Source organism: Pedobacter insulae, from assembly GCF_900113525.1.
Taxonomy (GTDB): domain Bacteria; phylum Bacteroidota; class Bacteroidia; order Sphingobacteriales; family Sphingobacteriaceae; genus Pedobacter; species Pedobacter insulae.
In genome coordinates, this window is record NZ_FOPP01000009.1 from 115,344 (window position 1) to 173,014 (window position 57,671).

Sequence of the window (57,671 nt, forward strand, 5' to 3'; positions counted from 1 at the left end):
TGATGAGAAGCTCAAGCTCAACATGCCGGATGTGGTTGGCAAGATGACGGTTGCGGCAGATAAGGTATTGGAAGAAGCTTTCGAGAACCGTTCTGATGCCATTGCGTTTGTGCGCCGCCTAGCGGAGGCTAGAAGAGATGTAGCGAAAGCTAAGGGAGAAAATGGGCTTACCGCTACGCTAAGAGCGAATTTGGGATATTCCAATGCTAGCACCAGGATTTTCGACGTGTATCGCTCTCCAAAAAACCAACAAGCGATAGAATTGCAATTATCAATACCTATTATGGACTGGGGAAGGTCTAAATCAAGGACAAAAACTGCGCTGGCCAATGAGCAATTTATCACCTATACTGTTGAGCAGGATAAGCAAACATTTAAGCAACAAATTGTTACACAAGTTACGCTGTTTAACATGATGAAAGAGCAGATTTTATTAACGGATGCCGCAGAGAAAATTGCGGCCGAAAAATATAAGATTGCAAGCGAGCGCTACATACTAGGTAATCTTAGCATCACCGATCTGAGTATTGCTTTTCAAGAAAATGACCGTGCTAAAAGAGATTATGTGTCATCGCTCAGAGATTTTTGGGCAGCGTATTATCAGCTCCGTTATTTGTCATTATACGATTTTGAACAAAATAAAAAAATAACCTATTCATAAATTTTTATCAAATGATACGCTTACAAAACATAGAAAAAGTATACCGAACGGATACCGTCGAAACGCTAGCCATCAATGGCATCAACCTCCAGATTGCTAAGGGCGAATTTCTTTCCATTATGGGGCCCTCTGGTTGTGGAAAAAGCACCTTGCTCAATATTATGGGCCTATTAGATGAACCTTCTAAAGGTAGCATCAATATCAATGATCAGGATGTCAGCAAATTCTCTGATCAGCGATTAGCAAAATTTAGAAATGAGAAGTTAGGCTTTATTTTTCAGAGTTATCATCTGATCAATGATCTGCATGTTTTGGATAACGTAGAGTTACCACTACTTTACCGTTCTTCTTCAGCAAAGGAACGCCGGCAATTGGCAACAGCTGCGCTAGAGAAAGTTGGCTTAAGCAACCGCTTAAAGCATTTTCCAACACAATTGTCGGGCGGACAACGCCAACGAGTTGCCATTGCAAGGGCAATTGTAGGTAATCCACAAATTATTTTAGCTGATGAACCAACTGGCAACTTAGATAGCGGTATGGGGAATGAAATTATGGAGATCCTCATTAATCTAAACAGAAATGAGGGAACTACTATTGTAATGGTTACACATGATGAAAACATGGCGAACAAAACTCATCGGTTAGTTCGCTTATTTGATGGTTCACAAGTTCAATAAACCAGCTCATGTTAAAAAACTATTTTAAAATTGCAATCGCTGTATTGAAACGGAGAAGATTCTTCACGTTCATCAGTCTATTCGGAATCAGTTTTACCTTAACCATTCTAATGGTAGGTACTGCCTTTCTAGATAAAGTTATTAGTCCGGATTATCCCGATTATAAAAGAGCTCGCTCGCTCTACGTTACCACCATGGAATTAAAGAACTCAAAAGAAGGTTGGTTAAATAGATCGGATGTTTCTTTTTATTTTTTAGACCATTACGTTTCGACCTTAAAAAATGTGGAGATGATGGCTATTTCCTCTAATGCCAGAACATCAAATGCTTATGTAAACAACCAAAAGATCGTTATAGAATATAAATATACCAATGCCGATTACTGGAAGGTATTAGAGTATGCCTTTTCTGAAGGAAAACCATACACACAACAACAGATAGATAATGCCGAACAAGTAGCTGTAATTTCAGAACAAACTAAAAAGGAATATTTCGGAGATGCACCAACTGTAGTAGGGAAATATATCTCTGCAGATAATATTAACTATCGTGTGATTGGTGTGGTTGGTAATGTAGCTAAGACCCTTTTAAGTTTTGCGGGAGATCTTTATTTGCCATATACAATAGCGAAAGACGATTATAATAAACCTGGACTAATGGGAGGGTTTAATGCTGTATTATTGGCCAAATCAAAAGCAGATGTACCCAAATTAAAAAAGGAATTTGACCAGATGATGAAAAAAGTTCCATTGCCAGATAAGGAGTTCGACGAGGTATATTGCCATGCCGACTACTTTTTTACAAGTATGACCAGGAGAATTGCGGGGGATGGGAAGAATACGGGTATGTCTGTAGTCGTTGGCTTGCTTAGCATTTTTGTATTTCTGTTTTTATTGCTGCCTACCATTAACTTGGTGAACATTAATATTACCCGAATTTTAGAACGTTCATCAGAAATTGGCGTTCGAAAAGCTTTTGGCGCTTCTTCTAAAACATTAGTCTACCAATTTATTGTAGAGAATTTAATCTTAACTTTTTTAGGCGGTGTTATCGGACTATGCCTTTCAGTACTGGTTATTTATTGGTATAACGATATAGAACCAATAGAAAATGTCTACTTAAAGTTAAATTTTACGGTATTGTTTTACAGCTTTATTGCCTGCCTATTCTTTGGCTTGCTGTCTGGCGTATACCCAGCTTGGCGAATGTCTAAATTAAATGTAGTTAAAGCCTTAAAAGCACAATAACCCTTAAAGAAATTATCATGTTAAAACATTTATTTAAATTGATATGGAACAAACGCAAGCAAAACTTTCTGTTCCTTTCAGAAATATTAGTCTCATTTTTAGTCATTTTCGCAGTTTTTTCTTTCCTTACCTTTTACTATCAGAACTATACTAAACCTTTAGGATTTGATTATGAACGTGTATGGACGATCAATTACGATAACGGTCGGCTCACCAAAAATAACGACTCATTGCAAACATTTTATAGCAACTTGAGAAATTCTCTAAAAGCAATGCCGCAAATAGAAGAAGTAACTTATGCAAGCGCCAATTTTCCATATTCTAATAGCACCATGAGTACTGCTGTTAAAAAAAATGGGAAGAGGTTTGATAGAGTTAATTTTTATACGGCAGATGAAAATTATGATAAGGTGTGGAATGTAAAACTCCTATCTGGCAGATGGTTTAAGCCTGAAGATGCCGTTGGTAAAAACAAAAGCATTGTGATCAACGAAACTTTAAAGACCGCGATGTTTGGTAATGGAAGTGCAATAGGGCAACTAATTGGAGATTATGAAGACAAGGCTAAAATGAAGGTAATCGGGGTTGTTCAAGATGTTAAAACTAGTGGCGATTATTGGCCTGCGGGCAATGCGGTTTTTAATCGACTAGATACCGGATATTTAAAAGACATCAGAAATGTTTTAATTAAAGTAAGTACAGATGCAGATGCAACTTTCGAAAGCAATTTATACAAGTTTATGACCAATAACTTTAAGAATTCAACCATTGAAATTGGACATTTAAGCGAGATGCGCGATTCGAAAAATGAAGTCACTGTAATTCCTATGATTATTTTCATGATCATAGCGGCGTTTTTGGTTATCAATGTTGCGTTAGGACTGTTTGGAGTGCTTTGGTATAACATCAATCAGCGCAAAGGAGAAATTGGATTGCGCAGAGCAATTGGTGCCAGTGGAAACAATGTATCTTCGCAACTAATATTGGAGGCTTTGGTCTTAGCAACTTTATCACTGGTAGTGGGCTGTTTCTTTGCCGTTCAGTTCCCACTACTTAGTGTTTTCGATGTACCCTCAAGTGTTTACGTGATTGCCATGCTACTTGCTGTAGCTTTTATTTACTTACTGGTTTTTGCCTGTGCCCTGTATCCCGGCAAACAGGCTTCGGGCATTCATCCGGCTATTGCATTGCATGAAGAATAATACTTATCTTAACTTTGTATATGATATTGATTGTTGATGACGATATAGCAGTAAGAACTTCGCTAACGCTTCTGTTAAAAGGGGCTGGAAATGAAGTAATTACAGCGAGTAGTGCCGCTCAGGCTTTTGAACTTGTACAAGTTCAAAAGCCTGAGCTTGTTATTTTGGATTTGAATTTTTCTATCGAAACCTCTGGCGACGAAGGTATGAGTTTACTTAAACAACTCCGAGTGTACGACAGTGTTTTGCCAATCATTTTAATTACAGGCTGGGCCAGTATTGATTTGGCGGTTAAGGGTATGAAACTAGGGGCGAATGATTTCATTCATAAGCCTTGGAATAATGATTATGTTTTACAGGCCGTAGGAACATTGTTGCAATTAAATGGCCACAAAAAGAGCACGGCGAAAACTAGAAGGGAACTCGACAAAAAGTATCAATTCAAGCAGATTATTGGAGAAGACCCGAGTTTGTTGAACATCTTAGGCATTATAGGGAGAGTTGCAGCTACCAACGCTTCGGTGCTCATTACTGGCGAGAGTGGAACAGGCAAGGAATTGATAGCCGAAGCTATTCATGAGAACAGTACCAGAGGAGGAAAACCCTTTGTAAAAGTGAATTTGGGAGGTATTTCCACCTCTTTATTCGAAAGTGAGATGTTTGGTCATGTTCGTGGAGCCTTTACCGATGCACGGTTTGATAGGATGGGTCGTTTTGAAATGGCAAATAAAGGCACCATTTTCCTGGATGAAATTGGAGATCTAGAAGCCAGTAGTCAGGTTAAACTGCTAAGGGTTTTGCAAGATAGAACCTACGAGGTTTTAGGGAATAGCAGAACTAAAATGGTTGATACGAGAGTAGTGTGTGCTACGAACAAAAACTTAAATGAAATGGTTCAAATGGATACTTTTAGAGAAGATCTATTGTACAGAATCAATTTGGTAACCATCCATTTGCCGGCACTTCGTGAGCGAAAAGACGACATACCCCTGCTGGTTAATTTTTTCATAAATAACCTTAAAGAGATCTACGGACGGCCCCAACTAACCGTCGCACCAGCTGCAATGCGTTGGCTTCAACAATTACCCTTGCCTGGTAACATTAGGCAACTCAAAAACTTAGTGGAACGGACTGTACTTATAAGTGATAAAAACGAGCTGACTACTGATGATTTTCAGGGACAGGTAAATCTATCGCCCCTGAAGAACAACGAAATTAAACTACCGGGGGTAGGCTCTATAACGCTCGATCAAATGGAAGCTGAAATGGTAAAACAAGCCATGAACTTCCATAAAAATAGGATTACCAAAGCTGCCGCCTCTTTAGGGATTACTAGAAACGCATTATATCGTAGGTTGGAGAAATATCAAATTCCTTTTAATGAAACTGAAGACTAAATATATAAGCTTTATGGTAGCTATTCACTTGACTTGTCTGGTGATGAGCTATTTAATTTTTGAAGAGCATAAAGTCATATTTATCTTAGCAGAAATGGTTATCCTCATCTCTATGCTTATTTCTTTGAGCCTATATAAGCAACTAATCAACCCGCTCATTTATTTAAAACAAGGCGTAAATGCTATCAAGGACCAGGACTTTAATGTGAAGTTTTTAGCTACAGGACAAGAAGAAGTTGATGAACTGGTGAACGTTTATAATAAGATGATTGATGAGCTGAGAATGGAACGTACCAAACAACAAGAACAGCACTTTTTTCTCGAGAAACTGATACAAACCTCTCCCACAGGGATTGTGATCCTAGATTATGATGGAGCTATTAAGCAGATTAATCCTAAAGCAAAAGAAATAATAGATATAGCGCCCAATTTACTGGAACAATCGCAAACTCTGCAAATGGGGCTCGCAAAAATTATCAGGATAGGTGGCCTTCGTAGCTATAAAGTTCAGAAATCTAAATTCATAGATCGTGGTTTCGAACGTACGTTTGTAATGATAGAAGAAGTAACTGCTGAGATTTTTGAAGCAGAAAAGAATGTTTACAGTAAAGTTATCCGCATGATGGCCCATGAGGTGAATAATACTGTAGGACCTGTAAATTCTATCATGAATTCTGCATTAACATTCACAGAAAATGACGAGCCGCTACATAATGCTTTGCAAGTCGCCATAGATAGAAATCAGAATTTAAATATTTTTATGCGCAACTTTGCCGATTTAGTAAAGCTTCCGGCCGCAAATAAAAAGCAGATTGATTTGGTAAGCCTCTTAAAATCATTGGCCGAACTCATGCTTTTTTCTGCTAAAGAGAAACATATTAAGTTTGAATTAGCTTTGCCTAATGAACCTTATCATATCCTGGCCGACGTCCAACAATTGGAGCAGGCACTTATCAACGTTGTCAAAAACGCAATAGAGGCCATCGAAAAGGAGGGGTTGATTTGGATAACTTTAGACCCTATTAAACAACAGCTAGTCATTGCCGATAACGGCAAAGGAATAGGTAAAGAATACGCCGAACACTTATTCAGTCCGTTTTTTAGCACCAAAAAAGATGGACAAGGCATTGGTCTGACGTTGGTACGGGAGATTTTGCTAAATCATGGATTTGCATTTTCATTAGGTACTGAAGAAAGGTTAACAAGATTTAAGATGGAAATGGCATAAAGGGCAAACTAAAATAAAAGGTGGAGCCAATATCTTCGTTACTAACTACTTCAATTTTACTGTCGTGACGTCTCAAGATTTCGGAAACCAAATATAAGCCTATGCCAAAACCAGATACTGTTTTTAACTTCTCATTATTAGCACGATAAAAGCGTTCGAACAAATGCTTTTGATCCTCTAGGTTTATACCAATCCCCTCATCACGAACGGATATTATTACATTTTCGGCTTGTTTTTTGCATGCTAAAGTAACATTACCTCCATTTGGTGCATATTTTATAGCGTTCGTAAGTAAGTTGTTGAGGACCTGACCAAGTTTGTCACGATCTCCATTTAGCCAAATAGATTCGCAATTAACAAACTCAATATGATGTTTGGAAGATAAAAATTGTACATCTTGGATACTTTCATTTGCTAAAGCTTGGAACTCGAATATCTTTTTGTGAATAGACATTTCCCCTTCTTCTAACCTAGCTACACTCAAAAAGTCATTAATCATCAAGCTCATTTTTTTAGTCTGCACTTCTGCTCGGGTCAATGCTTTAATATTAAAATCGTTAGCTTCTTTTTTAGATTTTGCTAGTAGTAATTGAATATAGGAGTGGATTGTAGTTAATGGTGTTTTGAGTTCATGGCTAACCACAGCTACAAAATCATTCTTTCGTTGTTCTTCCTGCTTTTTATAGGTAATATCTCTCATAATTTTCGAGATGCCTATGATTTGTCCTTCCTTATTTTTAACAGGAGAAATAGTTAATGATACGTCGATCAGCTTACCACTTTTTGTGAGCCTTTTTGTTTCAAAGTGTTCAACACGCTCACCGTTTTTTAATCTCGAAATTATCTTCGGCTCTTCATCCTTTCTATCTTCAGGAATAAGTTTGTAAATTTTTTCACCAACAATTTCTGATGCGGTATAGCCCAGAATTCGTACTGCCGATTCATTCCAGCTTGTAATAGTACTTTCCAAGGTTTTGCTGATAATGGCATCATCCGATGATTCGATAATTGCGGCTAATTTTGCACTCTTCTCCTCGTCTTGTTTAAACTGTGTAGTTTCTATGCAAATTACCAAAATGCCGCCAATATTTCCGTCTAGGTCTCGTATCGGACTATAAGAAAAATCAAAATAGCAATTTTCTAACTGTCCATTTCGCTCAAGTGTTACCATAAAGTTTGGGAATCCTACAGACTCACCTTGCATTACCTGCTCGAACATAGGACCTATCGTGTCCCAGATTTCTGCGTAAGTATGCTTTGCGCTATCGCCCATAGCCGTTGGATGTTTTGTTCCATTTATTGGCCTAAAAGCATCATTATATAGTTGAGTGTAATCCTTTCCCCAGCAAATAAGTACAGGTAAAGTCGTGCTGAGCATCATGCTTACAGTTTGTTTTAATGCAATAGGCCACTGTTTTGCCTCACCCATTGGCGTGTCTGCCCAATTGATAGAACGAATATATTCGCCCATCTCACCGCCTTCTTGTAAGAAGGCCTGTCCATTATTTTCTAAAATATAGTTTTCGTTCATTACTTTTATACCTCAAGCATGTCGTCTCGATTAAAATAAGTAAAAGAAAGTTAATTTAGCAAATAAAACACAGTTATATTTAACCACCCAAGAACACGCACATGGAACATGTTTTAGATAACCCCATTTATCATGCTTTACGGACTAAGCATCAATTATATGCAATGGGGAGCGATGAGGCAAACTATTATATAGAAGATGTTGCTCCTTTTGCAGGATTAAAGAACAATTCACTTGCTGATTTAGCGGATCTTTATAAGATAACCGCTCCGGAAAGCAGTTTTGTTGTTTTTACACCAACTGCTTATAAAATTCCTGACGAATGGAAGCTGATTGCACAAATCGATATGTTTCAAATGGTTTATGATCATGCTCATGTACCAAAGGATGTAGATGGGGATTTTGAAGATCTTCATGATCAACACGTTGATGAAATGATTGAACTTGTTAAGTTAACGCAGCCTGGGCCATTTAAATCCAGAACTATTGCGTTGGGAAATTATACTGGCGTGTTTAATCAGGGGAAATTGGTTTCGATGGCAGGTCATCGTTTTCACCCTGCCCCCTATATAGAAATCAGCGCAGTATGTACCCATCCAGATCATTTAGGAAATGGCTATGCCTATCGCTTGTTGCGAGAGCAGGTTAAAAGAATTTTAGCCCAAGCTCAAATTCCCTTTCTTCATGTTAGAAATGATAATCTCGCTGCGGTTAAACTTTATCAAAAGCTGGGATTCGAGGTTAGAACAGACATGCTTGCCTATGTTTTGCAGAAACAATCTAATTTGGAGAAATGAAATACCCAACAAGATTTAACAGTTGAAAATATTTGATACACAACACCATAGTATACTAAACCTTAGTTATAAGCTTTTGTAATTAGTACTTGCTATTTTAGACCGAATGGTCTATATTTGATTTATGATATCAAAATCTGCGCAAACAAAGCAATTTATTATTGAGAAAGCAGCGCCGCTATTTAACAAAAAAGGTTTTGCGGCCACTTCCATGAATGATATCCTAACCGCTACTGGTTTAGCAAAGGGAGGGGTGTATGGTAATTTTGAAAGCAAGGAAGAGATTGCTTTAATGGCTTTTGAATATGCTAACGATTGTTTGATGAATGCTTTGTCTGGTAAAATTAGGCAAGAAGTTTCAGCATATGATAAGTTGGTAGCTATTTTTAATTTCTATTATAATTATAGCATTGATCCAGTATTAGAGGGTGGTTGCCCTTTATTGAATACGGCAATTGATTCGGATTTTAACTTTCCGGAGCTGAAAGAAAAGGCTGCTCAAGCGCTAACTAAAATGTTGGGCTCCTTAGAATATATTATTAACAAGGGTATTTCCAATAAAGAATTTCGAAAAAAAGTTAATGCAAAAGCAGAGTCAAGTTTAATTTTTTCGGTGATAGAGGGGGGGATGATGATGAGCCGCCTAAATGATGATCCAAGATATCTGAACAATTTACTTGCTTACCTTAAAGTGCATGTCAAAAATTATAAAAAGAAGTCATAAAAGACCAATTGGTTTAAAACTGGAGTATGAACAAAGAACTTCAATCTTTACACACGGTTCGCTTTAGCGACTGTGATTTATTCGGACATTTAAACAATGCCCGTTACCTCGATTATTTTTTAAATGCTAGAGAAGATCATTTAAGAAACCATTACGAAATGGATCTATCCACTTATTATCAACAAGGGGTAGGTTGGGTTGTGGGAAGTCACGAAATCAATTATATCAAGCCTGCTAAATATAATGAGCAAATTTGCATAAAGAGTTCGCTTATAAAGGCGAGCGAGCAGTATCTTTTGGTAGAGCTGCAAATGTTAGACGCGGGACAAAGTGCGATTAAGGCGGTTATGTGGACCCGTTTTATTCCAGTTGATGTTAAAACTGGACGAAGGGCAAACCACTCAACAAGTTTTATGGAATTTGCGAAAAGCATTGAACTGGAAAATACATTTGCAGATGGCACCATTAAGGAGCGTATTGTAAGATTGTTAACAGAAAGGAAAATTTCCTTAAACGCTTAAAGAATGGTTCTAAATTGAAATGATTTTGAGGACTTTCATCCTATTCCCCTAGTTTTGCGCTTAAATAAACAATCTAATGGCTACAACAAAACTTACAATAAACAACAACGGATCAGTGAAGATAGAAGGCGATTTTGAAATCGTTGACAGAAATGGAGACGCTTACGGCTTAGCAGGTAGAAACGTCTTATCAATATGCCGTTGTGGCTTGTCACAAAATAAACCTTTTTGTGATGGTTCACATAATGGTCATTTCGAACATGAAGCTGTAGCTTTTAATCTTCCACCAAAAAAGGTTTAAATACTATTTCTTTTTTTCACTCAATTTTCTGTGTAAGAAATTTGCCGTTGCCTCGCTAACTTTAACCGCATTAGAGAACTTCATCCAATGATGGGTGTCGTCTGGGATGGCTAAGTACTCGAAATCAAAGTTCTTATTTTCAAAGCGTCTGGCTAAGTCTACACTCTGACTGAAAGGAACATTTCTATCATCGTCTGCGTGGATAAGCAAGGTGGGTGACGTCCAGGTACTCAAATACGTAAGTGGTGACGATAGCAGTACTCTTTCTGCTGCTAATTTGGCGTCTGGCGCAATCTCATTTCTTTCGGCGGTGTCGTTGAATCTACTATTTACCCCATGAATATCTACTCCGGCGGCGAATAGTTTCGAATCTTTCCCCATTGCTAGAGCCACTAAATATCCTCCATAAGATCCTCCGTAAATGCCTATTCTATCTGCATCAATTCTAGATTGATTTGCAAGCCATTCACCTGCCGCTTTAATATCTTGGTATTCCGCTGCACCCTGTGCACCTGCGTTTAAAGGCTTATGAAACTCGTAGCCATAACCGATACCAAGCCTGTAATTTACAGATAATACTACGTATCCTAAGCTCACTAAGTATTGATTTAAGGCGTAGTCGATGGAATAATAGTCCATATGGTTCCAGCCTAATAACATTTGTCTTTGTGGTCCGCCATGCACATAAACTATAGCTGGCTTTTTACGCGGGCCCTTAGTTGGTGTAAATAACTGTCCGTAAACTGTTCCTCCATCTGCGGCCTTGAAAGTTACATGGGTAGGTGTTACTAATTCTTGACCAGGAAACTCCTCGGGTACCAGATTTTCAGCTAATAACACCCGTTGTTTGCTTTGCTCATTAAGCACTGCCGGTAGTACAGGCTGTTGTGCAGTTGCACTTAAATAGGCAATATGAGCTTGATCTCCTATAAATACCGGAAGTGTTTCTAGACCCGTTCCAGCTGTTAAAGCCTGCATATCTGCTTTGTGAACTGAGACTTTGTATAAATGCCTACGATCGATATCGTCTTTTTCCTTGCCGGTATTGGCGCTAAAAATCAACGATTTCTTATTCGGGCTAAGCTTTACGTGCTCCACCATAAAATCGCCCGGAGTTAGTAATGTTTGTTGCGAACCATCCAGGTTAATTGAATAGAGATGCGGCCATCCATCCTCATAAGACGTAAAGACTAACCGATCAGCAGCCCATAATAGGTTCGCTCCACCTGCTACCGGGGGAATAGAACCTTGCGGTGTTTGTGGAGCCTTCCAGATCTGTTTTCCTACGCTAATTTGAATATTAACGCGCCATATGGCCCAGGGAGTATGTTTTCTACTTAGAATTGGATCCGGTGAGCCTCCGATGCCCGGGTTTCTAATGAAAGCGATTTCGGTTCCATCGGGCGACCAGCGCGGTGAATTATCCCTTGAAAACGAAGGTAAGAGCCATTGAATTGGTGTTTCGGCATTGCTATAAATGCCTATAAAGGAATGATCATCTCTACTTGATACAAACGCAATTTTTGACCCGTCTGGGCTCCAGCTAGCCGAACCATTAGATCCTCTGGCGTAAAACAAGTTTTTAGGAGGTGATGATCCATCAATAGGGCTCGACATAATTTGGCCGCTCTTGGTAAAAATTAGCTGAGTGCTATTTGGTGAAATAACGGGGTTGTCGCCTTCCCCAATTACATTTATTTTACCCCCTCCAAAGGGGATGGTCATAACCTGTACTTTTGGCGCCATTGGCATTGAAGCTGCATTAACGGGAGTGGTTCCTGCTCTTGAACCATGATCGCCACCACGCACAAAAACAATCCACTTTCCATCATCTGAAATCGCTAAACTGGTAAGTTCCTGCCCATCATCATAATTGTAATCTGTTATTTTAATGGGATTAAAACTAGGGCCTTCGGCTACATATATATTTCTTTTCCCTTGTTCATTCATGGCCCAGGCAATTTTAGACCCTTTAGCGGCTGCCGTAAGTTCTGAAGGGAAAGGGTAACTTAAAACAGATTTAACAGTGAAGGTTTGGGCATGGCTACCACATATCGTAGCTACGAACAAAGCAAAATATAAACAGATTCTTCTTATCATAGATAAACGTTTTTTCCAGGTATAAAAAAACCCTAGTGTTTAAAGCTAGGGTTTTTAATTTTATTTTTTAAATAAGATTGATTACTGATCCCACCATAATCTCGTAGTACGTGGAACAGTTGGAGGTACATTTACATTGTTCTCGTTGATTTCGTCTCTCACGTAATCAATTCTGCGAATATAATTATCAAGGACAGCACCAAGGGGCATAGTAAAATTTTTGTATGCATAGTTGTACCGACGGGCATCGTTCCATGCTTCTGCATTTAGATAAGTTGCCACATACTTTTCTCTAAATATAAGATCCCTTGTTACAGGAACCAATGCAGCTGCTAAATAGGCTGTTCTTTCTGCGCCCGCTGGAACTTGGAGCTTATCAAAGTTGGCAATTACTCCGGCTTGATAGGCCGTGTTTGCTTGTGTAGTTAAACCGGCTGCTAGTGCTGCTTCTGCTTCGATAAATTTTAATTCCGCATACGTTACAATCCATATAGGAGCAGTATCACTGGTCCAAGGCGAACTTTGAGCAATATAAACCTCATCTTTAGTGGTATTGCCTCCCGGAGGACGGTTACCCTGACCGTTGGTGGTACCTATGTATAGCCCGTTTGCAGGGGCTTTATCAGTAATTTTTGCAATACGTGGATCGAATATTCCGTAGCTTGTCCCATTTAAATGGTCAACCAATTGCTCAGAAAGCCATCCTCCCAGAGATTGTGCCGCATTAGATACAGCTACTCCGGCCCAGTTATTACGAACCAAGAAATTGTTCATACCTGCATCATCTGCACTACTGGTAAATGAATTCGCTACTGCCGTTAGGACTGCGTTTGGATTATAACTAGAAGTCTTGCTTACCTTGTTTAGCAAACGTGCTTTTAATGCATAAGCAAACTTTTTCCAATATACTTTATTAGGATTCGCTGAGGAACTAAGTCTTCCATAAATCATATCACTGTTCGTAGCGCCCGTTGGGAGCAATGTGCCAGTAGAGGGGGCTGAGAAATTAGCGATAGCTTCGTCTAGCAACGCCATTGAAGCTGTGTAAACGGCCTGACCGCTATCGTATTTTGGTTTCAGCGTGGTGGCTACAAATGCTTCCGAAAAAGGCACCCCTCCCCAAAGGTCATTTGCAAGGATGAGGTTATAAGCCAACATTACATTGGCAGCGCCGAGATATTCGTTAGAATTCTGACTAATGGCCAATTTCTTCAACTCATTTGCATCAGCCATGGCATAGTAAAGTGCATTCCACGTCCCGCTTTGATCGTTAGAATCATAGATGTCTGACGCTGCATTTGGCGACGGACTTGCCGTGTATTGTACAAAAGGGTTCGTTATGCTAGCAGCACTTACACTATTCTGGGCAATTTTATAAGTAGATGTAGCCAGTAGTGAAGGTAGAGTAGGTGTTGTAACCTGATTAGGGTTCAAGGTAACTGCTTCAAAATAGTCGTCTTTACAGCCTTGAAGAGTAATTATAACAGCTATAGCCGAATATAATACGTTTTTTATTGTTTTTTGCATCATATTTAGTTTAAAGGCCAACATTAAGGGTAAATAAAATAGAGCGAGCGGCAGGGTAAGTAAAGCCAGCTGATCCATCGATATTGCTTCCACTGTTAAAAGCACTAGATTCAGGATCAAGCCCATAGAAATTAGTGTGTAACAAAATATTGTTGGCAGTAACCGAAAGATTTGCCGAACGGAATACTTTTTTAGGAAGCCATGCAGTAGGAATAGCATACCCTAAACTGATCGATCTAAGTTTAATCCATGACGCATCTTGAACGAATGGCTCAGCAAGAAGGCGATAAACATCTCTGTAGTAGCCTTGTGCGCTATACACTACGCCATCTGGAGCCATGCCTTGTCCCATCCACACGGATTTAGTGTTAGGAGTTCCGTTTGCCAATACTCCCTCAAATACTTTAAATGTCCGCCTGTTTTCTGTGTATTTCGGTAATCCGAAAGCAGAATGAAAGTTCTCCATTCCATCATATTTTTCAAAGCCCCAACGCGCATCTATTAGCGTAGAAAGATTGAACCTTTTGTATCTGAAATTATTGGTAATACCACCTATCCAATCGGGTTGCGAGTTACCTAATAATTTAAATGCAGTTCCCGAGCTTACTGGGTAGCCATTTGCTCCGATCAATAGTGGGGCATTTGGATCTTCCGGATTAGGCCCATAATGCATGAAATAATTTCCGTAAATATTACCATAAGATTGTCCTTTCACAATTTTTTGGGTAATTCCACTTCCGTAAGAGCGACTAATATCAGCTCCATAGACATATTCGGTAGCGTCGCCAGGCATGGTTAGTACCTTATTTCGGTTCATGGAGAAGTTTAACAAAACATCCCATGAAAAGTTGGTAGCCTTGATTGGTTCACCTCTTAACACTAACTCAATCCCTCTGTTGCGAATATCGCCCGCATTTACCGAAGTAGTGATATACCCTGTAGTTGAGGAGATTTGTGATTGAACAATTTGATCTTTACTGATAGAGTAGTAGAAGGTAAAATCAAAACCTAATCGGTTCTTCAGGAATGACATTTCAAGGCCCGCATCGTAGGTATTTGTAAATTCAGGGCGAAGATCTGCATTTCCTAAATTAGATGAAATACTTAGACCGGTAAAGCCTGCTGGAAGGGTATAGGTGCCAAAGCCATAAGATGTTGAATATTCATTCGCATCTTTTCCAAGTTTTGCATAAGAAAATCTAAGTTTTGACTGGCCGATCCATTCAGGTAATTTTAACTGATCTGAGAACACATAAGAAAGACTTGCTGAAGGATAAAAGAAACTTCTATTGGATTTCGAAAGTGTAGATGTAATATCGTTTCTACCTGTCAAGGTTAAAAATAAGAAGTCTTTATAGTCGAAAGTTGCTTCGCCAAAAATACCTTGCAGCCTTTTTTGTGAGAGTGATTGACCCACCGAAAGCGCTTTTGCATTCGCTAGGTTGTAGAAATTCCAGATGTTAAATTGAGTTCCCTCTGTCCTAGTCTCTTTATACCTTCTGTTATAAAGTTCGTGCCCTAGGCGTAAAGTGCCATTTATATCTGCAGTAATTTTTGATGAAAAAGTAGCTATAAATGTAGAATTCAACGTTCTAAAATTGGTGTTATATTCGCCAATAAGACCGGTTGAATTATCGTAAGTAACCTCTCCAGGAACGCCTCTCGCAGCAGGAGAATTAGCTACTCGATTGTCGGAATAAGTATCTACACCAAAGCGGTAACTAAAGTTAAGCCACGGTAGCGCCTGATAACTAAGGTTAGCTCCGCCGATGAAACGGTTCACATTATCTTTTAACCTATTATTTTTAGCACCCCAAACTGGATTGTTAGTGCCAACGTATTTCTGAGTGCCATCTGGTTTCACATAGTCGGCAACATCTACACGTGGTGCCCAATAGGTTAATGATTCACCAAAGCGGTCAGGACTATAGCGGAAACCTCCTGAGTTAGTGAAATTCATATTAACGCCTGCTTTAATCTTCGGACTAATGGTGATATCAGTATTGAGACGGGCTGATAAATTTTTATAATCTGTTCCTGGCATGATACCTTTCTGAAACAAAGTTGAGGCTGAAGAAAAGAAGCGGATGGTTTCTGAGCCCCCTGCCACCGAAATACTGCTTTTAGCTTGATTTCCCGTTTCATATGCGCGTTCATAATTGTTAAACAGCTTGTCGGGGTGACTTGGGTCAATCAGCTTAGCTTCGGCAATAGTTGGTCCCCAAGCGGGACCGATTCCATTGCTTCCATTATTATAATTCCCAACAACCCCAGAGGTGTATGTTGTTTGTACTTCTGGCATCTTATTAATCTCATCCAGGCCGTAAGTGTTAGAGAAATTCACCTGAAAGCCAGAACCCTTTCCCCTTTTAGTCGTAATTACCACTACGCCATTTGCTCCGCGCAACCCATACAATGCCGTTGCAGCACCACCTTTCAGAATATTGATCGTTTCAATGTCTTCAGGATTTACATCCGAAGCACGATTACCAACGGATCTGGCTCTGAAACCTTGACCACCATTTTGCGTGGCACCAAAGGTAGACGTGGTATTGTCGATTTGAACTCCATCAATTACGTATAATGGGTCTCCAGAGGTGTTAGCATCAATCGAGTTAACACCACGAATGCGAATTGAACTGCCTTGGCCTGGGCCACCACCTACACTGGTGATGGTAGCACCTGCGACCTTACCTTGAAGTGCATTTAGTAAATTCGATTGGTGGTTAAAGTTAAGATCTTCACCTTCCACACCTTGAGCGGAGTAACCTAGCGATTTTTTCTGTCGTGTAATGCCTAGTCCGGTATTGATAACTACTTCCTGCAGATTGTTAATATCTGAAACTAATGTCACATTAATCGTACTTCTCGACCCCACTGTAATTTCTTGAGTAACAAAGCCGATAAATGTAGCAACAAGCACCGAATTCGTGCCAGGTACTGTGATCGAGAAATTACCATTTTGATCAGAAATAACACTTGTGCTGGTACCTTTAACTTTAATGCCAACTCCAGGTAGTGGCATACCATCTTCAGAAGATGTTACTTTTCCGGTGATATTCTTTACCTGCGCCTGCACCGTGAGGCTGAGGAAAAAAATAAAGGGAAGAAAAAGTAGTGTAAAAATTTTTCTCATAATTAATTAGGTTTAAGTTGTTTAATGCAATATACCTAAAATTCTCCGAATTTTTACAGCCTAATCTTTATTCCTCCATTCATTACAAAACCATCAACGGGGGCATAAATATCTCTAAAAACTGGGTTGGTAATGGGGCCAGAATAGATAGAGTCGAATTTGGTCTGACGAGTGTCGATGAAGTTTTCGAAATTGATAAAGATGGAGCACCTTTCCCAAAGTTTTTCGATCATCAGACCCGGCGTCCAATAGCTTTTTCCGATTGTGCCATCATTTAATTGCTGTGTGCTAAAATAATAGGCTTCTGCACCAATTTTCCATTGGTCTTCTACCTCATACATTAACACATTGTTTAACCGATGTTTGGAAACCAGCGAGTAGGCAAAAAAGTTATTTCCTGTATGCTGAGTCACATCGGCAAAAGTATAGCCCACAAATAATTTAAAATCTTTAAATGTTAATTTAATATTGGTTTCTATGCCCTTGGTATTTAAATCTCCTTTTGGTTGTTGATAGGTTAAATATCCTGAAACGTTATTGAGCAAAATAGGATTGTTAATTCGGGTGTAAAAGAAAAGTTGATTAATGCTAAACCCAACTTGATCGTTGAACAACGGTGTTTTGTAATTGATATCGAAATTAGTCCCATAAGACCGTTCTGCGCTAGTTTCGTTCACATCAACTGGTAGTACATTTCTAAACTGGATACGCTCTGCATCCTCGGTAAAAACTGATGGTGCTTTATAGCCCATACCACCGCCTAATCTAAATGTAAACTCCCTGTTCATTTTCCAGAGGATCGACACTTTTGGCAACATAAAGAAGCCGTAGTCGCTATGATAATCACCCCTTAAGCCTGTTTCGAAAGTTAACTGCGCTGTGGCCATAAAAGTGTTCTGAATAAAGGCACCAATGGTATTATTTTGGTAAGATCTAAGTGGAATAATGTTTTGCTTATCTTCTTCAAAATCTTCGGTGAGGTAATTTAGCCCTACCACCCAGTCTGCAGTTTCTCCATCTTTTGCGTAATTGGCTTCTGAGTAGCTTGCAAGCTGTACGCCCGAAAACAGGTAGTTTGGAAGGGCAATAGACCTGTTGTAGTAGCTTAAACTGTTTCTGAACGTTAATTTCTGTTGCCCGTTAAGCTGATGCTTTAATTCTAACTGACTACTATAGCGATCGGTTTTATTTTCTTCGAAGTAAGAATGATTGGTGCTTTCGTTTCCTTTGATGTATTCCATGTCGCCCCCGATACGTTTCTCAATAGTGGCATTTAGACCAGTAATAAGTGTCGTTTGATCTGATAGATAGAAATATACCTTCGGGTTTAAAGTAAAACGATCAAATTTGGGGATGGCAGTTAGTCCAATATTTACTGGGTCGTAGGCCGATCCATGGTTGTAGGCAGCATACACAGTTGTTCCTATTTTTTTAAATTTCTGTCCATAGAAGCCGCTCACATCAAGACCCATTGCGGATGTTCCATTCAGTAAAAAACTAAGTTGTCTTTTTTCTGTAGGCGTTTTAGAAACCAGGTTTACCAATCCTGCAATTGCGCCACCGCCATATAAAGTAGAGGACGAGCCTTTAATTACTTCAACCTGTTTAAGATCTAATGGGGCAATTTGTAAAAGTCCAAGTCCGCCAGAGAAACCCGAATACAAGGGAAACCCGTCGCGGATAATCTGGGTGTATTTTCCATCTAATCCTTGGATGCGTATACTCGAATTTGCGCTTGTAGCGGAAGTTTGCTGGGTTTGGATACCGGTGGTTTCCGCAAGCATCATCCTAATGTCTCCGGGCTTCATATTTGCCTTTTCATCTATCTCCTCCCCAGCAAGCACTTCAATTCGTGTGGGAATGTTATCGATTGTCCTGCTGCTGCGCGTAGCAGAAACAACAACTTCCTCTAGTTCTTCCTCCTCATGAGGGTTTAATAAAATGATGAGCGGTAATGGTTGAGAAAGCGGGAAACTTAACGTATCGGTTCTTTTCTCATAACCTATAAAGCTAAATTGAATAATTTGTTTACCGGCTGGAAGATTTGTCAAAATAATAGTGCCGGTACTATCTGAGACGGTACCTTTAGCAAGTTGAGGTAACTTTACTGATGCTCCAGCTAATGGCTGATTCGTTTTGGCATCTTTAATAGTTGCCTGAAATGTATGTTGTGCATGAGTTAGGGCAGCACATAATATAACTGCCAATAACAAGACTGTTTTCTTCATTGTAAATTTTTAAATTAAGTAAGTAAAAAAGGATTCGCTAACTTAATTTAGGGGGTTGCCAGATGTTAGGGCGCACGCCGTCAGCAAAAGATTGCAGGCAAGTGTTGTTGAAAGATGTAGGGAAAATTACGGGATTTGGAACCTTGAAGCTTAGACATGGTAGTGCCATAAAGCCGCTGCAAGTCCCACAGGCGTAAAACGGAGAGCATCTCGTACAGCAATCCTCTTTTTGCTTGTTTTGTTTTTCCAGTCCTACCTCTATTTTTGCTTCTCTCGTGTGATCTTCTAAAGCACAACACGGTGCGATAGAAAGCATCATTACAACGAGCGACAAGAGACAGGCGATTTTTTTCACGGCTCAAAATTAATAAATTTTATGCAAATTTTAAGGTTTTAAGGCGGGTTGTTGATGTGTTGTGTGTGCTCAGCTGTTAAAGATGTTAGTGAAGCGCATCTCGAACTAGGTGATAAATATAGATTTGTAATCTATGATATTATGAAGGTTGTGTTCGGGATTGCTAGATACTGTCCTATACTTTGATTATGGACAGGTTACCGCCCTGTTATAATCTGCCTCGGTAAAGGTGTAGGTGAATTTGTAGTTATAACGATCAATATTTTCTGCAATAAAACTATTGATGTTAGTAATGCTATGTTCACTACTTTCTGTTTGCATCACTAGGCACTTTATCTGGTCAAACCTAATTGTGGTCGGTGAATTGTCATATTTTTTATAGGGGCTACTGTAATTAAAAGAATTATTTTCCTTCCCTTCAACAACTTGATTTTCTTCAATTGTAATAGAAGAGTTAGCCTTAATATTGTACGTATTTGGATAAGCATCAAAATTAATCTGATGGCTTGTCGCATTTATAATGTGAAATACTGGGGATCTTTCATACTCTGTTTTCCCCTTTTTGCAAGCATTAAATAAAAGTAGTATACTAAAAATTGCCCCAATTTGTAAATAAGGCATCCAAATTGTTTTCTGTTCCATTTATATATAGGTTTTTAATATTATTTTTCCATCCATTCCAAGAAGTTTGATTACATAAAGCATTTTGAATTTGCACTATGCTATAGCCTTCAACTTGATCCAAAGCCCCATTATGACCACGATTTGAACCAGGATTTGGGTAAGTAGGTACTTCGTCATCGATCATATCGATAACAATGTTTGTGTAATCTGCACTTGGTGCACCTCCTACATACTCAGGATATTCCATTTTTGTTAAAACCCATTGCACACCTCTAGCCCAAGTTTCACAAACTCTAAGCTCTGTTAATCCATAATTAGTTAATGCGGCGCCAACAACACGGTCAGACATATCCCAGTGAACGGCATGAGCTAGTTCATGTATGGTTGTAGCATATGTGTCCATGGAATTTTGTTGTGGGTGGTAGATATGTATCAATGAACCAAGTAAGTCATTTCTTCCTGCCCACATGGATCCATTATCGCTATTTAAATACCAGTCGAATGCTGCAAGTTTTACCTGTGTTTCCCAAAAGCTATTTTGTGGAGGCCGTCTTAATCCTTGTATATCTCTGTAATAGTAATGATGAGCAGCTCTAAATATTTCACCACAAAATTTATCATATCCAGTGAAATCTACATTCCAAGCAGCCTCAATTTTTGGGCCACTAATTTCTCGGGGGCCACCATGATGATCGTTTACAGAAAAATCATACCTCTCAAAATCCAACCAGTAGTTGGCTGGTCGGGTGTACCAACCATCTACTGCATAATAACCAGCAGCATCGGTAATGCCCGTGTAAGTTGTAAACCAACGACGTGCCCGTACCTTTATACCCTCAACGCCAATGGTTTGTTTCTTTACATCATCATATAAAGTAATTCGTCCATTTGGGCGCCAATTTTCTCCATTTCGGAATTCATCATCGGGAGGGTAGGGTCCTCCACTACTACTACCGTCGCAGGGATCCTCATCGGGTGGTGGCAATAGGCTTATTACAGGTAGTTTATAGGAGCTAGATTGTACGATATTTCTATTTGAATTTAAGCTTTGGCTGGAAGAGTTAAGGTTCTCATTATTTGCCTTTGTTACGCTAACAACTGGAGGGTCAATTGGTCCCTCCCCATCACAAAGCGCTTGCTGCACCAATTGTTGTACTGTTACTGTATAGGATGAACCTCCGGTGCCATTAACTGTAACCAAACTGTTTTTGTCTTGCTCATTAGGCAAATACAAATCCTCTAATTTTATATAAGGCACGTCTGGAAGTACATAGGCTATTGGTACTGCAGCATACTGGTAAGTTGGCACGCCTGGCGCTACTTCGGGATCTCTGTAACTGCCGCTATAAGTAGCAATTTCATTATCCAAAGGAAAAGGATAAATTACTAAATTCGAATCTACCTTTAGCTTGTTATAATCAGCTTCGTCCCGAGGGATAAATTTAATGTAATAATGAGTGGCAGTGATACCGTTCTGCGTAATTGTTTCGCTTTGTTCGGTATTCAATTGTTTATTAATACCCAAAGCTTGTTTTCCTTCAGTAAACATTACCTTTCCCTTTACAAAGGAGGCTTTGTCATTCCTTATTAACTGTACATCGCCAATTAAAAGCTTTGCAAAGGCCTTTCGCATATTGATTACCGTATAAGGGTTTTTAGGGTTTGTAGCTTGCTTCTGGCTATTTAAATTAATCGGGGGGGGTAAATCAATTTTGTCGGTTTTTTTGCAGCTTAAAGTTAAACTAAAGCAGAGAGCACTTAAAATTAGATATTTTATCTTCATGGATATATTTGGTATGGAACAATGGTAATATAAAACTTTGGTATTCACAAATTAAGTTAATAAAGATAGATTTATATGCTATGAAAGAAGGATTGCAAATCCTTCTTATTGTTATGTTAGACATGACTTTCAGAACATCCCGAACAGCAAAGGAAATGCACAACAGCAATAGGTAAAGTGTGGACAGTGTATTTACCACTAACAAATTTAGTACCTTTAACTCATGAACCCATTAGAAGCTAAGCTGAAAGAAAAAAGCATTGCCCCGACTGCAATGCGTGTAGTGGTGCTCGATTTTTTGCTGAAGCAATCTGCTGCGCTAAGTTTAACTGAGCTCGAGTTAGGGATGCATCGCACCGATCGTGTAACCTTATATCGTACTATCAGGACTTTTGAGGAGCATGGACTTGTACATCGTATTGAAGATGGTAGTGGGGTTACCAAATTTGCTATGTGCCAAACAAGTTGCAATGTAGATGGACATCATGATTTACATATTCATTTTTATTGTACACAATGTAAGGAAACTCATTGTCTGCCAAAAACCCACATTCCGGAAGTTAGCTTACCCAGTGGATATTTGGCTTTGGATACTCAATTAATAGTAAAAGGACTATGTGGAAGTTGTAACGTTGCGATAACATAAAACAATGCAATACAATTGCATGCCAGCTGTTTGTACATTTGAATATAATTTAGATAGAAATGAACGATTGCTGCACATCCCATCAACATGACGAACATGATCATGGTCAGGATAACTCACAACAACATATAGGACTGCTCATAGCATTAGCGATGTTAATCACTGTGCTGGTACTGGATTACGGCTTTCAGCTAAAACTCGATGAGCCGATTTCCCTGTCCATTAATGCTGCTGCCTATTTATTGGCGGGATGGGATGTGTTGGTTTTGGCTTTTAAAAAAGCGGTTAGGGGCGATATTTTTAATGAGTTCGTACTCATGAGCGTTGCCACGTTAGGGGCGTTTTACATAGGCGAGTATGCTGAAGGGGTAGCTGTAATGGTATTTTACTCCATTGGCGAATGGTTTCAAGATTCGGCAGTTGACCGGGCGAAGGCAAGTATTAAAGCGCTGCTCGATATCAGACCAGACCAAGTTACCGTAATCAGAGATGGGGAAGCTGTACTTGTTCATGCCACTGAGGTAAAATTGGAAGAAATAATGCAGTTGAAGCCTGGAGAGCGAGTTGGACTTGATGGAATAATGATTTCGGAAAGAAGTTCCTTTAACACCGCAGCATTAACTGGTGAAAGTAAACCTGATCATAAGTACAGAGGCGAAAAGGTTTTAGCAGGTATGATTAATCTTAACACCGTTGCCGAAATAAAAGTGACTGCTTTGTTCAAAGACAGTAAGTTGAGCAAGATTTTAGAAATGGTACAGGATGCATCTTCCCGAAAGTCGCAAACGCAACTCTTCATTTCACGCTTCGCAAAAGTATATACGCCAATCGTGTTTTTTATGGCGTTAGCGCTCTTGCTAATTCCTTCCTTATTTGTTGATATATATGTGTTTAATGACTGGCTTTACCGATCTCTGGTTTTTTTGGTAATCAGTTGCCCATGTGCCTTGGTGGTGTCTATTCCACTCGGCTATTTTGGGGGAATTGGTCTTGCATCAAGAAATGGAATACTTTTTAAAGGAGGAAATTTCTTGGATGTAATGACGAAAATTGATACAGTGGTAATGGATAAAACAGGAACATTGACTAAGGGAGTTTTTAAAGTCCAAGAGGTGGTAGCTGTTAATATTGATAAAGAAGAATTGGTGAAATTAGTGGCTTTGCTCGAGCGGAATTCAACGCATCCTATCGCACAAGCAATCATTGATAGTGCTGGGACTTTAGTTGAAGAAGAAAAATATACTGCAGTAGAAGAAATTGCTGGCCATGGCTTGAAGGGTAATTTAGGGACTAAAGTTGTACTAGCGGGAAATAGTCGGTTACTGAAGAAATATGGGGTTCCATATCCGCCGGAAGTTGATGTGACGGGAAGTACGGTAGTGCTTGTGGCGATTGATGAGCGGTATGTAGGTTACATTACCATTGCCGATGAATTAAAAGAAGATGTTGTGGCGACTGTAAAGCAATTGCACGCATTGCGTATCAAAACCGTAATGCTCTCGGGCGATAAACAAACAGTAGTGGATGAAGTGGCAAAGAAGTTGGGCATAACAGCTGCTTTTGGAGGGCTTCTTCCAGAAGATAAGGTGACAGCGCTCACACGCTTAAAAAATGAAGGCAGGCAGGTTGCCTTTGTTGGGGATGGAATAAATGACGCTCCAGTGTTGGCACTTGCTGATGTAGGAATAGCGATGGGTGGATTGGGAAGCGATGCTGCTATTGAGACAGCTGATATAGTGATCCAGAATGATCAGGTTTTGAAGATTGTGACAGCAATAAAAATTGGGAAATTAACCCGGAATATTGTGTGGCAGAATATTGCTTTAGCCATGGGCGTTAAGGTGCTGGTGCTAAGCTTTGGTGCCTTTGGTGTGGCGAACCTTTGGGAAGCGGTAATCGCTGATGTGGGGGTTGCATTTCTGGCAATTTTAAACGCAGTAAGGATTCAACGGATGAAGTTGTCGTGAGATCATTACAATAATCCTGTAAAGGATAAGAGCTCTAAACCTATTTCTAGGGAGAAATACATTATAATTGCAAAATGTTTAACAAACAATATAGTTGGTTCTTAGCGGGGATAATTTTCGCAATTTTTTGGGCTTCGGCATCAACCGCTACAAAGATTGGGCTTATGGTAGCCCAGCCAATGGTAATTGCTACAATGAGATTTGCGTTGGCGGCGGCTATTATGTTGTTTATTTCCCATGTAATACAGAAAAATAGTTTGCCAAAGGGGAAGGAATGGATACAGATAGGTGTGTACGGGGCGCTCAATATAAGCATTTATTTAGGTTTGTATATTGTTGCCATGCAGGAAGTCACTGCCGGAATAGGGGCGTTGTCTGTTGCCATCAACCCGGTTCTAATTAGCTTCTTTTCAGTCTTTTTTTTAAATAAAAAGCTTACTGCAAAACTTATACTAGCGCTATGTGTATGTACCTTCGGGGTAATATGTGCTGCTTGGCCATTATTTACCACTGCCAAAGTAACCACCTGGGGTTTGTCATTACTTTTTGTCAGTATGCTCTCCTATGCATTGGCTGCAATTTATTTTTCGGCTAAAAAATGGGGCGGCTTAAATCTGCTCACTATAAACGGTTGGCAAACCTTTATGGGAGGCGTGTTGCTATGGCCATTTGTTTTTTATTTTTATGACGGCTCGCTCAATAACTATAATCTGACATTCTGGGGCTCAGTAGTTTGGCTGGCCGTACCCGTTTCTATCGGAGCTGTTCAGTTATGGCTTTGGTTATTGAAAACAAATGCAGTAAGGGCAGGATTATGGCTGTTCTTGTGCCCTTTATTTGGCTTTATGATCGCAGCAATACTAGCAAACGAAACCATTAGCAGCTACACCTTTGGGGGTGTTATTTTAGTGCTGCTAGGTTTGTTTTTTGCTAAGAAGTCTAATTAAAAATCGAAGAAATCATTTAAAAACGATTTCTTTTTTCGGTATGGCTGCTGCGTATGTCCGTAACTTTTATAATCCTTTTCGTAATTGTCTTTTCTGGAATAATGATCTGCAGTATTATCCATAATTTTCTCAAGTTCGCCACGATCTAACCAAATTCCGCGACAATTTGGACAATAATCGATTTCAACCCCACGTTTTTCGGTCATTAAAAGTGTTTCGTTACAAGAAGGACATTTCATAGTGCTATTTTTACAAAGTTTATTATTCAATAATAACGAAAATCAAGTGCTTTTAGTGTCTTGGTTCGAGTTTTTTAACATAGAATACAAACCAAATAGGGGGCCTAATGCTAGGACTACAAAAATATAGTGGGCATTCTCTCTTGTCATCACTATATTTATTAACTGTATGCTTACGATGGTTATGCTAAAGCCTATGCAATTTACAATCGTTAAAGACGATCCTTTTAGTTCTAAGGAAACATTTTGTGCAACTAAGGTTGAAAACAGCGGTGAATCAGCGATCACAGCCATACTCCAAATCATTAAGAATATGACCAAAACCGTTATTGAGTCTGTTTGTAAGAAGATGGGAGAAAGTAGGCAACAAATGCCAGAAATTGCTAAGGCCAGTGTTGCCAACCTTTTGGTGCCAAAGCGATTTGCCAGCAGGCCACTACCAACGCATGCTAAGCTCCCCATTACGATGATAAAAAAAGACAATAAAGGGACGTTTAACTGGGTTTGATAATGGTAATTGTAATTCGCTAGCATGACGGGAATAAATACCCAGAAAGTGTACAACTCCCACATGTGACCGAAATACCCAAAGGCGGCAGCTCTAAATCCGTTATTTTTGAAGCTATGTCTAAAGGCACCCAATTTTAATTGCTGGCCTGGCTTTCTATACGGACCATCGGGTACCAGAGAAAATAAAACTGCCCCTCCTGCTAGTGAAAGCACTGAGGTTGTAAAGATTACATATTTCCAAGGTAAAGTGGCAAAGCCGCTTTTAAGGAAATGCGGAAATGCTGTTCCTAACACTAAAGCCCCAACTAAAAAGCCTAAAGATTTTCCGAGCCCTTTCTCATAATGATCTGCAGCAATTTTCATCCCTATGGGATATATTCCAGCTAGAAAAAAACCTGTAAAAAACCTACAGATAAAAAGTAAGGATAGGTTTGTGCCGTTTAAACCAAGCATGAGGTTAAAGGCAGCTGCGACGCATGCACAAATGAAGAATATTTTAACGGGAGAAAAACGATCTGCAATACCCAATATGGCGAAAAGTAAAGTTCCTGTAATAAAGCCTGCTTGTACAGAATTTGTTAGATAGGCTAAGTAATCGGAAGATAGGTTAAACTGCACAGCTATATCGTCCATTACAGCATTCCCGCCGAACCATATAGAGGTACAAAAGAATTGAGCAATAACAATTATTGGTAAAATTCTTCTCATTTGCCCGTTATCGTTTTTTTTTAATAAAGTTAAAACTATTGCTAATATGTTGTTGTTAATCTAGTTACCGAAATAAAACGTTATTTATTCTTAAAAATTTAGTTATGAAATCAACCTTGTCTAAAGTTAAGAAAATGAACGGTCTCATTACCAACAGAATTATCGAACTTCAGGATCAAGGTTATTTGTACGATTTTATGAGTGTCGGAAAGCAGCAGTTTTTATGTTTACAGGATAGTGTTTGTTTTCATGCGCCTGATGTTTCGATCAAACTCATCGATCAATTATATGATCAAGTGGATAAATGCTATAAATACATGCATGCTGTTGAAACGGCAAGTGGCTGTAAGGGCTTATTACTCGAAGGGCGAATCTATACTAATTAAAACATGAAGGGATCCATCTTTCGATGAATCCCTTCATATCCATAATTAACCGGTTAAACTTATTGGCAATTTGTAGAAACAAATAATCCTTCGATGTTTAATTTGTTTGTTGCTGCATCATAAACAGCTTTTCCGGTGATGTCTTTTCCGGCCGGCAAAACAAAGTTATTTTTATCGAATTTAACTTGCGTAGTATACCATCTGCCCGCCATGTATGCTTCAATGAAATAAGTTGTGCCATTTTCGAACTTAGCTGTAGCTTTACCGTTTTGCAGGTATAAATAAGTATAATCATACCAGTTTCCGTTAGCTTTTGATACGTAAACAAAAGCATTTAAACCAGTAGCAATCTTTTTACTGCTACATTTTACCTGAATATTTAACGATACGTCAACAATGTCTGGTGGAGTTCCTTCAGGAATGGTTAGGGTTGTGCTTTGTCCACAAAGGTTTGCATATTCCTGACTTTCTGCAATCAATTTATTGCTGTTGTCGTAAAGTACAAATTTACCTTTACCAGAAGGTAAATTCAATAATGTTTTCTTGGTTTCAGTTCCATTCGCTAGATAGATTGAGCCAGGATAATTTGTCTTACCTCCATTTGCTGTAACAACATACAATTTATAATACTGTGAATTAGAGAATTTCGGAGCTTTAATGGTTAGTGTGCCGCCGTTATTTCCGCAAGTTCCATAATACCAGTCAAAATTCCAGTAAGAAAGGTGACTAACGTTCATTTTTGCTACCAATTTCCCTGCATTGTTCTTCACAAAGGTTGTAGTTCCTTCTAAGGTCCATTGTCCCGTTTCCTCGTTCAAACTCCACAAAGGTATGGTTTCATTTTCCTTTACTACTGCTCCGGTGTTCGGATTGATTAAGGTATTGCTCACTTCCATTTCTACAACAATTGGTTTAGAGAATCCCTTTACCTCTTTATTGCCTGCATAGATGTCGATTGCTAAAAATCCTCCCGTTACAAAAACAACACCACCATTTATAGCTTGTCCGTTCGCTCCAACTGCGTTACCGGCATAAAATCCACCTGGAAATGCTGCAACCGATTCTGGATTTGAGGGGCCATAATGTACAACTTTCGCTTCAATTTGATTAGCATTGATAACTTGTCCCGCACCATCTAAAAAGCTAGTTCCAGCTGCAATCGTGATATTAGATTTTTCTGGCATCGCTGGATTTGTAGCTGTTGTTAGCACCATCTCCGTAGTTGCGGTTCCATTGGTGATATTACGTGTTGCTACCACCACACCTGTACCAGCGGCAGGATTTGCATATTCAACTAATTGCACGATATATTGAAGCGGTTCTGTTGCACTGGTAACCGTAATGTTTTGAGTGGTCGGCGCGAATCCCGGAACATTTGCACTTATGGTAAATTTAATAGGATTTGTTTCAGAAGGCGCTGCATTTTCAGCTAAAGCCAATTGTAGGAACCCACGAGAAGCTTCGAAGTCCTTTCCTCCTGTATTAGTTACCACTAGATCAGCATTTTGACCGCTAATGTTAACCTCAAAATCTTGTGGGTTATTTGTAGCGCCTGTTTTAGCATTCACAAATCTTACCATAATTGGAGATTGGAATACGTCGGTGTTTACAATGATGTCAACGTTTTCTACTGGGTTTTTACAGCTACCATAAAGCATGAATACAACTGCTAATGCAGCCATTATTTTTTTGGATATAAATTTCATCGAGAGATTTTTTAGAATTTGAAATTAAAATTTAATTGAGCAACTGGCATGAAGCGGTAACCTTTCATGTTCTCTTGAATGATTGCTTCATTAGGGTCGTTCTCGCTTAGACGTTTAGTACCAACAATGGTAACTGATGGTGCCGAAAGGTAGTAAGCTCCCAGGTCGAAGTTCACATTAAATCTTTTCTTCGGAATTCCTTTGCCGAAGCCAAAACCGAAATAGGGTGCAATCGTACCCCAGTCTGCAGTTACATCTAAACTGCCAATTTCTGCTGGAGTAAAGGTCATGTCCTCAAATTTTTGTGTGTCTTTTGGCGTTAAGTAAATGGATGCTTCTGCACTAGCAAGATAAGCTACACCACCAACCAATCGAATGCCTTTAAGTGGCATAAATTCTGCCAAGGCTTGCACAGTATTAAATTTGCCGCTTGCTTTGTTAGTGGTTTTAAAACCATCAATCTTTAAAAGGTCGTTTGCGGAGGCCTGTGCATAACTGCCACCAAATCTCAACCCTATTTTAGGAGTTAATACATAGCGAAAATTCACACCAATGCCTTGAGTGCCTACCATAACTTGTAGCGACATGTCTTTTTTTACCTTAGTGGTGTCAGCCATCTGGCTCCATGCCATCGAAACAAAAGCAAAGGAGAAGATGATGAGAGAGAGTAATTTTTTCTTCATGAGTTATACGTTAGTTTTTTCGCAAAAATAGTCTAAAAAATGACAAATCGAAATAAGTGGTAACAAAGCCAGCTAAGAAATTTCTTGCTACTACTCCCTATTAATTTATTAAATACTTACTCCTATTTAGAATAATTTCTTTTTAATCTTTTTAATAAAATTTTAACCTAGATTATAGTTTTTTTACAAGTGCAATTTCTCGCTTTTATTTTTATAACTTGATGATAATTAAATATTTATAATCCTAAAAATGATATGCTGATGCTGATGATTTGTGAAAATGACCATGTTAGAAACCTCGCTAATTTTGATGTTTTAATTGCTAAAATTATAAGTTATGGAAATCACTATAAACCTACAAAAGGAAGCATTCAGCTAGCGGCTTTATCCCTTGTTTCGCAAAATGCCCACGCTTCAATTGCTAATGTAACATTGTTGATGGAACAATACTTGCATTCGGTTTCTATAAGAGAATTGGCTTTCGAAACGCTCAAGCAGGTAAACAAAAATTTATTTAAAATACTTAGATCAACTACCACTATCAGTGAAATGGAGATGTATATGTTGGTAGGGAGCGGTAAAGTTTTACATAGTCAATTTGCATCCCAACAACGATATGATTTTTTGTTGGACAATTTTTGTAGTATTATTAAGTTGTTAAAAACCAATGTATTTTATATGCCGAAAGAAGAAGGTCTTAAAATTCCGAATCTAGAGGATTTCTACAGTATATTATATCTCAAGAATACGGAAGTGAAAAGAAATTGCGCCTTTCTAAGTAACGCGTGTATCATTCGAAATGAAGTGATGTACAGGGAGGCGAATGGACTGGTAGCGCTGGCTGCCACCGTCAAGATGTATGTTAAATATCACTACGGCTGGGAGAGTACGCAGTTTAAGCAGATTGCAAACTTGGTTATTAGAAAGGCCAAAGCACCTATTAAAAAGGTATAATTATTGTTAAATTAATCCTTATGCAATTTCTATTGTCATAGAATCATATTTGAACCACAACCTAATGCTAATGAAAAGGATACACCATTTTTACATCTGCATGCTAAGCTTTGGCATGTTAGTTTTGCTAGCTTCCTTTGTTAACGAGCCAAAATTACCCTATAAAAAAGCAGGGTTAACTACGCAACAAGCGGCTGCTCATTTATTAAGCCGCTTTACTTATGGCGCCAAACCCGGCGATGTAGCTGATGTTGTAGAAATGGGACTTGAGAAATGGTTCGAACAACAGCTAAATGGGGATTTAGCTGATCCGATACTTAAAGAAGCATTAAGCAAGTTTGATGATATCAATCTAACCAATACTGAAGTAGAAAATAAGTACCCCCGAAATGCACAAGTGGTTAGGTTTGCTGTAAGGGATGGATTTATCCACAGAGATTCGGTGGCAAATGCAAAGGGACCAACCTATCGCGAGGCTATCTTGGCTTACAGAAAAACCAAAGGCTACAAGCCTCAGCAAGAACTTTACCGCCAGTTTATCAATCAAAAAATCACAAGAGCTATTTATACGGAAAATCAGTTCAGGGAGTTGATGACAGATTTTTGGTTCAATCACTTTAATGTTTCCCTGAGCAAGAATCAATGTGCGGCTTATGTTCCAGCATATGAAAGAGATATTATTAGGCCCCAGGTATTTGGGAAGTTCGAAAATCTAGTACTGAGTACTGCAAAATCTCCGGCCATGTTAATGTACTTAGATAATTTCAGTAGTGCCGGCGGTAGTATGGTTCTCAATGCTAAGAAAAAACCAGGTTTAAATGAGAATTATGCTCGTGAGGTAATGGAACTGCATACGTTGGGTGTAGATGGGGGGTATACACAAAGTGATGTAACACAGGCCGCACGCATTTTAACTGGGTGGACAATCGCGCCAATGGGTGACAATGGCTATGGTGCTGGTATGAAAAATGTGCTGGCCAAAATAGGAAATGATAAGTTGCATAAACTTGGTTATGTCCGTGAGGGCGATTTTCTTTTTGCGAAGAACCGCCATGACAATGGAGAAAAAGTAGTGTTGGGCAAAAAATTCCCAGCTGGTGGTGGTTATGAAGAGGGAGTAACGTTGTTAAAGATGCTGGCACATCATGAATCTACAGCCAAGTTTATCTCAAAAAAAATAGCCATTCGTTTTGTCAGCGATGCCCCTCCGCAAAGTCTAATTGAGAAAATGGCCAAAACCTTTTTGTCTACAAATGGGGATATTAAAAACGTCATCATCACGATGGTAAATTCACCGGAGTTTTGGTCGGCCAACGCACTTAGAGAAAAGACTAAGTCGCCTTTTGAGTTAGCAATTAGTGCGGTTAGAAGTCTAGATGCTAACGTTAAACAACCATATCAACTTTATAGCTGGATTAACAAAATGGGGCAACAGCTTTATTATTATCAGGCACCGACCGGCTTTCCAGACCGTGGTCAGTATTGGATCAATACAGGCTCCTTATTGAATAGAATGAATTTCGGATTGGCACTTGCTGCGCAACGTATTCCTGGAATTACCTTTGATCTAACAGCTTTGAACAAAAATAAAGAGCCCGAAAGTGCAGAAGCAGCGCTGGTTACCTACAGCAAATTGCTGATGCCAGAACGAAGATTGGATGCTACCATCGAACGGTTAAAGCCAATGGTAACTGACCCTAATTTAGAATCGAATGTTGCTGCTGCGGCCGAAAAGAATTCAGCTTCGAAGCAAATGGGTTTAATGATGAATGAGGATGCTAATTTAATGGCTGAGGGTTCAGATTTAAAAAAATTAAAAGGAAAGAAAGCACTAACCAGTACTATTACCCCACTTAAAACCGGCAACAACACCATGCTGGCCCAGGTGGTAGGTGTAATTATTGGCTCACCAGAGTTTCAACGTAAATAATATTATCATGACATCGAGAAGAGGTTTTATTAAAGCTGGCGGATTAGCCTTATTCGGAATTGGTTTAGGTGGCATCCCGGGATTTTTGGCCGAGGCGGTGGCAAGTACCGACCCCTTGGGTTTGTTTAAGAGACGAAAAATAATGGTTTGTATCTTTCAAAGAGGCGCAATGGACGGGTTAATGGCCGTTACACCTTTTACTGATCCATATCTGAAAGCTGCCCGGCCAGGTTTATTTATGTCGGCAGTTGCAAGTCAGAAAAACAGACCTTTAATCGATTTGGATGGGCGTTTTGGTCTCCATCCTGCTATGTCGGCTTTTGAACCCATGTTTAAAGAAAAGAGAATGGCTATCGTACATGGCATTGGTTCACCAAATAGTACCCGATCGCATTTCGACGCGCAAGACTTTATGGAGTCCGGAACACCTTTTAAAAAAGGTACCGAAAGTGGATGGCTTAACCGGGCTGTCGGATTGCTTGGACATGATGCAGCAACGCCTTTTCAGGCTGTAAGCTTAACATCGTCTTTACCCCGATCTTTCTACGGTGATCACCCAGCAGTGGCCATCCGTAATCTAGCCGATTTTAACATTCAAATGAAAGGGAATCAAGCTAGCGTTAACAATACTGCTAGAACTTTCGAAGATTTATACGACCAAACTTCTTCAGGCTTGCTAAAAAGCACCGGCAAAGAAAGCTTTGAGGCAATTAAGATGCTTCAAAAAACCGATATCAAAAACTATAGGCCCGAAAATAATGTGGTTTACCCGAATACGGCATTAGGTAATTCTTTGAAGCAAATTGCGCAACTTATAAAAATGGATGTAGGAATGGAGGTCGCATTTGCAGAATCGGGCGGGTGGGATACGCATTTTAACCAAGGAACAGACACGGGTGTTTTTGCAAGAAATGTAAACGATCTAAGTAATTCTATCATAGCCTTTTGGAGCGATATGGCAAAATATCAAGATGATGTAACGCTCATGACTATGACTGAGTTTGGAAGAACCGTTGCACAAAACGGTACCGGTGGCACAGATCATGGTCGTGGTTCTTGTAATTTTATTCTTGGAAACAGTGTAAAAGGTGGCATGGTTCATGGCTTAGTTAATCCGCTAGCGAAAGAAAACCTGGAAGACGGCAGAGATTTACCAGTGACTACGGATTTTAGAAGTGTATTTAGCGAAGTTGCAGATAAACATTTAGGGATTAAGAATGACAAAATCCTTTTCCCTGAATGGAATGGGAAACAAATCGGGGTAATGTTATAAAATTGTTTCGTCATTGCAAGGGTTGTTCGTCATTGCGAGCGTAGCGAAGCAATCTAAACGGAGATTGCTTCGCTACGCTCGCAATGACGGGAGGTTACCTCGCAATGACGGGCGGTTACTTCGCAATCACGCAGGTTGCCCCCTTTCCTGTAACAAATTCTCTAGACACCTTCTTTTCCTTGTTAAAATAATAGCAAAGCCTTACCTTTCAGCATAACTATTTAACCAACTATGATGAAAATAAAAAACACCCTTGGCAATTTTGCCAAATTGGGCGTCATTACGGCTGTTTTTTGTAGCAGCGTAGCTTTTGCCCAAAGCGCAGATCCAATTATTGATAAAATTGTAAAAGAGGCGAACGAGAATTCGCAGCTTGAAAAACTAGCACATGAGCTGTTGGACAAAATCGGACCCCGCTTGGTGGGAACTCCTCAAATGAAACAGGCCAATGATTGGGCGGTTGCCAAATATGCAACTTGGGGGATTTCTGCAAGGAACGAACAATGGGGTCAGTGGCGTGGCTGGGAAAGAGGCATTACACATATTGACTTAACAAGCCCGAGATTAAGAACCTTAGAAGGCACTCAATTAGCATGGAGTCCCTCAACCAAAGGTAAAGCAATTGACGCTGAAGCTATTGTTTTACCACTGGTAGCAGACTCTGCAGCATTTCAAAAATGGTTGCCCACTGTAAAAGGTAAGTTGGTGTTAATTTCTTTAAATCCAGTTTCTGGCCGACCAGATAAAAACTGGGAAGATTTTGCTACTAAAGATGGGCTGGCAAAAATGAAAGCCGATAAGGCAGCTGCAGCGGCAGCTTGGAGAGATCGTTTAGCTAAAACGAAATTAAATGCTAAAAACCTGGCTTTAGCTTTAGAAAATGCCGGCGCAGCGGGTATAATTATCAACAATTGGTCGCAAGGCTGGGGGGTTGATAAGGTTTTCGGTGCCAATACCACAAAAGTTCCAACGGTAGATTTATCTGTGGAAGACTATGGATTGGTTTATCGTTTAGCTGAATCAGGTTCAAAGCCGAGGCTTAAAATTGTATCCGAATCTAAAGAGTTAGGTCTTGTTCCCACTTTAAATACCATTGCCGAAATTAAGGGCAAAGAAAAACCGAATGAATATGTAATGTTATCGGCCCACTTCGATTCATGGGATGCTGCTAGTGGAGCAACAGATAATGGTTCTGGAACGATTATGATGATGGAGACTATGCGTATTTTGAAGAAATTTTATCCAAATCCTAAAAGGACGATTTTAGTGGGGCATTGGGGAAGTGAAGAACAAGGTTTAAATGGTTCGAGAGCTTTTGTTGAAGATCATCCGGAAATTGTAAAGAACCTGCAAGCTTTATTTAATCAAGATAATGGAACTGGGAGAGTAGTTAATCTATCGGGACAAGGATTTGCTAAGGCTAAGGATTTTTTACCTCGCTGGTTAGCGGCCGTTCCAGATACCATCAAAAATCAGATCAGAACAAGTTTTCCAGGTTCTCCTGCCGGCGGTGGCTCTGATAATGCATCTTTTGTGGCAGCGGGCGCTCCAGGGTTTTCTTTAAGCTCTACAAGTTGGGATTATGGAACTTATACCTGGCATACCAATCGCGATAGTTATGATAAGATGGTTTTTGACGAGATTAGAAGCAATGCGATCTTGGCAGCGATTTTAGTTTATATGGCCTGTGAAGATCCAGAGAGAATGTCGCATGAAAGAGCTCCTTTGACAAATAATCCACGTACTGGTGCACCTGGAACATGGCCACCCCAAACAAAAGCTAACCGCAAAGGCGGGGTTAATTAATATAGCAATGAAAAAACAGTTACTGCTAATTTCCTTTTCACTACTCCTTATCGTTAAATTTTCTTATGCCCAAAACCCGCCAAAAGTTATGCAGGAATTTAGGGCGGCGTGGATTGCCTCCGTTGCCAACATCAATTGGCCAAGCAAACCTGGCTTAAGTACCGATGCGCAACAGCAGGAAGCTATTGTTTTATTAGATTTATTGAAGTCATTAAATTTTAATGCGGCTATCTTACAAATCCGGCCGCAGGCCGATGCGCTTTACAAAAGTGATATCGAGCCTTGGTCGTATTTTTTAACTGGTGTACAGGGCAAGGCACCAGATCCTTATTACGATCCGCTGGAGTTTTGGGTTGAAGCTGCCCATGACCGGGGTATGGAGTTGCATGTATGGTTAAATCCTTATCGTGCACATCATTTGTCGGGGAAAGAAGTTGGCGAGAAATCTGTTGTAAAAACAAATCCCTCGTTGGTAGTTAAATTAAAAGACGGGCAGTATTGGATGGATCCATCATTAAAAGGGGTGCAAGACTTATCAACTGCTGTTGTAAAGGATATTGTAAAACGTTATGATATTGATGGCGTACACTTCGACGATTATTTCTATCCTTATGATTCTTATAATGGGGGTGCAGATTTTCCAGATGATAGCAGTTGGGCCGCGTACCAACAAGGTGGTGGAAAATTATCCCGGGGAGATTGGAGAAGAGAAAGTGTCAACAAATTTATTGAACGGGTTTATAAAGAGATTAAAAGGGATAAAAAACATGTAAAATTCGGATTAAGTCCTTTTGGGATTTGGCGCCCGGGTTATCCTGAGTCGATTGAAGGATATGATCAATACGATAAACTTTATGCCGATGCCAAACTATGGCTTAACAAAGGCTGGATCGATTACTTTACCCCTCAGCTTTACTGGAAAGTAAATCAATATTCACAGAGTTTTCCGGTGCTGTTAGCTTGGTGGCAGTCTGAAAATACCAAGAGCCGGCATTTGTGGCCTGGCATGAATATAAGCTTGGGCGGTGATGATAAAAATGCCGACGAGGTTATTAATCAGATTATGATTACAAGAGGGATTACCCCTGCCAGCAAAGGAGCTGTGCATTGGAGCATAGCAGGTTTGGTTAAGCATGCTGTTTTAAGAAATGGCCTGTTGGAAGGGCCTTATAAAAATCAAGCTATTGTTCCTTCAAGCGCATGGCTGGATGATAAGAAACCAGCAATGCCAACTGCGTCCATTTTTTCTAATGATAAGTTTATACACATTAATTGGGACCATCCCGAAAAGACCGATGTTTTTCAATGGGTGGTATATTTCAAATACGGCAATAAATGGTCGTATAGAGTAATGAACAGAAAAGATGTTAGTCTTGCTGTTTTAGCGGAAATTACAGCAGCTAATGGGGGTAAAAGTGCCTTAGCAGCTTACGCGGTAACCGCTGTTGATAGAACTGGTAATGAAAGCGAGTTTAAAGAATATATTTTAAATTAATTTCCGACTTACGAAGTCGGCCGAATTCGGCCGACTTCGTAAGTCGGAAATCTGAAAATGAATGAAAAAACCCTCCAAAGAACTGATTGAGGCTACAGCTAATGCAATTATGCAGCATTTTATTCCAAAAAGCATTGCTGAACAGCGGTTTAGTTTTCATTTTACCATACCGCCAGCTTTCAATTTCAAGGCTAATTACGAATTGAATGAGAAGCATAAGTGGGTGTTGGTAGGGTATGAAGAAGATAATTCTATTTAATCAAAGAGATCTTTCTCGTATAAACCTTTGAACCAATTCTTACACTTAAAACGTAAATGCCTGCGGCAAAAGCATTGAGCCTAATTGTGTTCGTATAAAGGCCATTGAAATTAACTTTCTCTTCCTTAAATACGACCTGACCTAAAAGATTACTCACTTGAATTTTCACCATCGACCTGTCGGCAACTTCGAAAGAAACAGTCAGGTCATCATCAGTGGGTACGGGATAAACCTTTAAATTTATGGGGGAGGTACTCATGTTTTTTACATCAGTAACGGTAATGGCTGTAGAACGCATGGCGCAGCCAGTTTCAGAAAGTACTTCAACCGTATATTCCCCATTTTTTAGCGGGGTATAAGTTTGATTGGTGGCGCCGGCAATCGGCTCGCCGTTTAAAAACCATTTATTACCAGTTAAACTGCTCGAAGAAAGTAAATTATCGCGCTGGGTAATGATGGGTTCGCTCATGCTTACCGCTAATCGTTCACCTCCCATGCACCCTGCAGACCGCACTTTTAAGTCATAAAAATAATAATAGAAGGTTTTGAAATAATTGGGACTATTCGCTAAGGTTGCGGTGTTTCCGGTAAGGCTAAATAAGTTTAAAGTAGTTTGATATGGATAAGCCGTTGCAGTGGCATTGTTATTCCTAAAAATAGTTGCTCCTTCCAAATATTCAATGTTTATCGTGAAGCTCCCAGCTTTAGGCAGGGTTAAGTTAAGCGGATAAATTTGTCCCAGATCTGTGGGGTCGTTTGCCGTAGCACCCGCTGCGGGCTTAGTCTTAGTGGCAGTAACTCGGAGCAGTACTGAGGAGACTTCAGTACCGGCGCTATTCACGACTGTAAATCTAATTTGCCCCGAGTTGCCGATATAAAGTCGTGCGCTTTCCAAGGTAATTGGCACCAAAGTGGTTACGGTAATACCAGGGGTGAACTGGTTGTAGCCACCCTCTCCAAGCTCAGCTTTAGTGCTAGGCCCAATGTCGGCTTTAAAATCATTTATTCCTACATGATAGCTCCGATTGGCCCCTGGAGCTACGGTGGTAGCAGTAGTGCTCCCAAACTCGATGGGGTTTGTGTCGGTAGCATTTTTATACCAAAAGGCCGTTGAGCTAGCTGGTGCAACAACATTTAAGTTGTAAGCATTTAAATTAGTGCAGAAAAAGGCAGAGCCGGTTGTAGCAACAGGAGGGATGCCAACTTGAAAACTCCCACTCAGTTCATTATTAGTCGAATTCAAATCGCCAGGTAAGTTTGTTTTGGCTACAAGCGAATAGGTTTTCCCGGGCTGTGCGTTAAAACCCAACGGCAAGGTAAAGTCTACCTCGTTCAAATAAGGGATTGACCCCTTAAATGTTGCGCTTAAAGTAGTTATTGGCGTTCCATTTTCGCTAACTATGACTGTCACAGGAACGGCCGTTAAACTTTGCGTACCATCGTTTTTCAAGGTTATCGTTACTTTTTGATCAGGGGAAGCACATATGGTACCCGTAGGATTAACAATTGCTGTTAAGGCAACATCAACTGCAGGTTGTAAAAAATTAACCCGGTAATCGATTGTCTCACCCTTTGCATAAACCCCACAAGACGAAACATTCGCCGGATCGTTCGTCTCAGTTAAAACAATTCGAAACAGCGAGAAGTTATTTACATTAACTAGGTCGGGCACGGATACTGAAGTGGAGAATATGCCGGTAGTACTTACAACCTGACTAGTGGCAACTAGCTCTTCGGTGTCAGAAAAATCGCCGTCCCCATTCCAATCTATAAATACTTTCGCTATTTTGTTGAAGCCCGAACCGCAGGTGCCTAGCGTTAAACTTAAGGGATATGTTTTTCCTTTTTCTAAATTAATTACCTGCGAGGTTAAATTGCTATAGCCAGTACAGTTTAAATCAGCGGTATAATCGATATTCGACAATTTGAAATTGGTAATTTTCGAATCCAATATGTTATTGGCCGACGAGCTGCAATATATTGCCCCGCCAACGCCAGTTGCGACAATGGAAAAGGCCTGCGGACCACGGAGTAAGGTGCCTTTGTGACTAATGGTTAAGGTGTAACTCTTGCCGGGTATGGCATTGGCGATATATACTTGTTCTACGTTGTCTCTAAAATTATCGCCGGTTGTGGCAGGTGCCGAAGGATTTGCCGGATCTAAAACCCAGGCTCGGTAAACATTATTTTCCGCATCCTTCACGCTGATGTCTAAATCATTAACCAGTCTAAGTATGGGGTTGTCTAATGCAGTCGCTGATGAAACTGGTGTTGCCTCCGGATCTGTCCAACAAATTGTTGCGATCAATGGTCCATCGCCAGAGGCAATTAGGTTAATGGTTTGCGTTGATCCTTGTGCCAGGCTGTTTTCATTGATCAGGCTTTTTGCATTTTTATTTAATATGGCTTTTGCTGCGGCTTCCGTATTCAATAGCCCCCAACCAAAGATATAGTCGGGTCCTGGTGCTATACCCGCTTCTGTAGCTGTACCTAAAACCAGTGCCTTTAAAGTGGCCGAGCGCATGTAAGCTCCTGCGTTTTTCTGACTATACAACTCCTGCAACAACACCAATGAACCACTCACATTTGGCGAGGACATAGAGGTTCCCGAAAGTGTAGCGTAGGTAGTCGGACTGCTACTCGTTGTAGACGTTACATTCACTCCGTCACCAACTAAGTCGGGCTTAATCCTTCCATCGTCTGTCGGGCCGCAACTGCTAAAATTAGAGATTTGGATACTTTCCGTTGAAATTGGCCCAAAAGGCAGTGGGTTAATAGCGCCGACCGTCAAGATGTTTTTTGCGGTTCCATAGGTTGAAATAATATCATAGCCGTTGTTGCTGCTAATACCTGCTGGCCTGTTGCCCGCACTTACCATAGTCCCTGCGCTGTTAAATCGATAATATGGTTCACCTACGGCCGGCCCATTTTCGTTGCGGCTATTACCTGCCGATTTTACGGGAAGGTAATAGGGTGCATTATAACAAATTAAGTCCCATTCTTTAGCCGCATTGTTATAGTAGCCAAATTTAAAGTCTTCATTTTCACCTGGCGCTCCCCAAAATTCCCACCGGGCCGGTGTTACATCCGAGTTATATTGCCAGCCTGCGATAGCGCCATAAGAGTGGTTTGATATTAGTAAAGTAGCCGCATTGGCCGACATCTCAGCAACATCACTGTTGAAATCAAAAGAAGAAAGCTGTGGCAGGCCGTACGACATGCCTTTTGCGATAGGGTTAACACCGCTCGCCATCATCGTTCCCGCTACGTGGGTAGCATGAGATGAGAGGGTTGTGGCGTTATCTTTTGGTTTTATCCGCGTAGGAGCAAATTCAGTATGTGAAGTTAAAATCAAACCGCCGTCCCAAATAGCTACTTTATCATTAGGAATGGTGCTCCCACTTAACGACAAACCTAAGCCTCCGCCCGTATATAATTTATGGGTGCTGGTGGTAATTGCCGCCGTACTGTTGTTATCCGTGATAAAGTAAATTGGCAAACCTAAATCATCTATCCCCTGCAAGGCTATGACTGCCCCAGTTTTGGTAACCCTTAATGTTTCCCAGCCTTTTTCTTTGGCTACCGAAAATGCTTTTTGCCTGTTCGCCTCTATTTTTTGTTGTACGGCTACCGCATTTTCACGTAAAAAAGCTACATTGGTTTCTTTATTTGCTATTTGAGCATACGAATTAAACGACACTAAAAAAAGTAGCGTTATAGTTAAGTAAAAGTAGCAGTGCTTGGTCACCAATCAAATAAATATATTGATGAAATATACGAGAATATTTTTATTTACGTTGCTCAGTTTGTGCTTGTCGTTTTGTAGTACTATCAAAGATGGAAAAAGTACTATCCGGCAGGGCGTATTTGGCAGGGTACTTTGGCTGGAAGGGAATTTTATGCCTTCGCCAGACAGGCCACAAGCTAAAAACGAAACCCCTGCGGTTAGGACAGTTTATATCCACGAGCTCACCAAATTAAGCGATGCCGAAGGTGAGGCACCTTTATTTGCTAAAATCAATAGCAGTTTGGTGGCAAAAGTAAAAACCAATCAAGATGGGTACTTTCAATACAAGTTAAAACCTGGGAAGTATTCTATTTTTACCCAAGAAGAGGATGGGAAATTTTTCGCTAGTCTTTTCGAGGGCGATGGCTCCATTGCTTCTTTTGAAGTAAAAGAAGGGGAGGTAACTACTTATCATATCAGCGTGAATTATAAGGCAGCTTATTAGGAGTGTTACAGATTATCGGTTCTTTTAAGGCGATATTTAGCGTTAACCTTAAAATTTCAATATTTTGAGGCGAGCTAGTGAGTAGCTGTACATTTTAAGGTGAGATATTAAAAACAATTACACAGTTTCTTCTGACTTCTAATCGTATTCAGGTAAAAACCGATAGAGAGTTCGTGCGAACCATGATCGAATGCACTTAATTTACTCAAGCTATAATCATAACCATAGCCAACCCTAAAGTTGGGCTTTACAAAAAACTCCGCTATAAATCCTAATGCGCTTTTGTTAGAGAGCTCTTTTTGCAGGTTCTTTTTTGGATACATTTTCATGGATGTTCTGTAAAGTCCCCCTAGCCATAGTTTGTCTCTGAATAGCAAAAATGCATTGAGGTCTACCGATGTTGGGCCGTGCAAATCATCCTTAATTAAAAACGATGGTTTAAAGATGAGATCCTCATTAAGTCTGTATATGGTAGCTGTGGTTAGATAGAAGTGCGATTCGGCCTTCATGGTTAAGATGTCGAAATTCTTATCCTTTGTTAAATAGGGCGCTATTAAGCTATTGGCCGAGAAGCCGATAAAAAATCTTTCTGAGGAATATTGGATGCCTGCTCTTGCGTCGGGCACAATATTGGTTTGATTGCCTGTTGGGATCCGTGTGTCGCCTATTTCGTTTGGTGTTAATAGGCTTCCGTTAATTCCCATTTGTAGCACGCCAAGTCCCAGGCCAAATGAAACTGCCCTTGTACCATCATCGTTTAGCTTAATTCTATAGGCTAAATTACCCATGGCATTTAAGGAAGTTTGGGCACCGATTTTATCTGTGCTGATCAATGCACCTAATCCAAGTTTTCCGTCGCTCACAGGGGCGTCTATCGAGACTGATAAACTTCTCGGGCCGCCTTTAATACCTGTCCATTGGGCACGGTAAAATGCTTGAAAATAAATTTCATCTTTATAGCCCGCATAGGCTGGATTAATGTAAAGACCATTAAAAACGTACTGTCCGTATTGGGCTTCTTGTTGGCCATATGCGTTGAATAACATTAAAAAGAATAAGCCCGATAAAATAATTTTCTTCATGCTGTCAAATTTTAATGAAGTACAGTAATATAACCCTTAAATTCCTGCCATTCGTTGGAAACATTTTTAACCTTAAGAATATAAAAATAGGTTCCATCGCTCAATCCATTAGCTGTCCAATCGTTCTGGTATCGTTTTTTCTCGTATACCGGGCTTTGCCACCTGTTTACAATCGTTATTTCATTATCGCTATAGAGTGGTAAGCCCATAATCTCGAATGTGTCGTTTTTACCATCGCCATTTGGTGTAAACACATTGGGGATGGTTATTCCCCAGATATATTTAATATCTGTAGCGTTATTATTGGTTAAATCCGGATCTGGTGGATCTGTTGCCGTAACGTTAGTTGTATTTGTATAGACACCATATTTGTTGGCTGTCACTTTGATCGCCAAATCGGCTGTTTGGCCATTTTTTAATTCTGTAATATCCCAGGTAATTAACCTGGAAGACGGATTGTAAATTGCGGTTCCAAGGGATGGATTAACGAAGCGGTCGAACGTTAGGTTTATGGGTAAGAGATCTTTTACTACGACGTTGTTTGCCGTGCTCGGCCCATTATTCTTCACATTTATTTGATATTCGAATGTTTCGTTAATGCTAACAGGTTTATTGTCATTTGTTTTTGTGATTGCTAAATCGGCACTCGCTGCTACAATGGGTGGGCCCACAATTACTTCAACGGGTTCGGAAGGATCTGATTGACAACCATCGGCGCTGAATATTACCACACTGTATTTTCCTGTGTTGGTTACGGTGTAAGTACTTGCGGTAGCGCCAGGAATCTGGATGTCGTCTTTTCTCCACCAGTAGCTAACTGCGCCGGTAGCGTTAGTTGTAAGCTTAACAGAGCTTCCCTGCGGAATGTTTATCGGTTGCGAATTACCAGATTGCGCAAAGCCTGCTGTCGCAAAATACGACAGCAAAGCTAGGGCAAGAGCTATTCTTATGATAAACATGGAGTGTTTAGGTTATTAAGGCGCAGTGATAGTGATTGTTGGGGCAGCTGGTGCAGCGGTAACAACAACGGTTTGTGTTCCTGATGTGGCAGGGCACCCAGTAGTGCCTAACAAGGTATTTGCAAATCCAGCCTTTTGTTTGTATTTTACAGTACCTGTGATTGCATAAGAACCTACGGCGTCTGTGGTTAAGGTATATGCCCCAGTAGTTTGGTTTATTGTACCAATTGTAGCGCCATCAACTGCAGGAGAAACAACAGCTCCAACAGTTTTTACTACAGAATATGAATATTCTAATTCTAAATCTGAACTGTAAGGAGCTGCAGGTGGCCCTACCACATTTGTAGGAAGGCTTGGAGCTGTTCCAGTTAGTGAAACTACAGATTCACTGTTTGCGCTAACACCACAATACGATGGCTTTGTAGGAGCATCAATAGTTAGGGCTAATGGTGGCAAAACGATTACGTTATACTCACCAGTTTCCGGCGCACAAACCCCAGCAAGAGTACCAGCAGGAGTTAAGTTTGACGTTAGGGTAACGGTATATATTCCAGCTGCTGCAGGCATACTAGTTGGTTTGCCTGGAGATCCTGGATAAGGCACTGATACATTATTGAGTTTTACATCCCAGGTATAGGTGAGGTTTGCATCAACTGGTGGATCAGTAAGTGTTAATGCTGCGCCAGAACATACATAGTATGTGTCGGCAAATACTGTTACTGTAGTTGAAATCAATAAAAATAAAGCTAATAAGCTCGATTTTAGAAAGGTAGTTTTCGTTTCCATGTTTTTTGTTTTTTAGAGATTAGTTAATTGATGTTATTTAATTTGATGTTATGGTGATAGGCGGTGGTGGGTGAGGGGTAACTACTACTGTCACTTGTTTTGCACTATTTGGTGCATTTTGGCAAGTTGCAGTGCCTTCAACCGTAACCCAATAAGAGGTAGTGGTTGTGGGTGTTACGCTATAGCTACTTCCTGTTGCTAAAAGCCCGGTTAGATCAGCATTCGCATACCATTTAAAAGTTGGATTGGGAATAGTCACCAGATTGCAACTAGCTGTTAAGTTTGTAGAAAGGCCCTGGCAAATGGTTATTCCGGGAGCATCGATGTCTGTTGCTAATGCCTTGGGTTTTACAATTAGCTGAACTTCGTTTGAGTAGATGTCGTAAGGACAACCTGGGTTTCCACCGGTAACTTTAGCTCTAAACCATCTGTTGTTCATAGCATTGGTTACGTTGCTAAGGCTTAAAGTATCGATCGCAGAACCAGCATTTGTCCAAGTACTGTCAACGGTATTAAAATATTCCCATTGATAGCCAGAAACTACACCCCCCGCCGAGGCAGTCGCACCCACTACAAAGCTAGTTCCATCGCCTTCGCAAATGCCACTAGGGTTAGGGTTGGTAGGTTGAAGTGTGATGGTAGGAAGGGATGGAGCCATACTTACTTCATAAATTCGTAAAGCATCGCCTAAAACTCCCACTGCCGCAAGTCCTTGATCGAAGGTAATTTCGAAACGGTCAAATGCAACGCCAGGTTTAAATGTGAGATCTAATCTTTTATGGGTACTGCCATTAATGGTAACTAAATTTAATAGATTAAGCTGTAGCAATGTTGCTAAAGATGCCAAGTTTGTACTGTAAACTTCGGTTTCACCTTTATATGCTTTGAATTTAAGGGAAGTACGTCCTAATACGCCTAAATCGATAAGACTTTGTTGAACGCCAAGTTGCAGGCGAATACCATCATCTACCGTTGAGCTATGATCGAAATAATAACTTTGGGCTACCGAACTAACTGCTCCGACACTGGCTAATCCAGAACTAAAGGAGGTGTAGTCGTTTGCATTTCCGTTAATAGAGCGCTCTGGGTTTGTTACCAATTGATTTAGATTAATACCAATGCCGGCGGTAACTTGAGCTGGCGAAAGTGTAATGCCGCTAACTATTTCACCTGGGCTAACAAACTGGGGGCTTAAGTTACAAACCCCACCATCTGGCTGGGTAAAGGCACTATGAACATTCACATTAATTGACGCATTTAAATTAGCAAGGGCTGCTAAGTCTAGTAGAAGGAGTTTATCTTCTGGATAAGCTACATTTAACCTTACGGAATTGTATGCTAAACTAGGGGTTACTTTTGCAAACCACGATCCAAAAGCATCGATTAGTAGTTTGGTGGTGCTTGTGCCAACTATTGTGCCGCTGTTTTCGTTTCCATTGTAAGGGTTTGGGCAAGATAGAAAACCAAGTGTTGAAGTATTTAATGAATAATTCCCTGCTCCAGAATAAGCCACACCTTTAATGCTCTGTAATTCCGTTAAACCTAGAACGCCTCCTAAGTTAAGCGAAATTCCTCCAGCAGTTGGTTTGGTATTTAATCTAAAATAAGTGGGTGTGCCTGCAGCAATCGTCGCATTTCCGGTATTTCTAAATTGAATATAAGCATCACCTCCAGCACCTAAAACACCTAATAAACCTAATGAGCGCGCGGCTGTAACAGTAGTAGGAGCACCAGCTGAAAAGTTTGCTGCAGTATTGTAATAAAATCTAAATTCATTGGTTTGGACACCTAGAAGACATCCCCAAGCATGGGTTAACATAGGGCTTGTTAGGCCGGCATTGCCTGTTCCTGCTCCAATAAAACTGCCTGCTTCAAATTTGTTCCCTGTAATATGTCCTGTCAGATAGGTAGGAACAGGAGTCTGCCCTCTCGCTTCTCCGATAAATAGAAGCACGGCTACGAGGACAAGCCAAGGGAGCGCAGATTTTTTTAGAATAATTAACACTTTGAGAGAGATTAATTTAGTTCAGAAACCCGCATTAGATGTTCCAAATGCAGATTTCTTATGTAAACATATCTTTTTTATCGACTCATTAGTGCATTCATTTTATTCAATACTATCCATGTTAATAGCCTCGGTTTGAACAAATCGACCAACTATAAGTTAAATACAATGCGCTTATAAGTATCTGTTTGCCCTTTAAGAACCTAACTTCGCATGCGTGGAGAGAATACTATTGCTGTTAGGCGCAGATTCTGTACTCTGGATGAGAAATGATCGGTAGTCTGAACTGTTGCAGATAACTATCTGCTTAACCACTGGCTTAATCTAACACTATTCGGAATAAAAGCTTAAATTTGGATCAACCATTTTTAACAGCACTCAAAATAATATTTAATGAATCTAGCATTTGACCCAGAGAAGTATATGAAACTGGCGGTTGAGATAATGAAAAAATCAATCCAAGAGCCCCGTGAAGACAAAACTTCCCCGAAAGTCGGTGCGGTATTAGTATCTCCCAACGGAGAGGTGCTTGATACAGCATTCAGGGGAGAGCTTCGTGATGGCGACCACGCTGAATTTACGTTATTGGAAAGGAAGAACAGAAATAAGGGTGTAACGGGATGTTATTTATTTGCGACATTGGAACCTTGCGCCCCTGGTGCAAGAAAGCATCCAAAACTGGGATGTGCAGAGCGGATTGTTAACGCAAGGATTGCCAAAGTATGGATCGGCATAGCAGATCCCGACCCTACTGTTGACCGAAAAGGTATTAAATATCTGGAAAGCAAGAATGTTGAGGTAGAGATGTTCCGTCCCGAATTTCAAAAGCAGATCAAAAAGGAAAATGAAGAATTTTTAAAGCAGGCAATACAACGGGCGGAGGATGTAAAAGTAGAGAAAGTGATTGTGCTCAATAAATTGGATGAACTAATGCCCGCTACCGATCTTTCTATCTTTGACAAAGAAGCACTAGACTATTACATAAAATCTGCAGGTTTGGGATTTACCAGCGACAGCGAGGATTTCAAACGCCATCTCGCCCAACTGGAACTGATCATTCCTGCTGGAAATACGTATATGGCTACAGGTGCTGCATTACTTCTTTTTGGGAAAGACCCCAGGGCGGCCTACCAAAATGCGGTTGTAAAGGCAAAAATTAAATATGGAAGCAATGCTCCAATACCGAAAGATTTTGACGGCCCACTGGTTTTGATTCCCCGGGGTATCGAAATGTGGCTTCAACAGGTACTCCATTCGCAAGTAAGCAGAGAAAAGTTTGAACGGCAAACACAAGCCGCTTATCCGCTGGAACCTTTGCGCGAAGCGATCATCAACGCATTGGTGCATAGGGACTATGAAATAGAGGGGGCAAAAACCTACATCGAGATCGACGATGATAAAATATTGGTTAAAAGTGCCGGATTGCCTGTTTCGCCAATCTCACTGGACCAGGTTAAACAGTTTAAGGCCTCCTCTCTTAGCCGGAACCCTAAGATTACCTATATTTTCAATAAAATGAAATTAATGGAAGAAAATGAATTGGGCATGGAAACCTTTCGTACTATGCAGGAGAAGCACAACCTGCCTCTACCTGAATTTAGTTATACAGAACCGTATCTCGCATTAACCTTTCCACGTACACTAGAGGCTGTAAAATCGGTAAGCATTCATAAAGGCATCGAAGAGTTGACAGTTGATGAAATAAAGGGTTATGAGTGGATAAAGAGCAAAACAAGTGTTTCTCGTAAAGAATATCAAAATCATCTTAGAATCGAAGAAAGAACAGCAAACCGTCACTTGAAGCGATTTATCAGACTTGGCTTGATCGGTGATAACGGCGAATCACCCAAGTCCAATAAATACAGATATGTTTTTATTGGCTAACTGTTTTTGCATCGACAAATGCATCGACATGATGTCGATGCGTCGACAGAGTTGTATTAGTTTTTAGTTTTGCATCGACAAATGCATCGACATCATGTCGATGCGAGGTTCTTAAATACTTTTATTTTATACCGAACACCCGTTCTTGCTCACTCAGCTTTCAGAGCAGCAAGCCTTTTTTCTAACAGAGACGTACACCTAAAGAACTTTGTATTACTGGAAACCCAGAGCAGAGATCTCGTGCTCAGTCAAGTCTATGGCATGATCAACATCACGCTCCATGTAAACGATGCCCGACTACACCCTTGACGGAGGATTTTTGCCGAGGATTTTAAATCTAGGGATTGGAAGAAAAACGGCAGTCCAAGTCACCTTGACTTTACAGAATTTGCTAAACGGATAGAATTAGAGCAGTAAGTTCACTCAAACCTAAGCCATTAATCCGCCAAATACCAAAGGAGTCTCGGTGCTTATTGCATCCTATCCCCTTAAAGCGCTATTATACCGAGATACTATCGAATAGGTACCCAATAGCAAGGCAAGGGATATCGGCCGGAACACGGCTAGACATCCTGACAACATTTAAGTAAAATGGTATTTACTGGGCTACACCTTCTCTTTTCAAGATATAATCGAAAATTCCTTCAATAGGCTTCTGCAAAATCTTGCCCACTTTGATCTGGTTTTTTGCGCAAACCTCCCTCAATTCATCCTGGTAATAAAAAGCGATTGAACCCACAAAATTACAGGGAATGGTTTTATACATCTTGTAGTCCTTTATATTGGTGTCTACAAATTCTTGGAAGCCATCCCTCAGCATTTGCTGAATAAAAGGGTGGCTTTTATGGGCAATCATGAAGCGGCTAAAAGTAGCCAGATAAGAATTGGGGAAAGGTTTTTGATAGATGTTCTCTATCACGATGTCTTTAGTAATTGCGTAATTTTCTGCAAATAACACCCTCAAATCTTCAGGCATCGTTTGATAGAGATATGATACCAGCACCTTTCTGCCAAAGAAAGTTCCAGAACCTTCATCGCCTAAAACATAACCTAAGCCATGCTTGCCATTGTGTACATTTACACCATCATAATAAGAGATGTTAGATCCGGTACCCAAAATGCAGGTTAAACCTTCATTATTGCCACAAGTAGCATAGGCAGAGCCAATTAAATCATGATCTACACTTACAAAAGCCTTGGTAAAAAACGAGGATAAACCATTCGATACAATTTCATGCTTATCGGGAGATGAACAGCCCGAGCCAAAAAAGTAAACTTCTTTTACCTGATCAGCAATCACACCCAATCCTTTATTCTTAGATAAAATCTTAACGATATCATGAGCATTTAAAAAGTATGGGTTAATGCCTTGTGTGCTAAATGACTGAATTTCGGTCGGACTATAAACCATCCAATCTGTTTTAGACGAACCGCTGTCTGCAACTATAATCATAATCCAAAAATAGCGATCTTATTGAATATTTAATGTACCGCTAATCTCTTTTAGCGTAATTTCCGCAATTTTTGCCTGATATTGTATTTCTACATAACGAGAATTGGCATTAATCGCATTTCGTTGAGCCTCTCTCAACTCCAAAGGAGCAATGCTTCCCAAACGATATTTATCTAAAGTGATCGACAAATTTTGCTTGGCCAGCTCAACATTTTTTCTTTCCAATTTAACCAGTTCTATATAGGTATTGTAATTCTGGTATGCTATGGTAAGCTGGGTTAATAGATCTTGCTTAGTTTTATCGAAAGTTAATTCGCTTGAATTGATGGCAATCTTTGCATTACGTTCATTCTGGCGTTGTAAAAAGCCATTAAAGATATTGATGCTCGCCGTTATACCGTAAGTTAATCCGTTAGCTCTAAACTGGGTGTTAAAGCCTGTCGGACTGGTACTTCGATTAAATTCATAACCACTATTTAACCCAATCAATGGATACTTGCTAGCTTTTACCTCTTTTAAAGTTAATTCAGCTATTTTTTTGGTGATAAGAGCAGCTTGCAAATTGGGGTTTAATTGTTCTGTCTGACCAGCTAAGGTGCTATAAATCAAACCTTGATCAATTGCGAGGTCATTTGAAACACTAAATCGAGTGTCGAGTTCACGAACCATTAACTGATTTAACCTTACCATATAAGAAATACCTAGGTTTTGCTGTTGCAAATAGTTAGAAGTATCTGTATTATAATCTACCTGCGCAGCTACTACATCTAATTTTGAACCCCGGCCTAATTGTAACTTATTATCGGCTATTTTTAAACGCAAAGCAGAAACGTCTATGGCACTGTCGGCAGCGATAATTAATTGTTGCTGTTTAACTAAATCATAATAAGCATTTACCACTTGGGCAATGGTGTTTAAAATGATGCCTTTAGCATTTACCTCTCCCTGTTTTTCCAGTGCCCTCAACTTATCGTAGGTCGCAAACATCTTAAATCCATCAAAAATAGTCCAGTCTAAGCCCACTCCGTACCTCATATTGGTGCTAATTGCACCATCTATTACTCGCTGCGTACCGGATGCCTGTGTTTGTACGGAGTTTTGTCGGCTGCCACCTGTACTAAACGTGCCTGTTACCGCTGGCAATACCCCCGCATTACCCAAATTCACATTATTGTGTGCAATAGCCAGGTCGTTGCTTACCAACTTGATATCGTAATTGTTCTTTAAAGCAATAGTGATGGCTTCTTGGAGCGTAAGCTTTTCTTGGGCAAACAATCCGGTAGTGAAACACAAAAGGCCTACAGTTATTAGCAGTATAAAGTGCTTGTTTTTCATGTTAATATCTATTTTATTTCATTCCGTCATTGCGAGGAATTTTAGGTTGGCTCCGTCATTGCGAGGTACGAAGCAATCTCAGATTAGATTGCTTCGTACCTCGCAATGACGCTCTCGTTCCTCGCAATTCCTCGCAATAACGCTTCCTACAACTTCTCCTCGGCCATTGCGGCATTGAGCGAGTCGGTTAATTCCTTATTCTCTTTATATTCTTTAGACCAGTAGGAGTAAATCGCCGGAATTACAAATAGCGTTAACACTAACGAGAATAAAGTTCCGCCAACAATTACTGTTCCCATACTCATCCTGCTTTTTGCTGCAGCGCCCAATGCCATCGCAATGGGTAATGCACCAAAGGCAATCGCCATACTTGTCATTAAAATTGGACGCAACCTCGAAACCGCCGCTTCTCTAATAGCTTCCTGAACGGATTTCCCCTGCTCTTTTAACTGATTGGCAAATTCTACAATCAAAATTCCATTTTTGGTTACCAAGCCGATTAGCATAATGGTACCAATCTGACTAAAGATATTCCAGCTTTGTCCGCATAACCAAAGCGATAAAAATGCTCCAGCCACTGCCATGGGTACCGTTAAAATAATAATTACCGGATCTTTAAAGCTTTCAAACTGTGCCGATAAGATTAAATAAACTAATAACAACGCTAAGCCAAAAGCAAACATGGTGTTAGAAGAGCTTTCTTGAAAATCTCTTGACTCACCACTTAGATCGGTAGAAAAGGTGTCGTCTAATACCTTTGCAGCAATCTCATCCATAGCCTGGATACCATCGCCTATGCTTTTGCCGGGCGAGAGGCCTGCAGAAACGGTGGCAGAAATGAAACGGTTGTTCCGGTATAGTTGCGGCGGACTACTTTGTTCTTTCGTTGTTACCAAGTTATCGAGTTGAATGAGTTGGCCTTTATTATTCCGCACATATACAGAACTTAAATCTAAAGGATCCTTACGTTCGCTTACATCAAATTGCCCAATTACCTGATATTGTTTTCCATTCATGAAGAAATAAGAAAAACGTTGCCCGCTTAAGCCGAGTTGCAGTGTTTGGGCAATATCTACAATAGATACACCCAGGTTCTTGGCTTTGTCTCTATCAATAGTTAAGTTAATTTCTGGTTTATTAAACTTGAGGTTAACATCGGAGGTTGAGAATATGGGGTTTTTCGACACCTCATCCATAAACAAAGGCACTTTTTCTCTCAACTTCTCAAAATTCTGGGCCTGAATAATATAACTGATCGGTTGTCCACCTCTCCGCCCTACCGAAATAGTGGGCTGCTGGCTCACGGTCACTTTCCCCTCCGAATATTTTTTGGTGATTTTAGTAAGTTTATCCGCAATTTCTTTCTGACTTTTCTCACGCTCACCCGGATCTTTTAACCCCATTCTAACATAGCCAGAGTTGGTAGAGCCAGCTCCCCCAAAGCCAGGAGAAGTAATGGTAATAAGTACCCTCTTTTCTGGGATCGAATCGGTCACCATCTGCTGGATTTTAGAAACGAAACGGTCGGTAAAGGCAAAAGATGATCCCTCTGGCGTAGATACGTTCATGTTAATAGAGCTTCTATCATCGTAAGGAGCGGTTTCTTTTGGCAATAAATTCCAAAAAAGGACAATCAAACCTGTACACACAACAATAATTGGTACGGCTAACCATCGGCGTGTTAGGAAAGCATTGAGATTGTCTTTATAGGCCTCGTTCATTTTCACAAAATAGGGCTCGGTGAACCTATAAAAACGGGATGGCTTATGTCCACCTTTTTTCATTAAATAGGCATTTAACATCGGTGTTAACGTTAAAGAGACAAAAGCCGAAATCAATACGGCAGCACCTATTACCACCCCAAACTCTCTAAATAACCTCCCCACAAATCCCTGTAAAAATATAACGGGCAAAAATACTGCGGCAAGGGTTATGGAAATGGAAATAACGGCAAAGAATATTTCATTTGCCCCTTTTATGGCTGCCTCAATGGGTGTATAGCCTTCTTCTACCTTTTTAAAGATATTTTCGGTCACTACAATTCCATCATCAACCACCAAGCCGGTTGCCAATACAATAGCCAGCAAGCTTAGCACATTAATCGAATATCCAAAAATGTACATGATAAAGAAGGTGGCAATTAACGATACAGGAATATCAATTAATGGCCTAAAGGCAATTGCCCAATCCCTAAAAAATAGATAGATAATCAAAATCACCAGTACCAGCGATATTAAAATAGTTTCGGCTACCTCTGTTACCGAACGCTTAATGAAAATGGTAGAATCTTGGGAGATATTTAATTTAATATCTGCCGGCATATCCTTTACCAGCTTGTCATAACGTTTATAAAATTCCTTACTGATCTCTAAGTAGTTCGCTCCCGGCTGTGGGATAATGGCTACCGCAACCATGGGCTTGCCCGACTCCCGTAAAACAGTTTCTTCATTTTCAGATCCCATTTCAACCAAGGCAATATCCTGCAGTTTAACCACATTGTTGCTGTCACTTTTAATAATAAGGTTGTTAAATTCTTCGGCTGTGGTAAGTTTTCCTAAAGTTTTTACCGTAAGCTCTGTAGCGGCACCAGTTAGCTTTCCGGATGGAAGTTCTACATTTTCGTTGCTAAGAGCGGCTACAATGTCTTGTGAAGTTAAGCCATAAGAAGCCAGCCTATTCGGGTCTATCCGAATGCGCATGGCATACTTACGCTGTCCCTGGATCTGCACACTACTCACGCCTGGAATGGTTTGGATGCGGTCGGCGATGGCATTTTCCGCAAAATCACTCAGCTCTGTTACACTTCTTCTATCACTTTGTACGGTCATAGATAAAATGTTGTCTGAATTTGCATCCGCCTTGCTTACTACCGGAAGGCCATCGATATCTTTTGGTAAACTACGGGCCGCTTGAGACACCTTATCGCGCACATCATTTGCCGCTTCTTCAATGTTTTTACCGAGGTCAAATTCGATGGTGATATTGCTAGTGCCCTGGTTACTGGACGATGAAATGTTTCGGATACCGTCAATGGAATTAATAGATTTTTCAAGCGGTTCGGTAATCTGTGACTCAATAATATCTGAGTTAGCGCCAGGGTAAGAAGTACGTACAGATACAACCGTTGGATCAATTGAAGGATATTCGCGGATGCCCAAAAAATTGTAGCCGATTATTCCAAAAAGGATAATCATTAAGTTCATTACAATGGCAAGAACAGGTCGCTTTATACTGGTGGTTGAAATACTCATGTCCTTAATTTTTCTTTCCTGCAATATTTACTTTCACAGGGGCGTCTGGTTTTAAGGCCATAGCACCCGTAGTAAGTACGGTATCGCCAATACTTAAACCCGAGGTAATAACCACACTTTCAGCAGTTCTGGTGCCTGCCTCTACCGGTACCTGTTGCGCCTTTCCGTTTTTACTAACATAAACCATTTTACCTTTCAACACAGGGATTACCGCCTCGCTAGGCACCAATATGGCATTTTCCTGTCTGCTTAAGGAAAGTTTAACCTTGGCAAAAGAACCCGGTAATAACTCATCGTTGGGATTTGGAGCCAGCGCCTTTATTTGCAGTGTACGGGTTTGCTGATTAATTCCAGGTTCAATTGCGAATACTTTTCCATTAAATTCTTTACCAGAAGCATCAGTTACAAATGTTATTGGAGAATTTAATTTAATCTGCCCTACATATTTTTCTGGAATCGAAAAGTTAACCTTTACGGGATTGGTACTCATTAAATTGGCAATTACGGTTGATGGGGTAAGATATTCCCCCACAGAAATAGCGCGCAAACCAATCTTTCCGCTAAAAGGAGCCCTTAAAGTTGTTTTGTCTAATTGAGCTCTCACAATTTGCCCCTGGGCTTTCAGTGATTTTAAGTTCGCCAAGGCAACGTCGTATTCTTCCTGACTGATCGCTCCTTTTGCTAGCAATTGCTTTGCTCTGTTTTCGCTAGTTGCGGATAAATTTTCTTTAGTGAGGGCATCCTGTAATTGTGCTTGAATGTCTTTATCGTTAATCTTAACTAAGACAGCACCCTTGCTTACGTTGCTTCCTTCTTTAAAGTTAATTGCTGTTACCAGACCAGATACCTCGCTCCGTAAAATAACCGATTCATTCGCTTCTATACTACCCGTAATTTCCAGGTTGTTGGCGAAAGAATTTGCACTTACTACAATGCCATCCACAGCTAAAGGAGGTGCCTCGCCGCCTTTGCCGCCTTTAGCACCTTTAGCCCCACCTTTCGGACCGTCGCCACTAATTTTTTTATTCTCTGAAATCCTATGATAAATCAGGTAAGCAAGCCCCAAGCATAGGAGTATATAGAATATATATCTTTTCTTCATAACATTTGCGTGTTTTATCAAGCAAAAATATTTAATTGTTTCTTTTATCGTTTGATGTAGTAAGTATGTTACAGCTTTATTGTCAATATTCTTAATAAAAAATTAAAATGTTATATTTTTGTGCAAAGATTTAAAAATGAAGATAAAATCAGTTTTTGGATTATTAATCCTACTTACGATTACGATGGCAGCGAAAGCACAAGTAAAGATCAGCTTTGAAGTAAGCTTTAAGGAACCTCAAGCGCATTATGCCGAGGTTGAAATGAATATCGCGGGTATTACCGGCAAGAATTATGTGGATGTAAAGATGCCTGTCTGGACTCCGGGTTCTTATTTGATCCGTGAGTTTGCGAAAAGCGTAGAAGGTTTTGGTGCAACCGCAGGGGGTAAAGCTATTAAGACCGAAAAGGTAAGCAAAAATACCTGGAGGGTTTACCATAATAAAGCAAATGCAGTAAAGATTAACTACCGTGTATATGCTTTCGAAGTTTCAGTGCGTACGGCATTTATAGATGACAGTCACGCCTTTTTATCGTCGGCCAGCATATTTATGTATCCTGCCGGGATGCTAAAAACACCAAGTACTGTAAAAATTGTTCCTTATGGTAATTGGAATAAAGTAAGTACGGGTTTAGAGCCTGTAAAAGGGAAAGAATTTACCTACACAGCTTCAGATTTCGATATCTTATTCGACAGTCCGATAGAAGTAGGTACGCAGGATATTTTTGAGTTTACGGCGGCAGGTGTTAAACACGAAGTGGCCATGTACGGTGGTGGAAACTACGATAAAGAGAAATTAAAAGTAGATATGGCTAAGATCGTAGAGCAGGCGACAGCTGTTTACGGTGAAAACCCGAATAAACACTACACCTTTATTGTGCATAATCGCTTACAGGGAGGCGGTGGCTTAGAACACCTGAATTCAACCGTATTGGGTGCCTCGAGAACAGGTTATGCAAATCCTGGAAGTTATGTTCGCTTTTTAGGCTTAGTAGCACATGAGTATAATCACCTTTGGAATGTAAAAAGGTTACGCCCAATTGCTTTAGGGCCATTCGATTACGAGAATGAAAACTATACCACCAATTTGTGGATTGCAGAAGGTTTCACTTCCTATTATGAAACGAAATACACTTATAGAGCAGGTTTCAGGGATCAAGATGCCTTTATTGCTGCTCAGATAGGTAGCATTGGTACGGTAATGAATACACCCGGAGCTAAAATAAACTCGGCTGCGGCTTCTAGTTTCGACGCTTGGATTAACCCAGCTTATCGTCCTTCTGAGAACGCGAAGAATACATTTATTTCGTATTATACCAAAGGGGCAGTGGTAGGCTTGTTGATGGATCTTGAAATTGCCAATGCCACCAAGGGCGCCAAAAGTTTAGATGATGTAATGAAAGCCATGTACTGGCAATGCAAAACCTTAAAACGCGGTTATACCGATGCCGAGTTTAAAGCGATGGTAGAAAAGATAAGTGGAATTAGCTTTACCAATTTCTGGGCCAAATACGTAACCGGAACCGCTGATATTGAGTATGCAAAGTATTTTGGTTATGCAGGTATTGAAGTTACCGCAGAAAACGCAACGCCTAACAAGCCGGCTACCGGTGCTTCTTTAACGGTTAATCAAGGACTGATTGTTTCGGGAGTGGCTCGAAATTCAACTGCATGGGAAGATGGCCTAAATGTAAATGATGCCATTATTAGCATTGATGGCGTTGGCGTAGCAGCTGTTATGCGCGATGTGAAATTGCCAAACCCGGGTTTATCGCTCGATATGTTACCCATTGTTAGCAACAAGCAAATAGGGGATAAATTGGTATTGAAGATTGTACGCGATGGAATTGAGAAAGAAATTACTTTAACGTTGAAAGAAAATCCTAATATCAGGTTTAAAACCAGTGTGATGGAAAATGCAACGCCTCTTCAATTGGCAGTGCGCAAGCGATGGATGGAAGGTAAATAAAATAGTTTAGACATAAAAAAACCCGTTTAGTTTTAAAACTAAACGGGTTTTTTTGTTAGAATGAG

44 protein-coding genes (2 of these 44 cut by a window edge) are annotated in these 57,671 nt (G+C 40.1%); 23 read left to right on the plus strand and 21 right to left on the minus strand.

The window, feature by feature from the left end:
* The 6 genes in view from BM207_RS14880 to BM207_RS14905 are tightly spaced (at most 20 nt apart) and all read left to right on the plus strand, a layout consistent with a single transcriptional unit that may run on beyond the window.
* Window positions 1–661: the final stretch of a TolC family protein gene (locus tag BM207_RS14880; protein WP_090995987.1), read on the plus strand. The gene continues 800 nt to the left of window position 1, outside the view; the window shows 661 of its 1,461 coding nt (coding positions 801–1,461); its start codon lies off the left edge, out of view; the stop codon is at window positions 659–661.
* 11 nt (window positions 662–672) lie between these two features.
* Entirely contained in the window at window positions 673–1,338 is a 666-nt protein-coding gene (locus tag BM207_RS14885) for an ABC transporter ATP-binding protein (protein WP_090995990.1), read from the plus strand.
* 8 nt (window positions 1,339–1,346) lie between these two features.
* Entirely contained in the window at window positions 1,347–2,585 is a 1,239-nt protein-coding gene (locus tag BM207_RS14890; RefSeq protein ID WP_090995993.1) for an ABC transporter permease, read from the plus strand.
* A 17-nt stretch (window positions 2,586–2,602) separates the two neighbouring features.
* The gene (locus BM207_RS14895; protein WP_090995996.1) at window positions 2,603–3,787 is read left to right on the plus strand and encodes an ABC transporter permease; all 1,185 of its coding nucleotides are present in this window, start codon (window positions 2,603–2,605) and stop codon (window positions 3,785–3,787) included.
* A gap of 20 nt (window positions 3,788–3,807) precedes the next feature.
* Window positions 3,808–5,184: a sigma-54-dependent transcriptional regulator gene (locus tag BM207_RS14900; RefSeq protein WP_090995999.1), complete on the plus strand. Its 1,377-nt coding sequence runs from the start codon at window positions 3,808–3,810 to the stop codon at window positions 5,182–5,184.
* Window positions 5,168–6,412 carry a sensor histidine kinase gene (locus BM207_RS14905; RefSeq protein ID WP_090996003.1) on the plus strand — a complete coding sequence of 415 codons (1,245 nt, stop codon included), beginning with the start codon at window positions 5,168–5,170 and terminating at the stop codon, window positions 6,410–6,412. Before BM207_RS14900 ends, BM207_RS14905 begins: the two co-directional genes overlap by 17 nt.
* Here the strand turns inward: BM207_RS14905 and BM207_RS14910 are convergent.
* The gene (locus BM207_RS14910) at window positions 6,393–7,943 is read right to left on the minus strand and encodes a PAS domain S-box protein (RefSeq protein WP_090996006.1); all 1,551 of its coding nucleotides are present in this window, start codon (window positions 7,941–7,943) and stop codon (window positions 6,393–6,395) included. The genes BM207_RS14905 and BM207_RS14910 overlap by 20 nt on opposite strands.
* 101 nt (window positions 7,944–8,044) lie before the next feature.
* Between BM207_RS14910 and BM207_RS14915 the strand changes: the two genes are divergently transcribed.
* From BM207_RS14915 to BM207_RS14930, 4 genes are all read left to right on the plus strand, one after another.
* Complete coding sequence (locus BM207_RS14915) at window positions 8,045–8,740, plus strand: GNAT family N-acetyltransferase (RefSeq protein ID WP_090996009.1); 696 nt, start codon at window positions 8,045–8,047, stop codon at window positions 8,738–8,740.
* Between the two features lie 124 nt (window positions 8,741–8,864).
* On the plus strand, window positions 8,865–9,464 hold the full coding sequence (locus BM207_RS14920; RefSeq protein ID WP_090996012.1) for a TetR/AcrR family transcriptional regulator: 600 nt from the start codon (window positions 8,865–8,867) through the stop codon (window positions 9,462–9,464).
* A 26-nt stretch (window positions 9,465–9,490) separates the two neighbouring features.
* The gene (locus BM207_RS14925) at window positions 9,491–9,985 is read left to right on the plus strand and encodes an acyl-CoA thioesterase (RefSeq protein ID WP_090996014.1); all 495 of its coding nucleotides are present in this window, start codon (window positions 9,491–9,493) and stop codon (window positions 9,983–9,985) included.
* A 76-nt stretch (window positions 9,986–10,061) separates the two neighbouring features.
* The gene (locus tag BM207_RS14930) at window positions 10,062–10,286 is read left to right on the plus strand and encodes a CDGSH iron-sulfur domain-containing protein (protein ID WP_090996017.1); all 225 of its coding nucleotides are present in this window, start codon (window positions 10,062–10,064) and stop codon (window positions 10,284–10,286) included.
* A 3-nt stretch (window positions 10,287–10,289) separates the two neighbouring features.
* Here the strand turns inward: BM207_RS14930 and BM207_RS14935 are convergent, their stop codons facing one another.
* The 6 genes from BM207_RS14935 to BM207_RS14960 form a co-directional block, all read right to left on the minus strand.
* Window positions 10,290–12,386: a S9 family peptidase gene (locus BM207_RS14935; protein WP_090996019.1), complete on the minus strand. Its 2,097-nt coding sequence runs from the start codon at window positions 12,384–12,386 to the stop codon at window positions 10,290–10,292.
* A gap of 81 nt (window positions 12,387–12,467) precedes the next feature.
* Entirely contained in the window at window positions 12,468–13,916 is a 1,449-nt protein-coding gene (locus BM207_RS14940; RefSeq protein ID WP_245768129.1) for a SusD/RagB family nutrient-binding outer membrane lipoprotein, read from the minus strand.
* Window positions 13,917–13,923: 7 nt separating this feature from the next.
* A complete protein-coding gene (locus BM207_RS14945) occupies window positions 13,924–17,049 on the minus strand; it encodes a SusC/RagA family TonB-linked outer membrane protein (protein WP_177217136.1) in 3,126 nt (1,041 codons plus the stop codon).
* A 53-nt stretch (window positions 17,050–17,102) separates the two neighbouring features.
* Window positions 17,103–19,277 carry a TonB-dependent receptor gene (locus BM207_RS14950; protein ID WP_090996025.1) on the minus strand — a complete coding sequence of 725 codons (2,175 nt, stop codon included), beginning with the start codon at window positions 19,275–19,277 and terminating at the stop codon, window positions 17,103–17,105.
* A 541-nt stretch (window positions 19,278–19,818) separates the two neighbouring features.
* Window positions 19,819–20,274 (minus strand): hypothetical protein, encoded by a 456-nt coding sequence (locus BM207_RS14955; protein WP_143095967.1) that lies wholly within the window; start codon window positions 20,272–20,274, stop codon window positions 19,819–19,821.
* Window positions 20,222–22,039 carry a hypothetical protein gene (locus tag BM207_RS14960; protein WP_090996031.1) on the minus strand — a complete coding sequence of 606 codons (1,818 nt, stop codon included), beginning with the start codon at window positions 22,037–22,039 and terminating at the stop codon, window positions 20,222–20,224. The genes BM207_RS14955 and BM207_RS14960 overlap by 53 nt, the downstream gene beginning before the upstream one ends.
* A 223-nt stretch (window positions 22,040–22,262) precedes the next feature.
* On the opposite strand from BM207_RS14960, the gene BM207_RS14965 reads away from it, so the two are divergent.
* From BM207_RS14965 to BM207_RS14975, 3 genes are all read left to right on the plus strand, one after another.
* A complete protein-coding gene (locus BM207_RS14965; protein ID WP_090996034.1) occupies window positions 22,263–22,685 on the plus strand; it encodes a Fur family transcriptional regulator in 423 nt (140 codons plus the stop codon).
* Window positions 22,686–22,744: 59 nt separating this feature from the next.
* Window positions 22,745–24,652: a heavy metal translocating P-type ATPase gene (locus BM207_RS14970; RefSeq protein WP_090996037.1), complete on the plus strand. Its 1,908-nt coding sequence runs from the start codon at window positions 22,745–22,747 to the stop codon at window positions 24,650–24,652.
* Between the two features lie 74 nt (window positions 24,653–24,726).
* On the plus strand, window positions 24,727–25,599 hold the full coding sequence (locus tag BM207_RS14975) for a DMT family transporter (protein ID WP_090996040.1): 873 nt from the start codon (window positions 24,727–24,729) through the stop codon (window positions 25,597–25,599).
* On the opposite strand, the gene BM207_RS14980 is transcribed toward BM207_RS14975, so the two are convergent.
* The gene (locus BM207_RS14980) at window positions 25,596–25,838 is read right to left on the minus strand and encodes a TFIIB-type zinc ribbon-containing protein (RefSeq protein ID WP_090996043.1); all 243 of its coding nucleotides are present in this window, start codon (window positions 25,836–25,838) and stop codon (window positions 25,596–25,598) included. The two genes, BM207_RS14975 and BM207_RS14980, sit on opposite strands and share 4 nt — an antisense overlap.
* A 42-nt stretch (window positions 25,839–25,880) precedes the next feature.
* The gene (locus BM207_RS14985; RefSeq protein ID WP_090996046.1) at window positions 25,881–27,056 is read right to left on the minus strand and encodes an MFS transporter; all 1,176 of its coding nucleotides are present in this window, start codon (window positions 27,054–27,056) and stop codon (window positions 25,881–25,883) included.
* Between the two features lie 104 nt (window positions 27,057–27,160).
* On the opposite strand from BM207_RS14985, the gene BM207_RS14990 reads away from it, so the two are divergent.
* The gene (locus BM207_RS14990; RefSeq protein WP_090996049.1) at window positions 27,161–27,442 is read left to right on the plus strand and encodes a hypothetical protein; all 282 of its coding nucleotides are present in this window, start codon (window positions 27,161–27,163) and stop codon (window positions 27,440–27,442) included.
* 59 nt (window positions 27,443–27,501) lie between these two features.
* Here the strand turns inward: BM207_RS14990 and BM207_RS14995 are convergent, their stop codons facing one another.
* Complete coding sequence (locus BM207_RS14995; protein WP_090996052.1) at window positions 27,502–29,148, minus strand: hypothetical protein; 1,647 nt, start codon at window positions 29,146–29,148, stop codon at window positions 27,502–27,504.
* Window positions 29,149–29,159: 11 nt separating this feature from the next.
* Window positions 29,160–29,831 carry a hypothetical protein gene (locus tag BM207_RS15000; RefSeq protein ID WP_090996055.1) on the minus strand — a complete coding sequence of 224 codons (672 nt, stop codon included), beginning with the start codon at window positions 29,829–29,831 and terminating at the stop codon, window positions 29,160–29,162.
* Between the two features lie 261 nt (window positions 29,832–30,092).
* Here BM207_RS15000 and BM207_RS15005 point away from each other — a divergent pair, with 261 nt between their 5' ends.
* The 6 genes from BM207_RS15005 (at window position 30,093) to BM207_RS15030 (ending at window position 37,548) form a co-directional block, all read left to right on the plus strand.
* Window positions 30,093–30,785 carry a hypothetical protein gene (locus BM207_RS15005; RefSeq protein WP_143095968.1) on the plus strand — a complete coding sequence of 231 codons (693 nt, stop codon included), beginning with the start codon at window positions 30,093–30,095 and terminating at the stop codon, window positions 30,783–30,785.
* A gap of 70 nt (window positions 30,786–30,855) precedes the next feature.
* The gene (locus tag BM207_RS15010; RefSeq protein ID WP_090996061.1) at window positions 30,856–32,715 is read left to right on the plus strand and encodes a DUF1800 domain-containing protein; all 1,860 of its coding nucleotides are present in this window, start codon (window positions 30,856–30,858) and stop codon (window positions 32,713–32,715) included.
* A gap of 7 nt (window positions 32,716–32,722) precedes the next feature.
* Entirely contained in the window at window positions 32,723–33,988 is a 1,266-nt protein-coding gene (locus BM207_RS15015; RefSeq protein WP_090996064.1) for a DUF1501 domain-containing protein, read from the plus strand.
* A 231-nt stretch (window positions 33,989–34,219) separates the two neighbouring features.
* On the plus strand, window positions 34,220–35,794 hold the full coding sequence (locus tag BM207_RS15020; protein WP_245768130.1) for a M20/M25/M40 family metallo-hydrolase: 1,575 nt from the start codon (window positions 34,220–34,222) through the stop codon (window positions 35,792–35,794).
* Between the two features lie 7 nt (window positions 35,795–35,801).
* Window positions 35,802–37,289 carry a glycoside hydrolase family 10-like protein gene (locus tag BM207_RS15025; protein ID WP_090996070.1) on the plus strand — a complete coding sequence of 496 codons (1,488 nt, stop codon included), beginning with the start codon at window positions 35,802–35,804 and terminating at the stop codon, window positions 37,287–37,289.
* 61 nt (window positions 37,290–37,350) lie between these two features.
* The gene (locus BM207_RS15030; protein ID WP_090996073.1) at window positions 37,351–37,548 is read left to right on the plus strand and encodes a hypothetical protein; all 198 of its coding nucleotides are present in this window, start codon (window positions 37,351–37,353) and stop codon (window positions 37,546–37,548) included.
* On the opposite strand, the gene BM207_RS15035 is transcribed toward BM207_RS15030, so the two are convergent.
* A complete protein-coding gene (locus BM207_RS15035) occupies window positions 37,541–41,248 on the minus strand; it encodes a S8/S53 family peptidase (RefSeq protein ID WP_177217137.1) in 3,708 nt (1,235 codons plus the stop codon). The two genes, BM207_RS15030 and BM207_RS15035, sit on opposite strands and share 8 nt — an antisense overlap.
* Window positions 41,249–41,315: 67 nt before the next feature.
* Between BM207_RS15035 and BM207_RS15040 the strand changes: the two genes are divergently transcribed.
* Entirely contained in the window at window positions 41,316–41,780 is a 465-nt protein-coding gene (locus BM207_RS15040) for a carboxypeptidase regulatory-like domain-containing protein (RefSeq protein WP_143095969.1), read from the plus strand.
* Window positions 41,781–41,887: 107 nt separating this feature from the next.
* On the opposite strand, the gene BM207_RS15045 is transcribed toward BM207_RS15040, so the two are convergent.
* The 4 genes from BM207_RS15045 to BM207_RS15060 are packed head-to-tail and all read right to left on the minus strand — an operon-like array spanning window position 41,888 to window position 46,612.
* Window positions 41,888–42,862 carry a PorP/SprF family type IX secretion system membrane protein gene (locus tag BM207_RS15045; RefSeq protein ID WP_090996082.1) on the minus strand — a complete coding sequence of 325 codons (975 nt, stop codon included), beginning with the start codon at window positions 42,860–42,862 and terminating at the stop codon, window positions 41,888–41,890.
* A gap of 11 nt (window positions 42,863–42,873) precedes the next feature.
* Window positions 42,874–43,821 (minus strand): T9SS type B sorting domain-containing protein, encoded by a 948-nt coding sequence (locus BM207_RS15050; protein ID WP_090996085.1) that lies wholly within the window; start codon window positions 43,819–43,821, stop codon window positions 42,874–42,876.
* 15 nt (window positions 43,822–43,836) lie between these two features.
* Window positions 43,837–44,607: a hypothetical protein gene (locus BM207_RS15055; RefSeq protein WP_090996088.1), complete on the minus strand. Its 771-nt coding sequence runs from the start codon at window positions 44,605–44,607 to the stop codon at window positions 43,837–43,839.
* Between the two features lie 37 nt (window positions 44,608–44,644).
* Entirely contained in the window at window positions 44,645–46,612 is a 1,968-nt protein-coding gene (locus tag BM207_RS15060) for an immunoglobulin domain-containing protein (RefSeq protein ID WP_090996091.1), read from the minus strand.
* A gap of 393 nt (window positions 46,613–47,005) precedes the next feature.
* Here BM207_RS15060 and BM207_RS15065 point away from each other — a divergent pair, with 393 nt between their 5' ends.
* The gene (locus tag BM207_RS15065) at window positions 47,006–48,496 is read left to right on the plus strand and encodes an ATP-binding protein (protein ID WP_090996094.1); all 1,491 of its coding nucleotides are present in this window, start codon (window positions 47,006–47,008) and stop codon (window positions 48,494–48,496) included.
* Window positions 48,497–49,094: 598 nt separating this feature from the next.
* On the opposite strand, the gene BM207_RS15070 is transcribed toward BM207_RS15065, so the two are convergent.
* The 4 genes from BM207_RS15070 to BM207_RS15085 form a co-directional block, all read right to left on the minus strand.
* Window positions 49,095–49,949 (minus strand): N-acetylglucosamine kinase, encoded by an 855-nt coding sequence (locus BM207_RS15070; protein WP_245768131.1) that lies wholly within the window; start codon window positions 49,947–49,949, stop codon window positions 49,095–49,097.
* Between the two features lie 18 nt (window positions 49,950–49,967).
* Window positions 49,968–51,284 (minus strand): TolC family protein, encoded by a 1,317-nt coding sequence (locus tag BM207_RS15075; protein WP_090996096.1) that lies wholly within the window; start codon window positions 51,282–51,284, stop codon window positions 49,968–49,970.
* 146 nt (window positions 51,285–51,430) lie between these two features.
* Window positions 51,431–54,535 (minus strand): efflux RND transporter permease subunit, encoded by a 3,105-nt coding sequence (locus BM207_RS15080; protein WP_090996295.1) that lies wholly within the window; start codon window positions 54,533–54,535, stop codon window positions 51,431–51,433.
* Window positions 54,536–54,539: 4 nt separating this feature from the next.
* On the minus strand, window positions 54,540–55,637 hold the full coding sequence (locus tag BM207_RS15085; protein WP_090996099.1) for an efflux RND transporter periplasmic adaptor subunit: 1,098 nt from the start codon (window positions 55,635–55,637) through the stop codon (window positions 54,540–54,542).
* 136 nt (window positions 55,638–55,773) lie between these two features.
* Here BM207_RS15085 and BM207_RS15090 point away from each other — a divergent pair, with 136 nt between their 5' ends.
* Window positions 55,774–57,606: a M61 family metallopeptidase gene (locus BM207_RS15090; protein ID WP_090996102.1), complete on the plus strand. Its 1,833-nt coding sequence runs from the start codon at window positions 55,774–55,776 to the stop codon at window positions 57,604–57,606.
* A gap of 55 nt (window positions 57,607–57,661) precedes the next feature.
* Here the strand turns inward: BM207_RS15090 and BM207_RS15095 are convergent, their stop codons facing one another.
* Window positions 57,662–57,671, minus strand: partial view of a hypothetical protein gene (locus BM207_RS15095; protein ID WP_090996105.1) — the 3' portion only. It continues 464 nt past the right edge of the window; the window shows 10 of its 474 coding nt (coding positions 465–474); the start codon falls outside the window, past its right edge; it ends in the stop codon at window positions 57,662–57,664.

Excerpts from the sequence above, each read along its gene's own strand:
- BM207_RS14885 (WP_090995990.1), top strand. The coding sequence starts at position 673 with ATGATACGCTTACAAAACATAGAAAAAGTATACCGAACGGATACCGTC.
- BM207_RS14890 (WP_090995993.1), top strand. The coding sequence starts at position 1,347 with ATGTTAAAAAACTATTTTAAAATTGCAATCGCTGTATTGAAACGGAGA.
- BM207_RS14895 (WP_090995996.1), top strand. The coding sequence starts at position 2,603 with ATGTTAAAACATTTATTTAAATTGATATGGAACAAACGCAAGCAAAAC.
- BM207_RS14900 (WP_090995999.1), top strand. The coding sequence starts at position 3,808 with ATGATATTGATTGTTGATGACGATATAGCAGTAAGAACTTCGCTAACG.
- BM207_RS14905 (WP_090996003.1), top strand. The coding sequence starts at position 5,168 with ATGAAACTGAAGACTAAATATATAAGCTTTATGGTAGCTATTCACTTG.
- BM207_RS14910 (WP_090996006.1), bottom strand. The coding sequence starts at position 7,943 with ATGAACGAAAACTATATTTTAGAAAATAATGGACAGGCCTTCTTACAA.
- BM207_RS14915 (WP_090996009.1), top strand. The coding sequence starts at position 8,045 with ATGGAACATGTTTTAGATAACCCCATTTATCATGCTTTACGGACTAAG.
- BM207_RS14920 (WP_090996012.1), top strand. The coding sequence starts at position 8,865 with ATGATATCAAAATCTGCGCAAACAAAGCAATTTATTATTGAGAAAGCA.
- BM207_RS14925 (WP_090996014.1), top strand. The coding sequence starts at position 9,491 with ATGAACAAAGAACTTCAATCTTTACACACGGTTCGCTTTAGCGACTGT.
- BM207_RS14930 (WP_090996017.1), top strand. The coding sequence starts at position 10,062 with ATGGCTACAACAAAACTTACAATAAACAACAACGGATCAGTGAAGATA.
- BM207_RS14935 (WP_090996019.1), bottom strand. The coding sequence starts at position 12,386 with ATGATAAGAAGAATCTGTTTATATTTTGCTTTGTTCGTAGCTACGATA.
- BM207_RS14940 (WP_245768129.1), bottom strand. The coding sequence starts at position 13,916 with ATGATGCAAAAAACAATAAAAAACGTATTATATTCGGCTATAGCTGTT.
- BM207_RS14945 (WP_177217136.1), bottom strand. The coding sequence starts at position 17,049 with ATGAGAAAAATTTTTACACTACTTTTTCTTCCCTTTATTTTTTTCCTC.
- BM207_RS14950 (WP_090996025.1), bottom strand. The coding sequence starts at position 19,277 with ATGAAGAAAACAGTCTTGTTATTGGCAGTTATATTATGTGCTGCCCTA.
- BM207_RS14955 (WP_143095967.1), bottom strand. The coding sequence starts at position 20,274 with ATGGAACAGAAAACAATTTGGATGCCTTATTTACAAATTGGGGCAATT.
- BM207_RS14960 (WP_090996031.1), bottom strand. The coding sequence starts at position 22,039 with ATGAAGATAAAATATCTAATTTTAAGTGCTCTCTGCTTTAGTTTAACT.
- BM207_RS14965 (WP_090996034.1), top strand. The coding sequence starts at position 22,263 with ATGAACCCATTAGAAGCTAAGCTGAAAGAAAAAAGCATTGCCCCGACT.
- BM207_RS14970 (WP_090996037.1), top strand. The coding sequence starts at position 22,745 with ATGAACGATTGCTGCACATCCCATCAACATGACGAACATGATCATGGT.
- BM207_RS14975 (WP_090996040.1), top strand. The coding sequence starts at position 24,727 with ATGTTTAACAAACAATATAGTTGGTTCTTAGCGGGGATAATTTTCGCA.
- BM207_RS14980 (WP_090996043.1), bottom strand. The coding sequence starts at position 25,838 with ATGAAATGTCCTTCTTGTAACGAAACACTTTTAATGACCGAAAAACGT.
- BM207_RS14985 (WP_090996046.1), bottom strand. The coding sequence starts at position 27,056 with ATGAGAAGAATTTTACCAATAATTGTTATTGCTCAATTCTTTTGTACC.
- BM207_RS14990 (WP_090996049.1), top strand. The coding sequence starts at position 27,161 with ATGAAATCAACCTTGTCTAAAGTTAAGAAAATGAACGGTCTCATTACC.
- BM207_RS14995 (WP_090996052.1), bottom strand. The coding sequence starts at position 29,148 with ATGAAATTTATATCCAAAAAAATAATGGCTGCATTAGCAGTTGTATTC.
- BM207_RS15000 (WP_090996055.1), bottom strand. The coding sequence starts at position 29,831 with ATGAAGAAAAAATTACTCTCTCTCATCATCTTCTCCTTTGCTTTTGTT.
- BM207_RS15005 (WP_143095968.1), top strand. The coding sequence starts at position 30,093 with ATGCTGATGATTTGTGAAAATGACCATGTTAGAAACCTCGCTAATTTT.
- BM207_RS15010 (WP_090996061.1), top strand. The coding sequence starts at position 30,856 with ATGAAAAGGATACACCATTTTTACATCTGCATGCTAAGCTTTGGCATG.
- BM207_RS15015 (WP_090996064.1), top strand. The coding sequence starts at position 32,723 with ATGACATCGAGAAGAGGTTTTATTAAAGCTGGCGGATTAGCCTTATTC.
- BM207_RS15020 (WP_245768130.1), top strand. The coding sequence starts at position 34,220 with ATGATGAAAATAAAAAACACCCTTGGCAATTTTGCCAAATTGGGCGTC.
- BM207_RS15025 (WP_090996070.1), top strand. The coding sequence starts at position 35,802 with ATGAAAAAACAGTTACTGCTAATTTCCTTTTCACTACTCCTTATCGTT.
- BM207_RS15030 (WP_090996073.1), top strand. The coding sequence starts at position 37,351 with ATGAAAAAACCCTCCAAAGAACTGATTGAGGCTACAGCTAATGCAATT.
- BM207_RS15040 (WP_143095969.1), top strand. The coding sequence starts at position 41,316 with ATGAAATATACGAGAATATTTTTATTTACGTTGCTCAGTTTGTGCTTG.
- BM207_RS15045 (WP_090996082.1), bottom strand. The coding sequence starts at position 42,862 with ATGAAGAAAATTATTTTATCGGGCTTATTCTTTTTAATGTTATTCAAC.
- BM207_RS15050 (WP_090996085.1), bottom strand. The coding sequence starts at position 43,821 with ATGTTTATCATAAGAATAGCTCTTGCCCTAGCTTTGCTGTCGTATTTT.
- BM207_RS15055 (WP_090996088.1), bottom strand. The coding sequence starts at position 44,607 with ATGGAAACGAAAACTACCTTTCTAAAATCGAGCTTATTAGCTTTATTT.
- BM207_RS15065 (WP_090996094.1), top strand. The coding sequence starts at position 47,006 with ATGAATCTAGCATTTGACCCAGAGAAGTATATGAAACTGGCGGTTGAG.
- BM207_RS15070 (WP_245768131.1), bottom strand. The coding sequence starts at position 49,949 with ATGATTATAGTTGCAGACAGCGGTTCGTCTAAAACAGATTGGATGGTT.
- BM207_RS15075 (WP_090996096.1), bottom strand. The coding sequence starts at position 51,284 with ATGAAAAACAAGCACTTTATACTGCTAATAACTGTAGGCCTTTTGTGT.
- BM207_RS15080 (WP_090996295.1), bottom strand. The coding sequence starts at position 54,535 with ATGAGTATTTCAACCACCAGTATAAAGCGACCTGTTCTTGCCATTGTA.
- BM207_RS15085 (WP_090996099.1), bottom strand. The coding sequence starts at position 55,637 with ATGAAGAAAAGATATATATTCTATATACTCCTATGCTTGGGGCTTGCT.
- BM207_RS15090 (WP_090996102.1), top strand. The coding sequence starts at position 55,774 with ATGAAGATAAAATCAGTTTTTGGATTATTAATCCTACTTACGATTACG.